The organism is Halorhabdus utahensis DSM 12940 (assembly GCF_000023945.1).
Taxonomy (GTDB): domain Archaea; phylum Halobacteriota; class Halobacteria; order Halobacteriales; family Haloarculaceae; genus Halorhabdus; species Halorhabdus utahensis.
Genome location: NC_013158.1, coordinates 1 through 56972 on the forward strand (window position 1 = coordinate 1; position 56972 = coordinate 56972).

General features: G+C 64.0%; 57 protein-coding genes. 29 read left to right on the top strand and 28 right to left on the bottom strand.

Going from position 1 to position 56972, the window contains the following annotated elements:
• Nucleotides 1–72: 72 nt before the first annotated feature.
• Nucleotides 73–2172: an AAA family ATPase gene (locus HUTA_RS00005; protein ID WP_012795068.1), complete on the top strand. Its 2100-nt coding sequence runs from the start codon at nt 73–75 to the stop codon at nt 2170–2172.
• A gap of 185 nt (nt 2173–2357) precedes the next feature.
• On the opposite strand, the gene HUTA_RS00010 is transcribed toward HUTA_RS00005, so the two are convergent.
• Genes HUTA_RS00010 through HUTA_RS00020 form a run of 3 tightly spaced genes read right to left on the bottom strand, consistent with a single transcriptional unit; the run spans nt 2358 to nt 3264 of the window.
• Nucleotides 2358–2783 carry a CoxG family protein gene (locus HUTA_RS00010; RefSeq protein ID WP_012795069.1) on the bottom strand — a complete coding sequence of 142 codons (426 nt, stop codon included), beginning with the start codon at nt 2781–2783 and terminating at the stop codon, nt 2358–2360.
• Nucleotides 2784–2819: 36 nt separating this feature from the next.
• Nucleotides 2820–3044 carry a DUF7123 family protein gene (locus HUTA_RS00015; RefSeq protein WP_012795070.1) on the bottom strand — a complete coding sequence of 75 codons (225 nt, stop codon included), beginning with the start codon at nt 3042–3044 and terminating at the stop codon, nt 2820–2822.
• A 37-nt stretch (nt 3045–3081) separates the two neighbouring features.
• On the bottom strand, nt 3082–3264 hold the full coding sequence (locus HUTA_RS00020; protein WP_143920301.1) for a DUF7525 family protein: 183 nt from the start codon (nt 3262–3264) through the stop codon (nt 3082–3084).
• Nucleotides 3265–3371: 107 nt separating this feature from the next.
• Between HUTA_RS00020 and HUTA_RS00025 the strand changes: the two genes are divergently transcribed.
• Nucleotides 3372–4454, top strand: coding sequence for a geranylgeranyl reductase family protein (locus tag HUTA_RS00025; RefSeq protein ID WP_012795072.1), 1083 nt, complete (start codon nt 3372–3374; stop codon nt 4452–4454).
• Nucleotides 4455–4480: 26 nt separating this feature from the next.
• Here HUTA_RS00025 and HUTA_RS00030 read toward each other — a convergent pair whose 3' ends face one another.
• Nucleotides 4481–5419: a sugar kinase gene (locus tag HUTA_RS00030; RefSeq protein ID WP_012795073.1), complete on the bottom strand. Its 939-nt coding sequence runs from the start codon at nt 5417–5419 to the stop codon at nt 4481–4483.
• A 62-nt stretch (nt 5420–5481) separates the two neighbouring features.
• Entirely contained in the window at nt 5482–7611 is a 2130-nt protein-coding gene (gene mutL / locus HUTA_RS00035; protein ID WP_012795074.1) for a DNA mismatch repair endonuclease MutL, read from the bottom strand.
• Nucleotides 7612–7703: 92 nt separating this feature from the next.
• On the opposite strand from mutL, the gene HUTA_RS15430 reads away from it, so the two are divergent.
• Nucleotides 7704–7847 carry a hypothetical protein gene (locus HUTA_RS15430; RefSeq protein ID WP_169304871.1) on the top strand — a complete coding sequence of 48 codons (144 nt, stop codon included), beginning with the start codon at nt 7704–7706 and terminating at the stop codon, nt 7845–7847.
• A gap of 76 nt (nt 7848–7923) precedes the next feature.
• Complete coding sequence (locus tag HUTA_RS00040) at nt 7924–8670, top strand: DUF1405 domain-containing protein (protein WP_012795075.1); 747 nt, start codon at nt 7924–7926, stop codon at nt 8668–8670.
• Between the two features lie 38 nt (nt 8671–8708).
• On the opposite strand, the gene HUTA_RS00045 is transcribed toward HUTA_RS00040, so the two are convergent.
• The 7 genes from HUTA_RS00045 to HUTA_RS00075 form a co-directional block, all read right to left on the bottom strand.
• Nucleotides 8709–9221 carry a DUF7310 family coiled-coil domain-containing protein gene (locus HUTA_RS00045; RefSeq protein ID WP_012795076.1) on the bottom strand — a complete coding sequence of 171 codons (513 nt, stop codon included), beginning with the start codon at nt 9219–9221 and terminating at the stop codon, nt 8709–8711.
• Between the two features lie 140 nt (nt 9222–9361).
• Nucleotides 9362–9877, bottom strand: coding sequence for a DUF7283 family protein (locus HUTA_RS00050; RefSeq protein ID WP_012795077.1), 516 nt, complete (start codon nt 9875–9877; stop codon nt 9362–9364).
• Between the two features lie 6 nt (nt 9878–9883).
• On the bottom strand, nt 9884–13504 hold the full coding sequence (locus HUTA_RS00055; protein ID WP_012795078.1) for a DUF7286 family protein: 3621 nt from the start codon (nt 13502–13504) through the stop codon (nt 9884–9886).
• Entirely contained in the window at nt 13495–14484 is a 990-nt protein-coding gene (locus tag HUTA_RS00060) for a DUF7284 family protein (protein ID WP_012795079.1), read from the bottom strand. The genes HUTA_RS00055 and HUTA_RS00060 overlap by 10 nt, the downstream gene beginning before the upstream one ends.
• Nucleotides 14481–14933 carry a DUF7285 family protein gene (locus tag HUTA_RS00065; RefSeq protein ID WP_012795080.1) on the bottom strand — a complete coding sequence of 151 codons (453 nt, stop codon included), beginning with the start codon at nt 14931–14933 and terminating at the stop codon, nt 14481–14483. Before HUTA_RS00065 ends, HUTA_RS00060 begins: the two co-directional genes overlap by 4 nt.
• 55 nt (nt 14934–14988) lie before the next feature.
• A complete protein-coding gene (locus HUTA_RS00070) occupies nt 14989–16695 on the bottom strand; it encodes a type II secretion system F family protein (protein ID WP_012795081.1) in 1707 nt (568 codons plus the stop codon).
• Nucleotides 16695–18629, bottom strand: coding sequence for an ATPase, T2SS/T4P/T4SS family (locus tag HUTA_RS00075; protein WP_012795082.1), 1935 nt, complete (start codon nt 18627–18629; stop codon nt 16695–16697). The genes HUTA_RS00070 and HUTA_RS00075 overlap by 1 nt, the downstream gene beginning before the upstream one ends.
• 272 nt (nt 18630–18901) lie before the next feature.
• On the opposite strand from HUTA_RS00075, the gene HUTA_RS00080 reads away from it, so the two are divergent.
• The 3 genes from HUTA_RS00080 (at nt 18902) to HUTA_RS00090 (ending at nt 20225) form a co-directional block, all read left to right on the top strand.
• Nucleotides 18902–19180, top strand: a complete 279-nt coding sequence (locus HUTA_RS00080; protein WP_012795083.1) for a ubiquitin-like small modifier protein 1 — start codon at nt 18902–18904, stop codon at nt 19178–19180.
• Between the two features lie 75 nt (nt 19181–19255).
• Nucleotides 19256–19741, top strand: coding sequence for a cyclic pyranopterin monophosphate synthase MoaC (moaC, locus tag HUTA_RS00085; protein WP_012795084.1), 486 nt, complete (start codon nt 19256–19258; stop codon nt 19739–19741).
• A gap of 151 nt (nt 19742–19892) precedes the next feature.
• On the top strand, nt 19893–20225 hold the full coding sequence (locus HUTA_RS00090) for a hypothetical protein (protein ID WP_049941115.1): 333 nt from the start codon (nt 19893–19895) through the stop codon (nt 20223–20225).
• A gap of 19 nt (nt 20226–20244) precedes the next feature.
• Here HUTA_RS00090 and HUTA_RS00095 read toward each other — a convergent pair whose 3' ends face one another.
• Nucleotides 20245–20931 carry a helix-turn-helix domain-containing protein gene (locus tag HUTA_RS00095; protein WP_012795085.1) on the bottom strand — a complete coding sequence of 229 codons (687 nt, stop codon included), beginning with the start codon at nt 20929–20931 and terminating at the stop codon, nt 20245–20247.
• A gap of 237 nt (nt 20932–21168) precedes the next feature.
• On the opposite strand from HUTA_RS00095, the gene HUTA_RS00100 reads away from it, so the two are divergent.
• From HUTA_RS00100 to HUTA_RS00155, 12 genes are all read left to right on the top strand, one after another.
• Nucleotides 21169–21744 (top strand): hypothetical protein, encoded by a 576-nt coding sequence (locus HUTA_RS00100; protein ID WP_012795086.1) that lies wholly within the window; start codon nt 21169–21171, stop codon nt 21742–21744.
• The gene (locus HUTA_RS00105) at nt 21737–22366 is read left to right on the top strand and encodes a QcrA and Rieske domain-containing protein (RefSeq protein WP_012795087.1); all 630 of its coding nucleotides are present in this window, start codon (nt 21737–21739) and stop codon (nt 22364–22366) included. Before HUTA_RS00100 ends, HUTA_RS00105 begins: the two co-directional genes overlap by 8 nt.
• Complete coding sequence (locus HUTA_RS00110) at nt 22366–23784, top strand: cytochrome b (protein ID WP_012795088.1); 1419 nt, start codon at nt 22366–22368, stop codon at nt 23782–23784. Before HUTA_RS00105 ends, HUTA_RS00110 begins: the two co-directional genes overlap by 1 nt.
• On the top strand, nt 23777–23962 hold the full coding sequence (locus tag HUTA_RS00115; protein WP_012795089.1) for a hypothetical protein: 186 nt from the start codon (nt 23777–23779) through the stop codon (nt 23960–23962). The genes HUTA_RS00110 and HUTA_RS00115 overlap by 8 nt, the downstream gene beginning before the upstream one ends.
• Nucleotides 23959–26814 carry a nitrate reductase subunit alpha gene (locus HUTA_RS00120; RefSeq protein WP_012795090.1) on the top strand — a complete coding sequence of 952 codons (2856 nt, stop codon included), beginning with the start codon at nt 23959–23961 and terminating at the stop codon, nt 26812–26814. Before HUTA_RS00115 ends, HUTA_RS00120 begins: the two co-directional genes overlap by 4 nt.
• Complete coding sequence (gene narH / locus HUTA_RS00125) at nt 26814–27863, top strand: nitrate reductase subunit beta (RefSeq protein ID WP_012795091.1); 1050 nt, start codon at nt 26814–26816, stop codon at nt 27861–27863. Before HUTA_RS00120 ends, narH begins: the two co-directional genes overlap by 1 nt.
• 52 nt (nt 27864–27915) lie before the next feature.
• A complete protein-coding gene (locus HUTA_RS00130; RefSeq protein ID WP_012795092.1) occupies nt 27916–28767 on the top strand; it encodes an ethylbenzene dehydrogenase-related protein in 852 nt (283 codons plus the stop codon).
• A complete protein-coding gene (locus HUTA_RS00135) occupies nt 28764–29498 on the top strand; it encodes a molecular chaperone TorD family protein (RefSeq protein ID WP_012795093.1) in 735 nt (244 codons plus the stop codon). The genes HUTA_RS00130 and HUTA_RS00135 overlap by 4 nt, the downstream gene beginning before the upstream one ends.
• Nucleotides 29498–30367 carry a hypothetical protein gene (locus tag HUTA_RS00140; RefSeq protein ID WP_012795094.1) on the top strand — a complete coding sequence of 290 codons (870 nt, stop codon included), beginning with the start codon at nt 29498–29500 and terminating at the stop codon, nt 30365–30367. The genes HUTA_RS00135 and HUTA_RS00140 overlap by 1 nt, the downstream gene beginning before the upstream one ends.
• Nucleotides 30360–31154 (top strand): HEAT repeat domain-containing protein, encoded by a 795-nt coding sequence (locus HUTA_RS00145; protein ID WP_012795095.1) that lies wholly within the window; start codon nt 30360–30362, stop codon nt 31152–31154. Before HUTA_RS00140 ends, HUTA_RS00145 begins: the two co-directional genes overlap by 8 nt.
• Before the next feature lie 36 nt (nt 31155–31190).
• On the top strand, nt 31191–31442 hold the full coding sequence (locus HUTA_RS00150) for a hypothetical protein (protein ID WP_012795096.1): 252 nt from the start codon (nt 31191–31193) through the stop codon (nt 31440–31442).
• 135 nt (nt 31443–31577) lie between these two features.
• Entirely contained in the window at nt 31578–32696 is a 1119-nt protein-coding gene (locus tag HUTA_RS00155; RefSeq protein ID WP_012795097.1) for a TIGR04053 family radical SAM/SPASM domain-containing protein, read from the top strand.
• A 51-nt stretch (nt 32697–32747) separates the two neighbouring features.
• Here HUTA_RS00155 and HUTA_RS00160 read toward each other — a convergent pair whose 3' ends face one another.
• From HUTA_RS00160 to HUTA_RS00170, 3 genes are read right to left on the bottom strand one after another with little or no spacing between them, the layout of a single operon-like run.
• The gene (locus HUTA_RS00160; RefSeq protein WP_049941380.1) at nt 32748–32981 is read right to left on the bottom strand and encodes a DUF2249 domain-containing protein; all 234 of its coding nucleotides are present in this window, start codon (nt 32979–32981) and stop codon (nt 32748–32750) included.
• A gap of 59 nt (nt 32982–33040) precedes the next feature.
• Nucleotides 33041–33817 (bottom strand): MOSC domain-containing protein, encoded by a 777-nt coding sequence (locus HUTA_RS00165; RefSeq protein WP_012795099.1) that lies wholly within the window; start codon nt 33815–33817, stop codon nt 33041–33043.
• A gap of 48 nt (nt 33818–33865) precedes the next feature.
• Nucleotides 33866–34099, bottom strand: a complete 234-nt coding sequence (locus tag HUTA_RS00170) for a DUF2249 domain-containing protein (RefSeq protein ID WP_012795100.1) — start codon at nt 34097–34099, stop codon at nt 33866–33868.
• A 193-nt stretch (nt 34100–34292) separates the two neighbouring features.
• On the opposite strand from HUTA_RS00170, the gene nirK reads away from it, so the two are divergent.
• Nucleotides 34293–35381, top strand: a complete 1089-nt coding sequence (gene nirK, locus HUTA_RS00175; protein WP_012795101.1) for a copper-containing nitrite reductase — start codon at nt 34293–34295, stop codon at nt 35379–35381.
• A 45-nt stretch (nt 35382–35426) separates the two neighbouring features.
• Here the strand turns inward: nirK and HUTA_RS00180 are convergent, their stop codons facing one another.
• From HUTA_RS00180 to HUTA_RS00220, 9 genes are all read right to left on the bottom strand, one after another.
• The gene (locus tag HUTA_RS00180) at nt 35427–37268 is read right to left on the bottom strand and encodes a molybdopterin biosynthesis protein (RefSeq protein WP_012795102.1); all 1842 of its coding nucleotides are present in this window, start codon (nt 37266–37268) and stop codon (nt 35427–35429) included.
• The gene (locus tag HUTA_RS00185) at nt 37265–38467 is read right to left on the bottom strand and encodes a molybdopterin molybdotransferase MoeA (protein WP_012795103.1); all 1203 of its coding nucleotides are present in this window, start codon (nt 38465–38467) and stop codon (nt 37265–37267) included. The genes HUTA_RS00180 and HUTA_RS00185 overlap by 4 nt, the downstream gene beginning before the upstream one ends.
• A gap of 96 nt (nt 38468–38563) precedes the next feature.
• Nucleotides 38564–39217 carry a molybdenum cofactor guanylyltransferase gene (mobA, locus tag HUTA_RS00190; protein ID WP_012795104.1) on the bottom strand — a complete coding sequence of 218 codons (654 nt, stop codon included), beginning with the start codon at nt 39215–39217 and terminating at the stop codon, nt 38564–38566.
• Nucleotides 39214–40032, bottom strand: a complete 819-nt coding sequence (locus HUTA_RS00195) for a molybdopterin synthase (RefSeq protein ID WP_012795105.1) — start codon at nt 40030–40032, stop codon at nt 39214–39216. The genes mobA and HUTA_RS00195 overlap by 4 nt, the downstream gene beginning before the upstream one ends.
• A gap of 66 nt (nt 40033–40098) precedes the next feature.
• Nucleotides 40099–40602, bottom strand: coding sequence for a MogA/MoaB family molybdenum cofactor biosynthesis protein (locus HUTA_RS00200; RefSeq protein WP_012795106.1), 504 nt, complete (start codon nt 40600–40602; stop codon nt 40099–40101).
• A 97-nt stretch (nt 40603–40699) separates the two neighbouring features.
• Nucleotides 40700–40972 carry a DUF7520 family protein gene (locus HUTA_RS00205; RefSeq protein WP_049941117.1) on the bottom strand — a complete coding sequence of 91 codons (273 nt, stop codon included), beginning with the start codon at nt 40970–40972 and terminating at the stop codon, nt 40700–40702.
• A 265-nt stretch (nt 40973–41237) separates the two neighbouring features.
• Complete coding sequence (ctaD, locus tag HUTA_RS00210; protein WP_012795108.1) at nt 41238–42998, bottom strand: cytochrome c oxidase subunit I; 1761 nt, start codon at nt 42996–42998, stop codon at nt 41238–41240.
• Nucleotides 42999–43190: 192 nt separating this feature from the next.
• A complete protein-coding gene (locus HUTA_RS00215; RefSeq protein WP_012795109.1) occupies nt 43191–43463 on the bottom strand; it encodes a DUF6684 family protein in 273 nt (90 codons plus the stop codon).
• Between the two features lie 99 nt (nt 43464–43562).
• The gene (locus HUTA_RS00220) at nt 43563–43952 is read right to left on the bottom strand and encodes a DUF7541 family protein (protein ID WP_012795110.1); all 390 of its coding nucleotides are present in this window, start codon (nt 43950–43952) and stop codon (nt 43563–43565) included.
• 161 nt (nt 43953–44113) lie between these two features.
• On the opposite strand from HUTA_RS00220, the gene HUTA_RS00225 reads away from it, so the two are divergent.
• Nucleotides 44114–46657 carry a DUF7527 domain-containing protein gene (locus HUTA_RS00225; protein ID WP_012795111.1) on the top strand — a complete coding sequence of 848 codons (2544 nt, stop codon included), beginning with the start codon at nt 44114–44116 and terminating at the stop codon, nt 46655–46657.
• A 103-nt stretch (nt 46658–46760) separates the two neighbouring features.
• Here the strand turns inward: HUTA_RS00225 and HUTA_RS00230 are convergent, their stop codons facing one another.
• Nucleotides 46761–47066: a hypothetical protein gene (locus HUTA_RS00230; RefSeq protein WP_012795112.1), complete on the bottom strand. Its 306-nt coding sequence runs from the start codon at nt 47064–47066 to the stop codon at nt 46761–46763.
• 163 nt (nt 47067–47229) lie between these two features.
• On the opposite strand from HUTA_RS00230, the gene HUTA_RS00235 reads away from it, so the two are divergent.
• Complete coding sequence (locus HUTA_RS00235) at nt 47230–48618, top strand: adenylosuccinate synthase (protein WP_012795113.1); 1389 nt, start codon at nt 47230–47232, stop codon at nt 48616–48618.
• A gap of 15 nt (nt 48619–48633) precedes the next feature.
• Here HUTA_RS00235 and HUTA_RS00240 read toward each other — a convergent pair whose 3' ends face one another.
• On the bottom strand, nt 48634–49728 hold the full coding sequence (locus HUTA_RS00240) for a Gfo/Idh/MocA family protein (RefSeq protein WP_012795114.1): 1095 nt from the start codon (nt 49726–49728) through the stop codon (nt 48634–48636).
• Between the two features lie 109 nt (nt 49729–49837).
• Here HUTA_RS00240 and HUTA_RS00245 point away from each other — a divergent pair, with 109 nt between their 5' ends.
• From HUTA_RS00245 to corA, 6 genes are all read left to right on the top strand, one after another.
• Complete coding sequence (locus tag HUTA_RS00245) at nt 49838–50032, top strand: methytransferase partner Trm112 (protein ID WP_012795115.1); 195 nt, start codon at nt 49838–49840, stop codon at nt 50030–50032.
• 33 nt (nt 50033–50065) lie between these two features.
• Entirely contained in the window at nt 50066–50623 is a 558-nt protein-coding gene (locus HUTA_RS00250; RefSeq protein WP_012795116.1) for a DUF7524 family protein, read from the top strand.
• Between the two features lie 51 nt (nt 50624–50674).
• Nucleotides 50675–51142, top strand: a complete 468-nt coding sequence (locus tag HUTA_RS00255) for a DUF7523 family protein (RefSeq protein ID WP_012795117.1) — start codon at nt 50675–50677, stop codon at nt 51140–51142.
• 67 nt (nt 51143–51209) lie between these two features.
• The gene (cysS, locus tag HUTA_RS00260) at nt 51210–52700 is read left to right on the top strand and encodes a cysteine--tRNA ligase (protein ID WP_012795118.1); all 1491 of its coding nucleotides are present in this window, start codon (nt 51210–51212) and stop codon (nt 52698–52700) included.
• Nucleotides 52701–52771: 71 nt separating this feature from the next.
• Nucleotides 52772–52939 (top strand): hypothetical protein, encoded by a 168-nt coding sequence (locus tag HUTA_RS15435; RefSeq protein WP_012795119.1) that lies wholly within the window; start codon nt 52772–52774, stop codon nt 52937–52939.
• Nucleotides 52936–53913: a magnesium/cobalt transporter CorA gene (gene corA / locus HUTA_RS00265; RefSeq protein ID WP_012795120.1), complete on the top strand. Its 978-nt coding sequence runs from the start codon at nt 52936–52938 to the stop codon at nt 53911–53913. Before HUTA_RS15435 ends, corA begins: the two co-directional genes overlap by 4 nt.
• Nucleotides 53914–54598: 685 nt before the next feature.
• On the opposite strand, the gene HUTA_RS00275 is transcribed toward corA, so the two are convergent.
• Nucleotides 54599–55840 (bottom strand): tripartite tricarboxylate transporter permease, encoded by a 1242-nt coding sequence (locus HUTA_RS00275; protein ID WP_012795121.1) that lies wholly within the window; start codon nt 55838–55840, stop codon nt 54599–54601.
• Nucleotides 55841–55963: 123 nt separating this feature from the next.
• Here HUTA_RS00275 and pdxS point away from each other — a divergent pair, with 123 nt between their 5' ends.
• Nucleotides 55964–56869: a pyridoxal 5'-phosphate synthase lyase subunit PdxS gene (pdxS, locus tag HUTA_RS00280; RefSeq protein WP_012795122.1), complete on the top strand. Its 906-nt coding sequence runs from the start codon at nt 55964–55966 to the stop codon at nt 56867–56869.
• Nucleotides 56870–56972: the final 103 nt, after the last annotated feature.

A 56972-nucleotide genomic window follows, 5' to 3' on the forward strand; every position in this document is an offset into this window, starting at 1 on the left:
GTGTTTTCGTGCGGTCGATCGGCCTGGCCCGCAGTGGGAATTCTCAAGGGCCGGCGAGCCAAACGGCCCCACATGGTAGATGCCGACGCCGGGATCTCGGTCTCCGTCAAGGGGGCAAAGAAGCGTGACGCCGGGAGAGGAATCGCCCGGCTTCCGGAAGCAGTCCGTAATCGACTCGGCGTCCTGAGCGGCGATCCGGTGTGTATCGAGGGCGACCGCCAGACTGTCGCGAAGGTCTGGCCCGACGATGGCACCGGTGAGTACGTGCGCATCGACGCCGATACGCGATCGAATGCCGACGTGACTGTCGGCTCTGAGGTCTCCCTCCGCCGTGCCTCACTCCAGGACGCCGAGCGGGTCGAACTCCGGCCGATCGACGGGACGATCGAAGGCAACGGTGTCTCGACGATCGACGATCGACTCGGGAACGTCCCGGTCCGACCCGGTGACCGCGTGACCGTCCCGGAGGTCGGGACGTTCCACGTCGAGGACACTGACCCGGACGGGACGGTTCGCGTCGTCGACGGGACCACGTTAACCGTGGGCCAACCGATAGACGACCCCGAGCCCAGTGAGGACGACACTACGGAGTCGGGAGACGCGAGCGAGCCCGGCTCGGTCACCTACGAGGACATCGGTGGCCTCGACGACGAACTCGACCGGGTTCGGGAGATGATCGAACTGCCGCTGTCTGATCCCGACGTGTTCGATCGGCTCGGGATCGAGCCGCCGAAGGGCGTCCTGTTGTATGGTCCGCCGGGCACCGGGAAGACGCTGATCGCGAGGGCGGTCGCCAACGAGGTCGACGCCTACTTCGAGGCCATCTCCGGCCCGGAAATCGTCTCGAAGTACAAAGGCGAGAGCGAGGAACAGCTCCGGGAAGCGTTCGAACGGGCCGAAGACGAGGCCCCGTCGATCCTGTTCGTCGACGAGATCGACTCCATCGCCGGCGCGCGAGACGACGACAGTGACATGGAAAACCGCGTGGTCGCCCAGTTGCTCACGTTGCTCGACGGATTGGAATCCCGCGGCCAGGTCGTCGTCATCGGCGCAACTAACCGGGTCGATGCCGTCGATCCGGCGCTTAGACGCGGCGGGCGCTTCGATCGGGAGATCGAGATCGGCGTACCCGACCGCGAGGGCCGCCAGGAGGTACTCGAAGTTCACACCCGCGGTGTGCCACTGGACGAGGACGTCGATCTCGAACGCCTCGCCGGCCGGATGCACGGCTTCGTCGGGGCGGACGTGGCCTCGGTCGTAACTGAGGCGGCGATGGAAGCCCTCCAGCGCGAACGCGACGAACCATCCGTGACGCGGGCGGACTTCGAACAGGCCCTCGCCGGTGTCGAGCCGTCGGCGATGCGGGCCTACGTCGCCGAGTCACCGGCTGGCGATTTCGCGGACGTGGGGGGTCTCGATGACGTCAAGGAGACCCTCAGAGAAGCTGTCGAGTGGCCGCTCCGATACGGCCCGCTGTTCGAAGCGACCGACACGGATCCGCCGACCGGCGTCCTCCTCTATGGCCCGCCGGGCACCGGGAAGACGCTGCTGGCTCGGTCCCTTGCCGGGGAAACCGACGTCAACTTCATCCGCGTCGCGGGTCCGGAGTTGCTCGACCGCTACGTGGGCGAGAGCGAGAAGGCAGTTCGGGAGGTGTTCGAGCGTGCCCGCCAGACCGCACCCTCGATCGTCTTCCTCGACGAGATCGACGCCGTCGCCACCCAGCGGGGCGAGAGCCACGAAGTGACCGAACGCGTGGTCTCCCAACTACTAACGGAGCTGGACGCGGCCGGCGAGGATCCGAACCTCGTCGTCCTGGCGGCGACCAATCGCCGGGACGCCCTCGACGACGCGTTGGTTCGGCCCGGTCGGCTCGAAACCCACGTCGAAGTGCCCGCGCCCAGCCGGGACGCCCGGCGGGCGATTCTCGACGTGCACACGGCGACCAAGCCGCTGGATGCGGACGTCGATCTGACCGAAGTTGCGACCGACACGGCGGGGTTTTCCGGGGCAGATCTCGACGCGTTGGTCCGGGCCGCCTCGATGCGAGCCATCAGGCGGGTCGCTGCCGGTACCGACCCGTCTGTCGCCAACGAACGGACCGACGAGGTCACGATCCGCAAGCAGGATTTCGCGGCTGCTCGCGAACGGATCGAGCCAAGCCTGGGCTAACAATCGAAGACGAGGAGACGGGAGCCGGTTGTCCGGACAACCGGCATCGAGGCGCGGCCGAGCAGCGTGGCGGGTGTGTGCCGGCTAGGCGAGAAAAGCGCCGCGCCGGCGCCTGAATTTTCCAGCCCTGGATAAATAAATGTCTGCATCCGTCGCCGAACCCGGAGTCCCCCCGCGATTTTCACTCACTCGCCGTCCAGATACGCGTCGAGACCGTCGCGCAAGTTTTCGAACTCGGCTTCGAGGTTTTTCTTGAAAAAGCGTTCGACGCCGGGGATCCGCCCCTCGACAGTGAAGGTGTTCGTGAGACGCGTTCCCGTCTCCGTCGGCGTGAGTTCGTGTTCGCCGACGACGCGCACTGCCTTCGACCGACCGACGAACTTGACGAACTCCGGTTCCCGGCGCTCGACGTCTTCCGTCTCGACGGTGATCGTCCGATTGATCACGGGGATCGGGAGCGAGATCTCCCAGGTCGCCGATCGGTCGCCGTCGACAGTGTAGTCCTCGACGACACTGATGTATTTTGCACGCTGTTCCGGATCAGCGATAAATCGCCAGACTTCCTCCGGCGTCGCCGACACCTCGATCACTTGCTCCAGACGGATCGACATAGGCGAACCTGGGACGGGTCGGCAAAAAGTCCGCCGCTAGCTCCGGGTCACTCGCCAGGTTGTCGACCGCGCCCGCCCCCACTTCTCGATATCTACTTCGTCGGCCTTCTCCGCGAGGTGTGGGAGCCGAACACCGACCTGCTTGGCCGAGAGCCCGATGCTCTCGGCGATGTTCTTCGCGCGGAAGTAGCTGTCACCGCTGGCGACCCGCGTCCGCAGGTACTCCAGGATGCGCTGTTCTTCCTCGTTCAACTCGACCATACCTAGAGTAACGGCTGTAGCGATAAAAGCCGTTTGTTCAATCAAAGGCGTGGCTGGCGGCGACGGCCGCCGAACCCGCGCCGATGGCCAATGCGAACCCCGCCGCAGCGACCAGATTGTCGGCCGCACCCAGAAGCATGACGAGTGCCCCGGCGAGTGCGAGGACGCCAAAGAGAATCGTCAGCCCAAAGCCTTTCTCGGAGTCGATCGTGGCTGGCATGCCCGCTGATTCGCGTCCATCCCGCTTGTAAGTTTGGCTGCCGGAGAAGACTGAAGCACGTGCCTCCATCGTCAAGGCCTATAGGCAGCGGCCTGTTTCGCGAGCATATGCATGACGTGATCGTGGTCGGTGCCGGCCCGGCGGGCAGTCGGTTCGCTCGGCGGGCCGCCAGCGATGGGCACGACATCCTCGTCTTCGAACAGGGGGAAATCGGCGAGCCACTGGCCTGTTCGGGCCACGTCAGTACGGACGTCCTGGAGTTCGTCCCGCCCGACGACCGCGATAAGTTGCGGCAAAACGAGATCTACGGTGCGCGGTTTCACCTCGGCGGCCCGGCGAGCCGAGCCTATCCCTTCTACAAGGACGAGGTCGTTTCCCGAGTCATCGACCGGGTCGAACTTGACCGGACCCTCGCCCGCGCCGCGAGCGAGGCTGGCGCGGACGTTCGGGACGGCCATACTGTCACAGACGTCGAGGAACGCGATGATTCCGTCGTGGTGACGGTCTCCGGACCGGACGGCGTCGAGACCCATCAGTCGCGGATGGTCGCCGGGTGTGACGGCCCACAGTCCCGCGTCCGTGACGCGGTTTCCCTCCCGGAACCCGACGAACTTCTCCACGGCGTCCTGGGGTTCGACGACGATCCCGACGACGGTGACTTCGTCGACGTCCACCTGACCGTGCCCCGCTTTTTCGCCTGGCGGATCCCCCGTGGTGACGCCGGCGTCGAGTACGGGCTCGCCGTCCCACCGGGTGAAGCCGCCGGGGATCGCTTCGAGGCCTTTACCGATTCCTACGGCGTCGAGACGGATCGCCGCTGCTCCGGATTGATCCCGATCGGCCCGCCGGATTCGGTCACGAGCGAGCGGACGTTTCTGCTCGGCGATGCGGCGGCCCAGACGAAACCGTTCACCGGCGGCGGGATCCGCTATGGCATGACCGCAGCTGATCACGCCGCCCGCGAGATCGACCCGACTGATCCCTCGACACTGGCTGCGTACGAGCGTGCCTGGCGGCGGGATCTGGGCCGAGAAATCTCCCTCGGGTCGTGGGTTCGTCGTGGGTACTCGTTCCCGGCGCCGCTTCAGCGAGTCGGCCTGGGGCTGTTGGCGGGCGAGATCGGCGTTCACATGGACGAACCGTCGTCGCTGTTCTCGCGGGAACAGCTCGCTGCACTCCGGTCCCGATAGCGACGCCTGGTGGGGCCGGTCGACGCTTACTCGAGCTGTTCGACGAGGCTCTCGACGTCCGTCCGATCGAACGCGGGGATCGGTCCGGGTGTCGTGCGTGTCAGCGTCGCTGCGGCGACCGCGTGTGAGAGTGCCGCGTCCGGTCGATCACCGGCGAGCAGTTGGGCGACGAACGCGCCACTGAAGGCGTCGTGCTGGCCGGCAGCGTCGACCGTCTCGGCTTCGACACTCTCGATCTCGTGGACGACGCTGTCGTCGATGACGAGTGCTCCATGTTCGCCACGAGTCATTGCGAGCAGATCGATATCCCACTTGGAGGCGACGCCGTGAGCTGCTTCCCGGGGATCACCTGTCCGTCCGAACACCGTTCGCAACTGGTTTTCGTTGGCGATCAGGACATCAACGTGTTCGAGCATGGGGGTCAGCGTCTCGCGGGCGTCTTCGGCGTCCCAGAGGCGCGGGCGATAATCGAGTTCGAACACTGACAGTCCGTTGTCGCTCCCACTGGCCCTGAGGACGGCGGCGACCGTCTCGGCTGCCGTCTCCGAGAGGGCTGCCGAACTCCCGGCGACGAAGACGCCATCGGCCGCCTCGACGTCGTCCATCGGGATGTCCGCGGGCGTCATCGAACCGGCCGTCGCCCCGTCGCGGTCGTGGATGATAACCGGCTCTCTCGGCGGGACGCCGGGCTGGCGGAATTCGAGTCCGACCCGGCCGCTTTCCGTCCAGGCCACGTCGGTCTCGACGCCGTATTCCCTGAGTTCGCTGACGACCCGTTTGCCCAGTTGCGTCGACGGGAGTTTCGACGCCCAGGTCGCGTCCGCACCCAGGGCAGCCGCCGCAATCGCCACGTTACTTTCCGTTCCCGTTGCCGTCAGCTGGACGGTCTCACTGCCGACAAATCTGCGGTTCCCCGGCGGACTCAGCCTGAGCGGCGTTTCCCCGACCGTGATGAGAGAAGGCATAACGCATTCATCTGCGGCAACATGCTTAATTGATACGGTCGAGCAACGGCCCATCCACAGACTCAATCGAGTCGTCTCGTCGTATGGCCGGGATAGTCCCGCTCGAAGCGCTCGGCCAGTTCGTCGGCGTCGATCTCGACGACGACTGGGCGGCCGTGCGGACACGCATAGGGGTTCTCACACGCCTCGAGCCGTTCGAGCAAGTCGACGATCGACCCCTCTGTCAGCGACGTGTTCCCGGTGATCGACGGATAGCAAGCGAGGTCGGCAAGCACCGCCTCGGCCGCCGCCTCGACGGTCGCCCCCGGATCGCTGTCGCTATCGACGAACGACGAGAGCACGTCCCGAAGGAGCTCGGGATCGGCAGTCTCGGCGACCAGCGACGGCACGGTCGTGACTGCAACGGTCCGGTCGTCGACCCGTTCGGCACTGAACCCGAGTCGCGCGAGCGCCGCCTGGAAGTCCTCGAACAGCGAGGATTCCCTGGCCGTGAGATCGATCTCGACCGGCTGGGCCAGCGCCTGCGTCGTCGTCTCACCCGCGAAGGCGTCCCGGAGACGCTCGTAGTTGATTCGTTCGTCAGCCGCGTGCTGATCTATCAAGACGAGTCCGGTATCCGTCTCGGCGACGACGTACGTCTCCTGGAACTGCCCGAGAACCCGCATCGACGGCAACGAGTCGAACGTCTGCTCGAGCGGCTCCTCGCCACTCTCCAGGCGGGTCTGGGAACCGGCATCGACCACCGCCGTCTCGGCATCACCAGCCCCACGCCGTTCGGGCTCGCCGGATCCTTGAGACGTGCCCTCACCGTGGCCGGCGGACGCCGGTGATCCCGTCTCTGCCGGAGGGGCCGCGCTGTCCGGTTCGGTTCCGTGCTGTGTGCGCCCCGTCCGGCGTTCCGGCTCCGTATCGGTTTCAGCCTGATTGGGCGCTTTCGTGAACCCATGCTCACTTTCGGTCCGCTGGCTCGCATCCGATTTGCTCGCCGCTGGAGTCGGTTCGGCTGACTGGTCGCTACCCGAAGGTCTCGACGCATCGTTGGTCCCTTTGGCGATCGATGGCTCACTTTCGGACTCCTCCCGACTACTCTCTGACGTACTCACGCCACTGTCGGGTGTGGTCGCCGTCGGATCGATCTCGGTCTGTTCGGGCGCAGACTGGCCGCGGGGGGCCCCGGAGCGGATCAGTCCGTTTTCCAGCAGTGTCTCCTCGACGGCGGCCCGGACCTGCTCTCGGAGTCCAGCCTCGTCAGCGAACCGGACTTCCATCTTCCGGGGGTGGACGTTGACGTCGACCGTCCCCGCGGGCAATGAAAGGTCAAGCACGGCGAATGGATACCGATCCGGGGACAGCTGGTTGCCGTAGGCTTCGACGATGGCGTTGCGCGCGGCGCTCGATCGGACGTACCGGCCGTTGACGAACGTCGCTACGTACTCGCGATCCGCCCGATTGGTCTCGGGATGGCTCACCAGCCCGTCGATGGCGTCGAGTGGTCCCGCCGGCAACTCCCGGGCGTCGACGTCGATCATCGACTCCGCCACCTCACGCCCGTAGACGGCCATTACCGTCTCGCGAAGCGAGTCACCGCCCGTCGTCGCGAAGGTCTCCCTGCCGTCGTGTTCGAGTGCCACCGCGACAGCCGGATTGGCCAGCGCGTAGTTACGCACCACCGTGTTGACGTGGTCGAACTCGGTCGCGTCCCGGCTGAGATACTTCCGGCGGGCCGGCACGTTGTAAAAGAGGTCCGCGATCTCGACGGTGGTCCCTTCCGGACAGCCAGCGGCTTCGACGGTCGTCACCTCACCACCCTCGACGCGGAGTCGGGTCCCCCGATCGCCGCCGCGTGGCCGGGTCGTGATCGTCATGCGCGAGACTGCGCTGATCGCGTGGAGTGCTTCCCCACGGAACCCCAATGTGCCGACACCGGATTCAAGGTCCGAAATGTCTCGAATCTTGCTCGTCGTGTGTTCGCGGACCGCCGCGCGGGCGTCTCCCTCAGTCATTCCGACGCCGTCGTCGCTGACCCGGATCGATTCGGTCCCGCCGGCCTCGACGGCGACCCGCACGCGCGATGCATCGGCGTCGAGACTGTTCTCGAGGAGTTCCTTGACGACGGAGGCCGGGCGCTCGACCACCTCGCCCGCCGCAATGCGCTCGATCGTCGTCTGATCGAGTTCCCGGATCTCGTCCATGCTACCTCTCCGGCATCGGCCCGGAAAAACGTACGGTGCGCGGCTTGCCGCTACTCGAACTATTTTTACATATCCTGTCGAACAAACTGACAATGTCAACGAACACGAGTAAACTCCAGTGTTGTCCGCGATGTGGCAGCGACGACCGCGACCGCGTCGGCACTGATATCGTCCCCGGCGGCACCGACTGGCGATACTTCGAGTGTCAGTCCTGTGGGAACGAGTGGCGAGAATAACACACCACCCGGCACTCCCTGAAACCGAGTGTCCGCAACCGCTATCGTTTTGAGCGCCGCTTCCGTCCGGCTTCCTATGGCAGGTGTCGGCCGTCGGTTCGAACGCGCAGTTGGCACTGTTTTCGACGCCGAGCTCCCGTCATCGCCGGGCCGACCGCAGTACGTCGCGCCGCTTCCAACCTGGCTCGAAGACATCGCGCTCCGGCTTGCGTGGCCGATCGCCATCGTCAACCTCGTCGGGACGGTCTTTGGGTTCTGGTATTATGCCGGCCGGCCACTGAACGTCGAAGCGCCACTTCTGGAAGGGCAACTCGGTGCTGCACCACTCCCGGCCTGGCCAGTCGTCCCCGATAGCCCGATGGCGACGTTGCTCATCGCGCTGTCGTTGCTCGCCTGGCGGCTGGATTTGCAGGCCAACTGGCTGCACGTACTGGCCTTCTTTGGCTGTCTCAAACTGGGGCTGTGGACGCCGTTCGTGCAACTGTTCGTCAACGGCCCCGAGGGCATCGCCACCTGGTTGTACGTCTTCCTGATCACGAGCCACCTCGCGATGGTGCTGGAAGCGTTCGTGATCCATCGCTACGCGGAGTTCACGCTGTCGGCGATCGGCGTCGCCACTGTCTGGTACGGATTCAACGATCTCGTCGATTACTTCTGGCCGGTGCTTGACGGCCCGCATCACACCGTCTTGCGTGCCGAGCCGTACGTCGACGGGGCGTACGACCACGCAGTCCTCGCACACGATCTGGCGGCTGCCGCCGCGGTCGTGCTCACGATTAGCGCGATCGTCCTGGCGCTTGGAACCTACCGCTCGCAAGCGTGATGAGATCTGTCCGAAGGACCGCCCAGTCACAAACGGGATTATGAAAGCCGGCCCCGAATCGACTCGAGGGCCTGCCGGATCGATCCCCCGAATCCACGCTCGTCGGGGTCGCTCTCCTGACTCGTTTGCTCCACGGAGGGGAACTCTTCACGACGGTCGTGGTTGGTTCGACCGTCGATTGTCTCCGCAGCATCGCTTCGCTCCGAGCCGTCTGCGTCCGGTTCAGTGTGGGGCACGGCGGTATCCGTCGCCACCGCTTCGACCTCCTCGAGACGCTGTTCGAGTCGATCGACTGTCGCCATTGCCGAGTCCGCTCGACGTTCGACCGCCTCGTTCACTGATTCGACCTTCGAGACGTAGCCATCGATCGCCTGCACAGTCGATTCGAGGTCGGCGACCCGTGAATCGAGTGCGTCGAGTCTGGATTCGAGCTGTTCGATGTCCGGGTCCGAAGAGCCGGTGTCCTCGAGCACCGTCCCATCGTGGTCTCCATCGACGACGGTCCGCTCGATGGCTGCCAGCCGCTGTTCGAGTCTGTCGATATCAGTCACGGCTGTTCGTCCCCGGCTGTCGGCGCTGAACGGTCCCGTCCCCTGTTCCTCGCTGATTTTGGCTGTTGGTTCTCATATGTTCTCCATGTATCTGTTCTTCGTCCCCTGTCCGCCCCTGATTTCCGCAGTCCGTTTGTCGTTCATGCGTCGACGAGGACGAGTGAGGTCCCATCGATATCGATCCGGCGAACGATGAGTTCGCCGTCGGCCCGCTGCCACTCGACGCCTTCCCTGTCGATCCGGTTTCGTGTCTGCTCGGCCGCCGAGAGCAGTGTTGTGGTACCGAAGCGGTACTCAGCGACGACTGACGCCGGCCGCTGTCCGTGAACGATTCTGTCGAGTGCTTCCCGGATGGTGGCGTTCTCGACCGCGGCCACTGGTGTGAGCGAGCCGAAGGCCACGGACTCACGAGTGGTGCCACCGTCGTTTCGCATCGCAACGCGACGAGTGTCGATCTTGATCTCGACGGCGTCGTGGGGATAGCGCGCTGCCGATTCCTGGGTTCCACCGGCCACTCGATCGATCGTATTGACGGCTTTGGTCGCGTCGGGTGGGGGCTGTGAGGGCAGTCCGAGCACGAACGCGAACAGTGTCACACTCACAACGCCGACACCGACCCAGACGTACCACGCGTCGACTGGTGCTTCGAAGTCCATGACTACTCATCCGCCACCCTGGCCAAATCGCGTGCAGGAATTGCCGTCCGTGTCGACGACGCCGACCGCCGGATACGTCGGGGAGCATTCAGGGTTCTCACCGTCAGTATCGCCCACACCGACGCCGGTCGGCGTGATGACGATCAGCAGCGAACGGCCGGTGAAGTTGATCGGCTCGACGCGGCCGAGGCTGCGTGACTCACCCGCGATATCAGCAGTCACTGTCTGGTTCTCCCGGACGTACGTCGTTGCCGTTGTCTGCGTCGGAGACCCGACGTTTGCCGTCACTTCGAAGCGTGCGTACTCGCCGGCGACGGTGACGTCCCAGGCGTTCATCGTCGCGTACCAGTGGGTGGGAACCGGTAGCAACGGCACCCCGCCCGCGATTCTGGCTGGCCGCTTGATTTTCTTCGACCACGATCCCGCCCACTGATCCATCTTGTCGCGAACCCGCTCTTTGGCCTCTTTCGCGACGTCTTCGAGCCGTTTCTCGATCGCCTCCGAGGCGACGTTCCCGATCTTGGTTTTGACTGCCTGTTCGATGATTTCGACGTTTTTGTTGTGCTCGATATCTACCTCGATCGCACTCGCGTTCTCGATCGCCGGCCGCAGTGCTGACTCGACCAGAATCCGCCACTGATCGTCGTCGTCGCTCTCGAAAACGGTTGCGTGGCGGTAGGCGTCGGCATCGATCGCGTCGCTAACCCCCTCGAGTATCGGCTCGGTAGCGTTGCCTGTCCCGATCGCGATCGCTTGCCGTCCCGTCGTGTTGTAGCGATCCAGCGCCACGTCGGTACGCCGTTCGATCTCCGTGTGAGCGGCTGTGATCGTTTCGATCAATGACTCGCTGTAGCGATCCGAACACGTCACGCCCCGTCCAGGAGCGCTCCGTCCCTCACTCACGACGCAGGCTGCTGGTTCCGTGGGATACAGTTGCCGGACAGTGTCGTCGGCGACGCTTTCGCCAACTGTCGAGACCGATTCCGCAACCTCCACTTCGAATGTGTCCAGCGCCCCCTCGAAACTGCTGTTGGTGATCGGGTTCTCCTCGGCGGCGTCGGCTAGATTCCCGGCCAGCAGCACGTCGCCTGCGGTCTTGATCGGTACCGTCCCGTCTGGACCCCCGAGATCGAACACACTGAGGACAGCCTTGACAATATCCCCCGTTATGTCGTCGACCGGCGAATCGAATAACTCCTCGTTTCGCATCGCAAACGGTGTGAACGTGGTGTTGGCCGCGATCGCTGGAACATCCCGCTTCGTGAGATTCTCCGCGACGAGATACGTCGGCGACCCCGTGACTTCATACGAGACTCTCCCTGTCAAATTCGAGGAATTGAGCGGAACAGGGTCCGGCGCTTCTGCCGAAACCCCTTCCTGCAGAAACGTCAGCGCCTTCTCGAGGCTCAATCCGACAGCGCTGAATTGCTCGTCGATTCCCCCGACTGCACTCTCGTGGCCGTCCTCCAGTGTTTCGAGTTCCGCGATCAGCGCCTGGAGATATGCGTACCGCGCCTCATAGATCACCTTCTGTCCCACGCTCTCGTAGGGCTCCGTTCGGTCGAGATACTGTGTCGTCAGGTTCGTTTTCGTCCGCTCGATGAGTCCTGTCACCGGACTTTGCGTGCCCCGTTTGAGCAGGTCCGTCCGTGAATACTCGGCTGTGATGGCTGCGGCAGCACGTTGCATCTCGTCGAGGTCCGAAACGATCGCTGCAGCCAGGTTCGCATCGAGGAACTGCTCGTGATCCAGCGTCACTCGGGTTTCGACAGTCAACTCGTCATCGAGATGCGTGGTCACGTTCGCTTCAGTGTCGATCCGATTCGGTAACGCCGCTTCGACCCACGCCGCGTATGCGTCCGCGCTGGTGTCACCTCCCAGCAACGACGCTGTCAGTTTCTCGCCCCCTCCGTCGTAGTTCCTGAAATCCGCCGGGAGGCCGTCGATTCGACTTCCCCGAGCGTATTTGTGCTTCCCGATCGAAACCGAATTCATTTCGTCGATCCTGGCGTTCGGATTCGCGTCGGCTTCCTCGAACGTCGTTGCGACTTCAAACGTCACGCTATCGGTGGCGACAATCGGGTTCTCCGGCTCGGGGTGACATCTTTTGTACTTTGTTACACGCGCTTGGACGGTCGCTGTCGCGTCGTAGTACTCGTCCTGTGGCATCGCGTCCGTGATGGTCGTTCCATTGACTGGCTGCCAATCGGTGATTGTGTACGTCCCGTCTGCATTGTTCGAGTTGTTACACGTGGCGTTTCCGGAGAGATCGAGTGAATCGGTGACTGTCGTTTGCGTCTTCGCTTGTCCGTCGATCGTATAGATCCGGTCGATGGCACTCTCGATGGCATGCTCACCGTCTCCGGCGGCCATTTTGGCAAGTGGCACGTACGCCGTCTCGTTGACCCCGATCGTATCGGTCGTGTTCATCGCTGGCGCGTCCCCACGGAGGTCACCGATTCCAGGTGCAGACGGCAACTCCCCCGTCACCTGGTCGCCGAGGGCCATCTCCGCTCCCGAACAGAGCGTGTTTGCCACACTACTGCCGTCAGCCGGCACGCTGGCTGCGAAATCCGATCCGTTCGAACGCTCGAAGACCAGTTCATCGCCAGTATAGGTGCTGTTCCCGTAACTGACATCGTTCGACCCCATGTACTCGTCGAACATCGCACCGCCGTCTTTCAGTGCCATACACGTCCAGCCGAGGCGGTTTGCATCCTGTAGCTCAGGGTCAGCGGCTCCGAAGATGTCCTTTTGTGTCCGGTAGACGGCGTCGTTCGCGGCGGGTTCGATGTGTCTGTTGGCGAGTACTTGCGCGATCGGTGCCTGATAGTTTTGGGCGTACCCTCGTGCCCAGCCGAGCGCGTAGATCCGCGCGTTGAATCGCTGCGTGAATCCTCGCTCGGTCACCCCAGCGTCGAGGGCGTTCTCGAACCGTTCGACACGCTGATGCAGTTGCATGATCGGCGTCGCGATCGACACTGTCATCGTCGTCTCACGATCCTCGATCACCCGGCCCCCGGATCGAGCGATGAACGTGACGTTTTCGATCGTGACCTCGAGGACGCCATCTTCTGGCTGCGCAAGGGAGACACGATCGATCGCTGCTCGAAGATCGGCCGGCGCTTCGATCGTCGGCACCGAGACCGTTGTCTCGACGTCGCCGGATTGCTGTCCAGCGCGTTCCAGTGACGATTCGACGTCACGGTAGATCATCGCCCGGAGGTAGTTCCGGAACGTATCGGTTGTGCCAGGTTCGGTAGCGATTCCGCCGGCATCCGGCCCGACAGTGCCCGTGGCCTTCCCCTGGAGAACTCTCCCCCAATCGGTCTCGCTGGCTTGGGTCAGTGGTTGGGCGGCGGCGGCTTCGACGCCGCGCTGTGCCCCGGTCCGGATCGCCGACTGGGCGACACTTTCCGTCTGGGAGATGGCGACACTCGCGTCGACGTCAGTGGTCACGCCCGATCGCGTCAGGGTATGGCCGACGAACGTGACGCTCGTTAGCAGGAGCAATACCCCGATGATCGCGAACGGGACGCGCCCCCGATCGTCACCCTCCAGACGACTGAGCGGGTTTCTATTCGACTTTCGCGCGTTTCGATCGCGAGTGTTGTCTCTTACTCCCATGTTCTCACCGTGATCGTGACTGTCCCGGTCGAGATGCGCTCGGCAGCAGTCGTTGCGTTGCCAAGCGGCCCGGCGGCTGGCCGCGTCGAATCTTCGGGTTCCAGATAGGCTTCGAGTTGCGTCGCGAGCGCCTGTGTCAACGCCGCGTTTGCCGTTGAGGCATTGGCGGCCCGCCGCTGAAGCGCCGGTGCGACGGCCGCCTCGACATCGTTTGATTCCGTCCCCAGAACCTGTGCCATCCGATAGTATCGATACGCCGTGAGATCGCGGGCGACACCGTTGCTTTCGAGTGCCCGCTGTGATTCTCTCGTCGGAAGATATCCGTCGATCAGCGCTTTCGCAACCGTATCCGCGACGACATCGAAATCAGCTGGATCGTCAACCCGATCGATCGCTCGCTCACGGACCGATGGCACGTCGACCGGAACGGTGAGTGTCGTGGCACTCACGTCGGTCTGTGGTGGGGGGCGCTGACCGAACTCGGCCGACCCTCTCAGTGGTCCGCCCTCAAGTGGTTCCCAGACGGCGATCACCTGTGTGTCGAAACTCGACTCGACGAGGCGCGTCTGCATGGCCGCATCGACAGCGGGTTCGTATGCGACGGCTTCCCTGGACAGTCCGACGGTCCCTCGGCTTGCCTCCGGCTGTAGCTTGTCGAGATCGAATTCGAGGTTCAACACCGCGGCTGCCGCGGCGTGAGCGACGATCGGTCGGTGGGCGAGTCGCCTGAGATTGTCGTCGGTGTACTCCCGCTCCACACCTCGAAGGCGCTCGTATTCTTCGAGTGCCTGCTCGACATCGTAGGTGACGTTCATCGTCCCCGACGCGATCGTTTCGGCGGTGTACGCCGCAGTCATCGGATCGTGGCCCACGTCGTCGCGCTCGACGAACGTCACGAGCACGCCCATCGCTGCGACGACGAGCAAGATCGCGAGCGTGACGTCCGCGACAGTACTGACCGCTCGATCCGTCTCGATCACGACCAGACCACCACCGAGAGTGTGCCTGGCTGGACATCACCGGGACTCACCCGGACCGGCACCGATCGGTTGCATCGCTCGGCGGTTGTCGGCGGCTCCGTCCCGACCACGTCCCCCTGGGCGTCGACGGTCACTGCACCGGCTGGTACAATTCGCCCCGTGTCACCGACGTACGTCACAGTAACCTGCACACTCGCGCCGTGCGGGATCGTCGAGGCATCGATCAGGGACGGGAGATCATCGCCACTGTCGTAGATGCCGTTCGTACCGATCGCCTCCCAGACTCGTTCCGCGGTAACGTCGCCGAGTGCTCGGTCCTGGCCGACCCCGTCGAGAACCTCGCCGTACAGTCCGGTATAGAGGGTGATGGCGGTACAGACGAGTGCGATCGCCGCGAGTGCAGCTAGCGGTTCGGTCTGTCCCCGAGGCGTCAATGGATCCGTTCGCATGTGCGCATACACCCCCTGGCCCGGGTATCGTACTTAAAGTCAGAGACGCAGACACTCAGAACGTCAGGCCGACGGCGACCACGGTGAGCACGTAGATCGTGACGGCTCCGACCAGTGACCGACCGATCCGATAGCCGATGAGTGGTCTGTCGAGTCCGTCCTCGAGCGCGACCGAGAGCGGTACCAGGATGAACGACAGCGAGACGACGTACGCCCCGATCACGAGTCCGAGCTGGTCGGTCGGTAACGTCGTTGCGCCCTCGATCGCTGTCGTCCCATCGCCGGACAGACCTCCGGCGAGCCCGACAGTTGCCCCCGCAACCATCGGGCCGAAGAAGGTTGCCGTGTGGTCGATCGTTTCGGTGATCGTCGAGAGCTGTCGTCTCGTCCGTGCCTCGACGTCCCGGAGTTCGTCGAGGTGGTCGGCCATCGAGACGATCGCGCGTCCGGCCGGTGCGCCCTGTTCGGCTGCGATCGCGAGTAACTCGACCGTGGCTCGGACTCGTGGACTTGGAACGTCGCTGACAACACCGTACTCCCCGAGGAACGCGTCGTGCACGCTCAGGTGCAGCCGGCGCTGAAGTCCGGCTGCTTGTTCGAGCAATTCCCCGGTCGCGGCCGGAACCTGATCGCCAGCCCGCTGGATCGCCGTTTCGACGGATTTCCCGTCGTCGACAAGTCGCCCGGTGAGGTACAGCGCGTCGGTGAGATTCGACTCGACGTCACGGATGTACGTTCGAACGTGGAGGATCGGGCGGACGTACGCAATCAACATGGCACCAGTGCCAAGTCCAGCCGAGGCCACCGGTGCCAGATGCGCGACTCCCAGGACGTTCACGAGTGAAAACCCCGCGAGGACGCCGATAGCCCCCCACAGCAGCGTGGGAAGAAACCGCGATGGGACGTCCGGATGGGACCGGGTCACCTTCGGTGGGGGAAACGCGATCGGTCGACGGACGAGCAACCAGAGGCACGCCCCGGTCAGTGTGATCGGCAAGACGATGTCGTACCCGACGACGAGATACCAGATACTGATCTCGTAGCCAACGAACCCAAGCGCCGGGAGAAGCGCGACAAGCGCCAGCGGGATCATCACCCCAAACGCGTACAGGATCGTCGTCGGCCCGCGAATGGCGTTCGTGAACTCGGCCATCCGATCTCGCGTTCCATCGAGAACGGCCCCAAGCGATCGATCCAGCGTTCGGGCACGTTCACCGGCTGGTGCCTGCTGTGCACTCGCAAGCAAGTACGCTGACCGCTGCATCGCCGGAAACCGGTCGGACCATTCCTCGGCGAAGGACAACAGCCCGGTTCGTGGTGTGCCGACGGCAGCATCGATGTGCGTCGACAGATTCGCCGCGAGTGAACTCGATCCGGTATCGGCGGCGAATCTGACGGCTGATTCGGTCGCGGGCTCGATCTGCATTCGCAGGACTGCTCGCCCGATCAAGTTCGGTGCGTCGCCGAGCGCTTCGGTTCGCTTGAACGCCGCCTGCACGTGCGGGAGTGACTGAATCCCGTGGATGGACGCCAGCGAGCAACTCAGCGAGGTGACGACAACGACGTACCATGGTAGCCACGCTGTGAGCATGACCGGGAGGAACCCACCGACGATCCCGCCACCGAAACCGGCGCTGACGTAGGTTTCGGGCTCGTAACTCACATCGAGAAACGTCACTGAATCTGCGAGGGCGTCACTTGCCTCGACCTCGAACGGATACAACCGAGCAAGCCCACCCAGGATCGTCGATCCAATCGACATCAGTCAGCTCGGATCCGTCCGGCGTACGCGCCGGCGACCTCCGTCGGATCAGTTCGGCCGTCCCTCGCGAGCCGTCCGAGACGGTCGGCTCGCTCGGCCATCGATTCCCGGATGTCGGCGTAGGCTTCGCCGGGATCGGATAACTGATGGATGAACCGACTCTCTCCCTGGTCGATCCGGCCGGTCGGTCGTGCGGCGGTGCCGTCGCTCTCGTAGAGCGGCTCGAACCGAACGTCACTTCCGTCGTAGACTACCTCCTCGATGCGTGACACTCGGCGATCACGGCCCTGCGGCGTCGGCAAAGATTGGATCGTGACCACCAGATCGGTCACGGCGAACGACGACGGATCCACACCGAGATCTGAAACTACGCGCTCGTAGACGTCCGTCGCCCCGTCGCCGTGGATCGTGCCGAGGACGGCGTTGGCGTTCGCGCCGATCCGCATGGCTTCGTACAGTACCTGGGCCTCTTCACCACGGATCTCGCCGACGACGAGGGCACCATCACCGAGTCGAAGCGCCGTTCGGAGTGCCCCCGAGGGCGTCACCTCCGGCCCGTGACTGGTGCCGGTTCGGAGTGCCTGGACGTCCCGTCCGACAGACTGCAACGATTCGACCGGCAACTCCGGCGTATCCTCGATCACGACAGTTCGCGTGTCTGCTGTGAGTTCATACAGCAATGTGCCAAGGAGTGTCGTCTTTCCAGCCCCGCGCGTGCCGGCGATGAGCGTTGCAGCGTTGCCCTCGACTGCCACTGACAGGAACCCGGCCACGTCCGGAGTGACTGTCCCGTTCTGGACAAGTTTCGGCAGCGTGAACCGGTCGCTGGCCTGCTGTCTGAACGCGAACGCGATCCCGTCGGAGACTGGTTTGGTCACCCCGGCCACCCGGACGTCAGTCTCACTATCTAGGGTCGCTTTCGCATCCACGGTCGGCGTTGCACGCGAGAACGCCCGGCCACTCGTTCGCCTGATCCGTGACGCGAGGGCGGCCGCACCGTCGGCACTCAAAAATACATTTGTGGACATCGATTCGCCATCTCTGAGAATTCTGAGCGGATTCCGTGAGACCGGTGCGGTAACGTATACGTCAGTTATCTGGGGGTCGGCAAAGAGGTCCTCGAGAATGCCATACCCCTGGGTGTGCTTCCGAAGGATCGACGTCAACAGCGGATCCACGCTACCGTCGCTCGCTGCCTGGATCGCGTGTGTTGAAGCTCTTTCGCCCGTGATATCGCCGTTTGCAATCCGATCGTATCCATCCAGCAGTCTTTCCCGCTCCGGTTCGGACAGCCTGAGTTCGGCCATATCGAGTGCGTACCGCGGAATCGCGTCCGAACGCGCGTAGATCCGGGCCTCAGTGCCGGTGTCGAGGTCGATGACTTGCTGGAGTCGGGAGTCATCATCGACGGATTGGTCGACGAAATAGTGGCCGATTGTGAGGCCGATCTCGGGCGTGAGTACCTCGCTCACGCTGTCGATCTGCGCCGCTGTTTCGAGCAGTCCGGATTCGACGCCGACGTCCGCGATCGGATCGACTCGTTCACGGAGTTCCGAAGCCACCGCGAGGGGCTCTGTTACAACCCGCTGTTCGATGGCCCGCTCTCGATCCCCGAGGAGGTTGATAAACCGGCCCGCAGCCGACAGGAGGGCGGCTGCGTTGTTTCGATAGCGGTGCCGACAACCGTTCGACTGGACCAGGATTTCATCAGCCGGACCGGCAACGAGATTACGCACGACGGTTTCTCGACAGTCCGGCGACGCCTCGAGATCACCGTCACACTCGCTTGCGTCGAGACGTAACTGATTGCCAGCTTCTTCCGGCACACAGTCACACGCGTCCGAACGCTTCTGCTGTAGCACCTCCAGCAGGGTTTCGAGCCCCAGCTTCCGGGCGAGTTCCGTGGCCGACGATCCGGCGGCAGTGTCTGACATGCAGGGGATGGCTGCCCACTCGAATATAAACGCACGCGACAGGGTCGAGCCATCGGATGGACTGGCAATCTGCTACAGCCAGCGGGTCGGCGTCCGATCTGCGTGAGGAGGCCACACTTCGTGCTGACCAGCCCATCGATATACTGGACGATTACGCGCGATCTCTCGTTGCATCTTCCCGAGAAAGCGTCGAGAATCAACGCATTTGACGGAATGTGATACAGAGGATCCCGCCCGGAACGTTCTTTTCTGTCGCTGCTCATTCGATTCGTATGGACGTTTCCTGGAAGTTGTTCGCGACGCTTCGGGAGGCCGCCGGGCAGGCGGAGGTGCAGGTTGCAGTTGGGACGGACGGGACAGTCGCTGACGCGCTCGAGGAACTCCTTGAGGAGTATCCCACACTCGAAACGGACGCGCTTGACGGGAACGAACTCCGGGCGCACATCAGCGTCGTTCACAATGGCGTTCGTATCGATGAGCCCCTGGCATCTGATCGTGAGCTGGCTGACGGTGACGAACTTGCGTTGTTACCCCCGTTGAGCGGCGGCTGATCGCTTTGGTTTCGTCCGGTCGGGCCCACGGGCGATCCCGGAACCTACAACTTGCCGAGGACCGACCGATCGCCCATGGGAGAGGAGTTTACGCACGTCGATGATGGCGCGGCTGATATGGTGGACATCAGTGACAAGCCGGCGTCGAAGCGTCGGGCGGTCGCCACGGGAGCGATTGAGCTCAGTGACTCGACCATCGAGGCGATCCGCGAAGACGAGATCGGAAAGGGAAACGTTCTCGCGACCGCACGCGTCGGGGCGATCCAGGCCGTCAAACACACCTGGGAGACAATCCCGCTGTGCCACCAGATTCCGATCACGAACGTGACAACGGACTTCACTGTCGGCGAGGACGCGGTACAACTCCGGGTAACTGTCGAGACGATCGGGCAGACTGGGTGTGAGATGGAGGCCCTAGAGGGCGTCACCACGGGTCTGAACGTCGTCTGGGATATGGTCAAGGCCGCTGAAAAGGACGACGACGGATCCTATCCTGAGACGGCGATCCGAGACGCAACCGTTGTCGAAAAGACAGTCCAACAAGCAAGTGAGTCAGAGTAACCAGCATTGGGATTGATCGCTGCGCCAGGATGGCAGATTCTTTGTGGGGCCACCAGCGCGTCGAGAACTGCCCCTGTCCGAGGCGACAGTCCACGATGTGGCGAAGATGTTCGCTGCAAGGTCTTTCACGATGAGTCCCGTGGCTTCGTCCATGTCGGGAGCGACGGGAGATGATACAGCGGTCGATCCGGACGTGATTGCCCGCCGGGTTCGTAATCGTGCCGAGCAGACGAAACGCCGAGAAGTTGCCGTCGCGACCGCAAAACTCGACGGACGCTATCACGAAGAACTGGAAGCGCTCAGTGAGCAATTAACCGGCCGGCTTCTCGCGGGGCCGCTGGCCGCACTCGAGGTGGCCGCCGAACGTGACGACCAGACACTCGCAGGGGACGTAGCGACGTTGTTCGGTGTCGACCGCTGTGCGGAAACAATGGAGGCGACTGGTGACGACATCCAAAAGCAGGTTACATCACTTGAGCATTAAGTATCGCAGTGTCGCGTGGTTATTGTCCGTGACTTGATTGGATGGTCGTGTCGGACTGGTTATCTGACCCGTCCAGGAACCCTTCCAGGAGATTGCGCTGGGCGGCCGCCAGATGTTCGGTGAACGTCGGCGTCGCGACGTCAAGTTCCGTTGCGACCGCTTCAGCAGTGGCGTTCCGTGGATATTCGAAGTAACCCATTTCGTATGCAGTCTCTAAGACTTCCCGTTGGCGGGCCGTCAATTCGCCAGGATCAGTGACCCACAGCGGCCCCGATTCGCTCTCCGGCGGGGCTCGGACGAGTGTTCCTACCTGGACGCCATCACGGGATTCTCGAAGTGTTGAGACAATGGCTCTGATGCCATCGAGATCGGCGGCAAGGACGGTCACGAACAGCGTTCCGTCGACGACCTGTACGTCTCGAACGGTACAGCCTTCTCGCTCGATACATTCACAAGCACAGCCCTGGCCACGGGATCGCGCCAGCCGATAGATCGTCCGGCGATCATCCTGAAAGATCGCTGTGGCGTCACCCAGCGTGTCCGGACAATCGCCCTCGCGGACAGTGAACTCGTCGTGGACCCGCCCATCCTCGTCCGGGACGGCGCTCCGTGACACCGATGCCACTGGTCCACAGTCCCGGGACACAGCCGCGACGTCACACTGGGGTGGTTCCTCGATGACGAGTTTCGCCCGAATACCCTCCATTGGTGTACATACGGGCGGTGGATCGGTAACCTGTTTGGGCCGAACTGGTTCGGCTCTGCTCCCGCAGAGAGACTTAAAGGTCGTCCCGAATATATTTTACAAACTTTCAACATAAAACCCCTCAGCGTTGAGGTTCTAGCTCTTTGGAGAGTGCCCATCATTATCTAGGGGACCGGCGTCTTCACCCGGCCAACCCCGGTGGTCGGCCGTGGGACGCGTCAGTACACAGTGATCACTATGAGACGGTCCACACTCGTTATCGCCATCGTCGTGCTCGCCGTTTTGCTGCCAATGTGGTTCGTGGCGTTACACGGCGAGCCGCCCGCAGAAGAGATCGCGATCGATCAGAGCGTCTCCGAGATGCACCCGCTGGAGAGTCTGATCGATACGCCGAACAAACTTTCGCCGAGCCAGGTCGGGGTGATCGTCTGGATCGCGCTGTTTGCCCTCGTCGGTGTCCTGGCCGGTGCCCATCGGTTCATGAATCGGGCAGTGCGACGGTCCGATCCGGGTGATTCCCCATCGGCCTCGGACGGGATGCTCCCCTGGCTGGAGACCGAAGACCGATGGATTGTCGCCTACGAGGACGCGCCTGATTCGATCGAGGGGCTGGTTGCGATGGCCGGCCTGACGATACTTTCGATCGTCTGTGCCGCGTTGTTCACTGGCGAGTATCTCACCCTGGCGCGCACCCAGTACTTCGGACTGTACGCGACCGGGCTGTTCCTGTCGCTGGCCACGCTTACGGTTGCCTATTACGCCTGGTTCATGCCCCACGTTGCGGTGGCTGAACGGAGGGGTCACGGTGAGTGACGAGTGCCCCTGCGACCACGACGGTGAGGCCTCCGGTCCCGTCCGACCCAGCCTCTTCGATGACGACCGGGCCGAACTCCAGCGGCGTGACATCGCCAAGCTCCTGGCGACTGCGGGCGGACTCACCGGCCTGGCCAGCCTCGCTGCACCGCTTGCCGGCCTTCAGCAGGTCTTTCAGCGTACCTATACGGGGCCGATCTACGGCGAGAGCATCCCGCTGGTCGACGGCGAGGGCAACCGGATCACGCCGGATCGCCTCGAGGAGGGCGAGCAACTGACGGTGTTCCCCGAGCCCCGACCGGGCATCGGGGACGCGCCGACGCTGCTCGTTCGCTTTCCCGAGACGGAGTACGGTGGTGGGACCGAACTCGCCTACACCGTCGATGGCTACGCCGCGTATTCGAAGATCTGTACGCACGCGGGCTGTACGGTGTCCGACCGGGAGGGGGAGACGCTCGTCTGTCCGTGTCACTACGGGAAGTTCGACCCCACGAACGGCGCCGCCGTCACGGGCGGGCCCCCGCCCCGGCCGCTTCCACAACTCCCGATCACGCTCGCGAGTGAGGGCCATCTGATCGCGACGGGCGACTTCGACGGCCACGTCGGCGCGGGGGGTGAGTGATGTCGCGAAGTCAGCGCGTCTACGCGTGGTTCGACGATCGTCTCGATCTGGACGAGGCCGAGCAGTTCATGGGGAAGGCCTTCCCGGCGGAGGACTCGTTCCTGCTCGGTGAGGTTGCGCTGTTCTCGTTCGTCATGCTCGTCCTCACCGGCATCTTCCTCGGGTTCTTCTATGAGCCCTCGACCACGGAGATGACCTACGAGGGCAGTGTCGCCCAGTTTCAGGGCGAGTCCTTGCCGGCGGCGTTCGGAAGCGTTCTCCAGCTGACCTACGACGTGCCCTTCGGCATGTTCATCCGCCGGTTCCACCACTGGGCGGCCCACCTGTTCGTCGCCTCGATCGGCCTGCATATGCTGCGGGTGTTCTTCCACGGGGCCTACCGCAACCCGCGTGAGATCAACTGGGTCGTCGGGACGACGCTCGCGATCCTCGCGATGGGTGCGGCATACACCGGCTACGCGCTGCCCTTCGACGAGTTCGCCTCGACGGCGACCGGGATCGGCTACAACATCGCCGGCTCGATCCCGATCCTCGGCGACCCGATCGCCGCCATCGTCTTCGGCGGGGACTTCCCTTCCAGCGCGACCATCCCCCGCCTCTATTTCCTGCACGTCTTTGTCATCCCCATCCTGATCGCCGGTGGCCTGGCGCTCCACATGGGACTGCTCGTCCGACAGAAACACACGGAGGCACAGCGGGAGGACGACGTCAAACCGGTCGATTCGGGAACCGCCGAAGCCGCCGCCGACCGCAACCGCGAGACCGTCGATCGTGAGGACGACAGCGTCGTCGTCGGGCTGCCGGCGTTCCCCAACCAGACGGCAGTCAGCGCCGTCGTCTTCTTCCTCACGCTGGCGACGCTGTCGGCGCTGGCAGGGTTCCTGCCCGTCCACAACATCGCCGAGTACGGCCCGAACAACCCTGCGGGCACGCCCGCGCTAATCATGCCCGACTGGTTTTTCATGTGGCTGTATGGGTTCCTGAAAGTCCTTCCGTCGTCGCTGGGCTTTCACCTCGGGCCGATCGAGATCAGCGCCGAGTTCCTCGGTGGGGTCGCCCTGCCGTCGCTGGTCTTCCTGGCCGTCTTCGCCTGGCCCTTTATCGACCGACGACGGGATAGCGTCCACTTCACGGCCGATCCCTTCGAGCGCCCAGTCCAGACCGGGGTCGGCGTCGCCGGCGTCGTCTTCGTCATGATCGCCTCGATCGCCGGCATGAACAACCTGCTGGCCGAGGCGCTGGGGACGACGACCGGGGCCGTCAATCTGCCACTGTTGCTCGCGATGATTGTCGGTCCGATCGCGGCCTTCGGGGTCGTCCATCGGGCGATCAGCCGCGAGCGGACGACGGCCGATACCGCGGCGCAACCGGACGGGGACGACAGGACTGAGCCACCGGAGGTGACCGACGATGAGTGAGCACCGGTCGGCACTGTCCGGACGGACGTACCGACGCCTGGATACGGCGAGTAAACTCGGCGGGCTGGCGCTGGTCGCTGGGGCCCTGGAAGTGGGACCGACGACTGCCGCCGGAGTCACGCTCGTCGTCATCGGAGCCACGTTCGCAACTACAACCGTCTTTATCGATAACTCATGAGTGATCCAACCCAATCCGACGACAGTACAGACGGCGTCTCACGTCGCGACTTCCTGCTGGGTGCCGGCGCGGCCGGCGTGGTCGGCGCGACCGGCCTGACCGTCGCCGATCGCGCCCTCGACGGGCTCGAAACCGTCGACGATCCGATCGGCAATTATCCCTACCGCGACTGGGAGGACTTCTACCGTGAGGAGTGGGACTGGGATTCGGTCGCCCGGTCGACGCACTCGGTCAACTGCACCGGCTCCTGTTCGTGGGACGTCTACGTCAAGAACGGCCAGGTCTGGCGCGAACAACAGGCCAACGACTACCCGACCTTCGACGAGAGTCTCCCCGATCCCAACCCCCGGGGCTGCCAGAAGGGGGCCTGTTACAACGACTACGTCGACGCCGAACAGCGTGTCCAGTACCCGATGCGTCGCACCGGCGAGCGCGGGGCCGGCGAGTGGGAGCGCATCTCCTGGGACGAGGCGCTGACCGAGATCGCCGAGCACGTCATCGAGGAGATCCAGAACGGCCGCTACGACGCGATTTCCGGGTTCACGCCGATCCCCGCGATGAGTCCCGTGAGCTTCGCCTCGGGGACGCGGCTGGTCAACCTGCTCGGCGGCGTCTCTCACTCCTTCTACGACTGGTATTCGGACCTCCCGCCGGGCCAGCCGATCACCTGGGGCCATCAGACCGACAACGCCGAGAGCGCCGACTGGCACAACGCCGAGTACATCATCGCGTGGGGGTCAAACATCAACGTCACGCGCATCCCCGACGCGAAGTACTTCCTCGACGCGGGCTACGAGGGCGCAAAGCGGGTCGGCGTCTTCTCCGATTACTCCCAGACCGCCATCCACACCGACGAGTGGATCGCGCCTGATCCCGGTACCGACACCGCGCTGGCGCTTGGGATGGCCCGCACCATCGTCGAGGAGGAGCTCTACGACGAGGCACACCTCAAGGAACAGTCCGACATGCCACTGCTCGTTCGGAACGATACGGGCAAGTTCCTCCGGGCGAGCGAGGTCCCCGGCCTCTCGGTTGCAGCCGACGAACCCGAGAAGGTCATGGTCATGCAGGACGGGGAGGGCAACCTGCGTGCTGCGCCGGGGTCGCTCGGTGAACGCGAGGCCAAGTACGACGACTCCTTGTCGATCGAACTCGATTTCGACCCGCAACTGGCCGTCGAGGACACCGTCGGGACGACCGACGGCGAGGTGGCCGTCACGTCGGTCTGGAACAACCTCCGGGAGGAACTGGCCAACTACACGCCCGAGTACGTCGCCGACGAGACCGGCGTCGGGAAGGAGACTCACCAGAAGATCGCCCGGGAGTTCGCCGACGTCGACCGCGGGAAGATCATCCACGGCAAGGGCGTCAACGACTGGTATCACAACGACCTGGGCAACCGTGCGATCCAGTTGCTCGTCACGTTGACGGGCCACATCGGGCGGAACGGCACCGGCGTCGACCACTACGTCGGCCAGGAGAAGATCTGGACGTTCAACGGCTGGAAGACCCTCTCGTTCCCGACCGGTTCCGTCCGGGGCGTCCCGACGACGTTGTGGACCTACTACCACGCGGGCATCCTGGAGAACACCGACGCGGAGACCCGCCGGAAGATCGAGGAGGCCGTCGAGAAGGACTGGATGCCCGTCTACCCCGAGGAGCGCGGGGACGGCACCCGACCCGATCCCTCGACGATGTTCGTCTGGCGGGGCAACTTCTTCAACCAGGCGAAGGGCAACGTCGCCGTCGAGGAGGTCCTCTGGGACAAACTCGACCTCGTCGTGGACATCAACTTCCGGCTGGACTCGACAGCGCTGTACGCCGACATCGTCCTGCCGGCCGCGAGCCACTACGAGAAACACGACCTCAACATGACGGACATGCACACCTACGTGCATCCGTTTACGCCCGCGGTCGAACCGCTGGGTGAGTCCAAGTCCGACTGGCAGATCTTCCGGGAACTCGCGGCGAAGATCCAGGAAATCGCCCGCGATCGGGACATCGACCCGATCGACGACCGGAAGTTCGACCGCCAGATCGACCTCCAGTCGGTCCACGACGACTACGTCCGGGACTGGGTGAGCGACGAAGACGGTGCCCTGGAAGAGGACCGGGCGGCCTGCGAGGCCATCCTCGAACACTCCACGGAGACCAATCCGGACGACGGCGGCGAGATCACCTTCGCCGACACCGTCGACCAGCCCCAGCGCTTCGAGGCCGCGGGCGACCACTGGACCTCCGACATCGAGGACGGCACGGCCTACGCGCCCTGGAAGGACTTCGTCCAGGACAAGGAGCCCTGGCCAACCCTGACGGGTCGCCAGCAGTACTACATCGATCACGACTGGTTCCTCGATGTCGACGAGCAACTCCCGACGCACAAGCGCCCGGTCGAGACCAACGATCAGAGCGAGTACCCCCTGCGGTACAACACGCCCCACGGTCGGTGGTCGATCCACTCGACGTGGCGCGACAGCGAAAAAATGTTGCAGTTGAACCGGGGTGAGCCGGTGGTCTTCATTCACCCCGAGGACGCAAAGCACCGCGGGATCGAGGACGGCGACACGGTCGAGATCTACAACGACCTGGCGACGATCGAGGCCAACGCCAAGCTCTACCCGGCCAGCGAACCCGGGACCGTCCGGCATTACTTCGCCTGGGAGCGCTACCAGTACCCCAGCCGGAACAACTTCAACTCGCTGATCCCGATGTACATGAAACCCACCCAGCTCGTCCAGTACCCCGAAGACTCGGGCGAGCACCTCCATTTCTTCCCGAACTTCTGGGGCCCGACCGGGGTCAACAGCGACGTCCGCTGTGATATTAGGCCGAAAGAAGGGGGTGACGACTGATGGCCCACGACGATGTCGACATCGCGGAGGGTGTCGACCACCAGGTCGCGATGGTGATGGACCTCAACAAGTGTATCGGGTGTCAGACCTGTACGGTCGCCTGCGAGACACTCTGGACCGAGCGGGAGGGCACCGAGTACATGTACTGGAACAACGTCGAGACCCGCCCCGGATCGGGCTATCCCCGCGACTGGGAGGAGAAAGGCGGCGGCTGGGAGTCCGCGGAGCACAACCAGCGCTCCGTCGGGGAGATTCCCTCCCAGCAGGATTACGGCGAGAACTGGGAATTCGATCACGAGGGCATCCTCAAGGAGGGCGAAGACAAGGCCCTCGAACCCGAGAACGTCGATCCCGAGTGGGGGCCCAACTGGGACGAGGACCAGGGTGCCGGCGAGCACCCCAACAACTACTACTTCTACATGCCCCGGATCTGCAACCACTGCACCCACCCCTCCTGTGTGGAGGCCTGCCCCCGCAAGGCCATTTACAAGCGTGAGGAAGACGGCATCGTTCTCGTCGATCAGGAGCGCTGTCGGGGCTACCGCTACTGCGTCGAGGGCTGTCCCTACAAGAAGGTCTACTACAACGCCGTCACGAAGCGCTCCGAGAAGTGCGTCTTCTGTTACCCGCGAATTGAGGGCGAAGGCCCCGACGACGAGGTCCACCCGCCGGCCTGCGCGGATCAGTGTACCACGCAACTCCGTCTGGTGGGCTATCTCGACGACCGGGACGGCCCGATCTACAAGCTCGTCGAGCAATACGAGGTCGCCCTGCCCCTGCATCCGGAGTACCAGACGACGCCGAACGTCTACTACATCCCGCCGTTCGCCCCGTCCCAGCATAGCGAGGACGGCGAGACCGTCGACGTGGATCGGATCCCGCGATCGTACCTCGAAGAGCTGTTCGGCGAGCAGGTCAACGATGCGCTGGACACGATCGAACGTGAACGCGCGAAGGTCGAACGCGGCGGTCACAGCGAACTGATGGAGATCCTTCAGGACAAGAATCCCGCCCAGCAGTACCGCCTAGAGGTGTTCGACGATGCGTGAGCGAAGCGAACCATCGTCGAGCTCGGGAAGCTCCGCTTCCCGGCGTTTGACGATGACTGACATCACCCACGGCAAGCGTCCGCTACTGGTCGCCGGCCTGCTCGCCGGGTTGCTCGTCGCGAGCGCCGCGCTCGCGCCGCTGATCGCCGATGCACGGCCAGCCCGGGAGATCCCCGTCGAGAACGTCGATCAGTCGCTTTCCGATCCCGGTGCCGAGGGCTGGAGTGACGTCCCGGCGGCGACGATCCCGCTGGCGAGTGCACCCAGTGGCGTCCCGAACGCCGACGACACGACAGTTCGGGAAGTCGAAGTGGCGGCGGCCACAACGGCCGAGCAGTTGTTCGTCAGGCTGCGATGGGCCGATCGGAGCGCCGATCGATCGGCAGGCACGCCACGCGCGTTCGCCGACATGGCGGCGATCCAGTTCCCCGTCAACGCGACGACTCAGCCCGCGATCGCGATGGGCAGCGCGAGCAACCTGGTGAATGTCTGGCAGTGGTCGGCCGCGGGCAACTCCCAGGAACTGCTTGCCGGCGGGCCCGGGACGACGACAGTTTTCGAGCAGCCCGAGATGAGCACTGCTGCGACCCGAAGCACAGTCGGGGACGGGGAGGGATGGAGCGTCGTGTTCGCCCGCGATTTGAACGCGACCGTCCAGAACCGAACGCAGCTGGCTGCTGATGCCGATATCAGCGTCGCCCTCGGGGTCTGGGACGGACAGAACAGCGAACGGGCCGGACAGAAGGCTGTCAGCGAGTGGTACTACTTCCCGTTCGGGCCCGAGGACGGCGGCGCGCCGTTCCAGACGATCCTCTGGGCCGTCGCCGCCGGCGCGATCGCACTCGTGATTGCGGTCACGGCACTCAGCGTCCGGCAGGCCCGTCAGGAGGGCGAGTCAGGATGACCGCGACAGATACCGGCGGGACGGACCAGCGTGACGCCCAGCTCAAGGCGGGAGACGTTGCAACTGATCCCGCCGCCCGTGGCGTTCTCTATCAGACGCTGGCTCGGGCCTTCGCGCATCCGACGGAAGCGTTCCATGCCGCACTGGGTGCGGGCCGAATCGGTAGCGGGATACGGGACGCTATCACCCAAACACGATTGGACGTCACCGTGCCGGACCTCTCCCCAGCGGAGGACTATCAGGATCTCAGCGCACGCTACAATCACGTGTTCGCCCTCGGGATGACTGCGACCACCGACCGGACGGACGGGTCAGTCGAGAAAGAAGGGCCGGCAGTCTCGCTGTACGAGTCGAGTCATCGGGACGATGCGACCTGGGAGACGATCAACGTTGACCTGGCACGGGCATACGAATACTACGATCTCTCGGTCGATACGGACGAACGCGATCACCACGACAACCTCGGTCTGCAACTGGAGTTCGCCGGCTACCTCGCCCGCCGGGAGGCGCTCGGCGAGGACGACGCCGCGGCCGCCCGCCGGGATCTCCTGGATCGGCATTTGACCGTCTTTACGTCGTCGCTACGTGAGGAACTGGTCGAGTTGGACACCGCCGGGGTCTATACCGAATTGGCGACGCTCCTGGAGCGCGTCGTCGCGGCCGACCACGCGGACCTCACGGACCGTCTCGGCGCTGTTCCGTCGGCGGATGAACGCGAGGTGAACTGGTGATGAGCGGACGTGTCGTGGCCGACGAGTTAGCCCGCATCCCGACGACTGCACGTGGTGTCGGCGAGATGGATCGCACGGTGCTTGCGGTGCCGGCCGTTCTCGTGGCGGCCGCGCTTTTCGTCAGCCGATTGGCGATCAATGCACGGTCTGGCAGTCCGATCGATCTGGTTGCCTTCCAGAAGTTGCTCGTCCCGCTCACGGCGCTTGCTTGCGCCGGATCGCTGCTCGCGGTCGCGATCAGTCACGGAGAGAGCTACGAGACAGTCGGATTGGCGTTCGTCGGCGTCTTCGGCGTGGCCGGGACGATCGCACGGCCGGCGTATCTTCCTACCATCGTGGCGATCATGGCGGGAACGGCTCTCGCGACAGGCGGTCGGTTGTTCAACGAGCCCATTCGTATCGGCCCGGTCGTGGTCGGCGGCCTTCTGATCAGTGGACTCGCAGTATCGCTAGCCGGGACGTTCGGGTTCGCGTCTGCCGCGACGCGTTCGCTGGGAACCCAGTTGACGCTCATCGGCGTCGCCGGCACGCCGATCTTTCTCGTGCGCGACCGGGCGGACTATCTCGTGGGTGCCCTCGGTACCGGGTTGCTGGTCGCCGTGGGCCTGATTGGACCGTTCGTGCTCGGTGCGACCGGCCTCGTCGCCGGTGGGATCGTCGGCGCTTCACTCCCGCTGATGGCACTCGCCGTCGGTGGACTGACGACGACAGCGAGTGCCGCGTTGCGAACGCACCAACACGCCGCTGCCCTGGGTGCGGGGCTCCTGTTGTTCGCCGGGATTCCAGCGACGCTTCCCCGTGCGCTGGCGTTCGTTCTCGCTGTCGTCTTGCTCGTCGAGACGACGACCGGAGGTGCCGGCGATGCCTGAGCGCGACGGCGATCACCGGTCACCGCAGGCCGACGATCTGGCCGAGAGGGAGGGCAACCATCCCGAAGTGACCACCAGCAGGGCGGACGTGACGTTGGGGCAGGCCAGCGAGGCCGACTTCGCGGCGGCAGACACCGATCCCGTGGCCGACGAGAGCGAGTGCGCGCTGCTCGACCGTCTCGACGCCGACGCGGCGACCGAGCGCCAGCGGGCGGCTCTGGCGCTTGCCGGGCGCGATCCGGGCGAGGCGGCGATCGATGCGCTCGCCGATCGCACGAGGGACGATCCCGAAGCCACTGTCCGTCAGTTCGCCGTCGAAGCGCTTGGCGAACTGGCCGAGTCGATGCCGGAAGCTGTAAGGTCGGCAACGGAGGATCCGGATCCCTGGGTTCGAGCGGAGGCGATCGTCGCGCTCGATCATCTGGATCGGGAGGGCCACGCCGACCGGATCGTCGACGCACTTGATGATGAGCACCACGCTGTCCGGCGGAACGCCGTCATCTCGCTGTGGAAGGGCCGCGGCGAGGACGTACTGCCGGAACTGCTCGGCCTGGTTGACGACGAGTCCGATCGCGTTCGGGAGTGGGTCGCGGAGCTCCTCGGTCGGATCGGCCATCCGGACGCCGAAGACGCCCTGACACAACTTCGGGCGGACGACGAATCGATCGTTGCCAAGACCGCTGCGAACGCACTCGATGGGGGCGATTCGATACCGGGACCGCCCGGCGGAACCGCCCCGGACGGGACTGATCCATCGGGAACCCGCGACCGATCACCACAGCTGTGAGCCGATCTGCGGAACACGGGTTACCACCACGGAGCAATGACAACCGACACCATTTCAGCCGAAGTCAGGCGATCGATCGAGACGCTCACTCCCGAGGGAGCGGGGACGCCGGTCGAGTTGCTGTTCGTCGGTGAGGGGGCCGTGTGGCTGGTCGTCGATCCCGACCGGATCGAGAGTCACGAGGCGATGATCGACGTGTTTCGAGCCGTCGAAGACGTGCCCGGCGTCGAGACGCTCTACGTCGAACGGAGTGACGTCAGTCGGTTCGAGGACGAGTCGCTTCCCTAGCGTCAATTCAGGTCGAACGTGTTCGGGACGGTCGACTTGGACAGCGAGGCGTACAGGGTACTATGGATCGCCACAGCACTCGTACCGTCGCTGTGTATCGACTCTCACGGGTCGGCCAACCGGGGGGAGAGAAACGTGCGGCCCACTGACATCGACCCGAGTGAACGCCCGATCGTCCTCATCTGGGAGCTCACCCAGGCGTGTGATCTAGCCTGCAAACACTGCCGTGCCGAGGCCGAAGACCGCCGTCACCCCGACGAACTCACGACGGCAGAGGGCAAGCAGTTGCTCGCTGACGCGACCGAGTTTGGCGATGAACAGCTGGTCGTCCTCTCGGGGGGTGATCCGCTCTACCGGGACGACGTGACGGAACTCGTCGAGTACGGCACCGACCAGGGCCTTCGAATGACGCTGACGCCGAGCGGCACGGCCTCGCTGACGTCAGAACGCATCGAGGCGCTCGCCAGCGCTGGTCTCCGGCGCATGGCAGTCAGCCTGGACGGCCCGGATGCCGAATCACACGACGGGTTCCGCCAGGAAGCGGGGAGTTTCGAGCAGACGATCGCCGCTGCACGGACCGCTCGCGAGAAGGGCCTCCCACTGCAGGTCAACACGACGGTCTGCGGGGAGACGGTTGAGGACCTGCCGGCGATCCGCGATCTGGTAGCTGATCTGGGCGCGGTGCTGTGGTCGGTGTTCTTTCTCGTCCCGATCGGCCGCGGGACGGTGCTCGATCCGATCTCGCCCGAGCGGGCTGAGGACGTCATGGCGTGGCTCGCGGAGGTCCAGCGAGACGCTGACTTCGGGATCAAGACGACCGAAGCGCCGCACTACCGACGTGTCGCGCTCCAACGACGGCAAGATGGAGCAGGTGGTCGCCCGCCCATGGGGCAGCAGCGTCACTCATCAAGCGGGGACCGGTCGACGGGAATCACCGCCGGCAACGGCTTCGCGTTCGTCAGTCACACCGGCGAGGTGTTCCCGTCAGGCTTCCTCCCGCAGTCAGCCGGCAACGTCCGCGAGACGAGTGTCGTCGACATCTACCGCAACGGGGACCTCTTCGAGCGACTGCGGGATCCTGATGAACTCTCCGGGAAGTGTGGGGCCTGTGAGTTCCGATTCGTCTGTGGTGGCAGTCGCTCGCGAGCGTTCGCGACTACGGGCGATCCGATGGCGAGCGATCCACTCTGTGCGTACGTTCCAGAGGGCTACGACGGTGCGCTCCCCGATGGAGCTCCGGAAACCGCGGACTGAGGAACAGCGACGACATTGGTGTGTGCCCGCTTAAAACTGCCCCGTGGTACGTCACTTCTTCGGCAACGTCGCGACGAATTTGCCCTCGCCCTGACACGCTACCTCGTAGTTGTCCGCGTCGAAGGCGTCGACTTCGGCCTGGAATTCATAAAACAGCGGTTTGGGTTCGTGGTCGTTGATGATTTCCAGTGCTTCACCGTGTTCTAAGTCCTCGAAAGCGTCGTGAATTTTCGGATGGCGCTCCGGCGGCGGCACGTCCCTGAGATCTAGCGTGGTTGCTGGCATACAGGCGTCTTCTGGGATGTGGCCGTGAAGCGATTCCCCCGAACATATTCCGCCGGTCGTCATCCGACGACCTTGACCGGGTCGCCGACCGCGATCTCCGATTCCCTGTCGGACTTTGGAATCGACGCGATGAGCATCAGCGTATAATAGTGATCGAACGCGTCTTCGTCGGCCCAGTCGGGGAAGGTCTGCTCGCGCATTTCGACGAACCGTTCGCGGAACGCGGGGGTCGGCTCGCCGGTGTCGGGATCGCGCTCGGGAACGACACATCTCCCGCACGGCGTCACGCCGTCGAATCGGACGCCGCCCGCCTCGAAAATGGGGGCCTCGTCGCCGACGAAGCGATCCTCCCAGAACGCGGGCACGCCGGAAACTTCGACGTTGGCCCGGAGTCTGCGGCGCACACTCTCGACTGTCAACTCGTCGAACCACGACGCGACTGCCTCTAGGGTCGCCGTGGAGACGACCGACGGCCCCATGTCCCGGCGGTCGACGAATCCCAGGGACTCGTCCCGGCGTAGCGTCAGGTCGGCCTCGAAAAACTCGCCGAACCACGACTCCGCCTGCCGACGATCATCCTCCACGTCGAGGTCGAACTCTCGTTGGTCGCCGGCAGGGGTTTCGACCGTCAATACACCGGTCGCCGTCTCGAAATCGGTCATCAACTCGTGGATTCGATCGGTCCGCTTGCCGTTGAAGACCTCGCCGTCGGCGTCAAACAGTGCATACTCCCGGTCGTGTTCGAGCGTCCCTCCTTTGAGAACGCGAGCGGTTTCGACATCGATCCCGTCGAGTCCCTTGACCGGGAATACGCGGAGTCGCTCGATCCGTGCCATCGCTTTTTTCTTGGAACGATCCGGGGAAAATCTTGGCGTCCTCGACGTTCAGGCGTGCCGGATCTCGACGTGGTACTTCTGTGGACCGACCTGTTCGGTCTCATGGGTGAATCCGCGGGCTTGAAGAACGTCGTACAGCGGTTCGGGTTCAAAGCTATTGATCAGCAGGAACGATCCATCTTCTGAGAGCGTTGCCAGACCGTCCATGATTGCCTCGAAAGGCTCGCCGTCGATCTCTCGGGCGTCGAGCGTTGCCTCGTGAGCCTCTGCGTGTTGCTCCATGGGGTTCCTTGTGGGTTCCCCGGTATTCGTTCTCTCCCGAACTTGTTCGCCTCTTCTCCCGTTCTGGAGTTGACGTACCCAGTGGTGTCACACGACCAGGTCTCGCGCTGGTATCCGACGCCCCACGGTACGAACATGTTCTGCTCAATTCCTTTCGATGGCCGTCGACGACGTTTGATAGAGGCACAGACCGATGTCATCTATCCCGGTCGCCACACGACGGCGCGTTCTCCAGGCCCTCGGAGTCGGCGGCGCCGCGGCCCTCGCCGGCTGTGGTGCGTCGAGCGACACCGACGACCAGCCTGCCGAGAATACGTCACCCACCGAACCTCACATGAACGATCCCCAGATGACAGACGTCGACCGTATCGCCGCCGATCCGACCGACGTCCCTGATCCGATCGACCGGTCCTCGCCGGCGACAGTCAACGTCGAACTCGAGACGCGCGAACTCGTCGCCGAGGTCGAACCGGGCGTCACCTACACCTACATGACCTTCGACAATCAGGTTCCGGGGCCACTGATCCGGGTCCGCAAAGGTGACACGGTGAATATGACGGTCACCAGCCACGAGGACAACACGATGCCCCACAACATCGACCTCCACGCGGTCAGGGGGCCAGGTGGCGGGGCCGAGGCGTCGATGGTCGCCCCCGGCGAAACCGAGACCTTCCAGTTCAAGGCGACCTACCCCGGCGCATTCATCTATCACTGTGCCGTCCCGAACTTGGACTATCACATCGCCTCGGGGATGTACGGTCTCATTCTCGTCGAACCCGAGGACGGGCTTCCCGAGGTCGATCACGAACTCTACTTCGGCCAGAACGAACTCTATACCACGGGCGACGTATCCCAGGATGGCCACCACGACTTCGACATGGATGCGATGACGGCCGAAGAGCCGACGTACGTGCTCATGAACGGTGAGAGTCGCGCTATTACGGAAAATCGGTATGGCCCGGTAACCGTCGACGTCGGCGACACCGCCCGCGTGTACTTCGTCAACGGTGGTCCAAACCTCACGTCGAGTTTCCACCCGATCGGGTGTGTCTGGGACGAAGTCCATCCCCAGGGTGGGATCGGGGGGCCGCCCCATCGAAACATCCAGACGACGCCCGTCATGCCCGGCTCGGCGACCATCGCGACGATGCACTTCGAGGTCCCCGGCCCGGTGAAACTCGTCGATCACGCCCTCTCGCGGGTCGCCCGGAAAGGGCTCCTGGCCGTCGTCGAAGCCGAGGGCGACGCCCGTCCTGATCTCTTTGATCCCGATCCGGACTGACGCTCGCCCCGGCGGGTCGATCCCGTTCCGTCCCGTTCGGCCGATTCACTCACTCGCCAGTCGGTCGCGCAGTGTCCGGACACCGGCTTTCTCGAGCCTATCCGCCGCGGCAACGATCTCGACGCGCTCTGTTCCGAGTGACACGAACGTCACGTCCAGGTCCGCAGCGGTTTCCGCCAGTGTGACCCCAGCGTCGGCGTCCCCGGCAACCACCCGCCGCGCGGGGCTCTCGAACGATCGCGTCTCGATCGTCCGGAGCGAACGCTGGAGCGTGGCTTGCGCCTCATCACGAGAATTCGCGAGTTCGTCGATCGCCGCGTCGAAACTCCCAGCGAGTCCCCACTGGGAATCGACCGTCGCCACGAGGAGATCGCCGTCGATCAGGTCATCGAGACCGGTCACGTCGTCCGGATTGCCGGTGGGAACGGCCAGCCCCCACTCGCGCTCCCAGGAATCAAGAACCACGCTCTCTGCCGGGGCTTCGATGGGACCGGCGATCACGGCCACATCCGTGACGCCGTCTTCGAGCAGGCGGACTCCCGTTCGCGATCCCTCAGCGAGATACCGAGGCCGGTCAAGCTGATCCAGTAGGTCCCAGAGGTGGGAATCGCCCTCGCCAGCCCCGAGCAACGATGGGATCGCGGCGTCAGCCGAGAACAACTCGACAGTGACGGACTCGTCCGGATCGAGATATGCCGTTTGCGCGTCGACATCGACCACGCCGTCGGCGTCGACCAGCGTGGTGGTCGCGCCGCTGCCCTTGTCGACGGGATACGCGAGCGTCCGTCCGTCCCCATCTTCGACGAGGGCGACCGGGAGAAAGCGCCGTCGTCCTTCCTCGAAGCGTGCGCGAGTTGCCATGTCGGCCTCGACGGTCGCCGTCCGGCGCTCAGGGAGTCCGGCGGCCGCGCGGATCGCCGGCGCGACGAACACCCGGAATATCGTGAGCGCGGACACCGGATACCCCGGAAGCCCGATGTACGCCGCGTCCTCGAACTGCCCGACGATCGTCGGCTTCCCCGGCTTGACTGCTGTGCCGTGAAGCAGCAACTCCCCACGCTGCTCGATCACCCGATAGATGACGTCCATCGTACTCGCGCTCGTCGATCCCGAGGAGAGCACGAGGTCACACTCGTTTGCTGCCTGGGTGAGTGTATTCGCGATCGACCCCTCGTCGTCGCCGACGTGTGGATACACCCGGGAGCGCCCGCCCGCTTCTTCGACTGCTGCGGCGATCGTGTAGCTGTTGACGTCGTGGATCTGTCCGGGGGCGCTGTCGAGAGTATCGTCGGGCCGGACGAGTTCGTCACCGGTCGAGATGATGCCGACGGTCGGGGGCTTGCGAACCGTAACTGCGTCACAGCCGATCGCCGACAGCAGCCCGATCTCACGGGGCGTCAGTCGCGTTTTCGGGCCGAGGACGCGCCGGCCGGCCGCCACGTCGGCCCCTGCCGGCATGACGTTCTCGCCGGGCGTCACCGCATCCCGGATTGCCACCGAGCCGTCGCGCTCGCTCGTCGCCTCGACCACGACGACTGCGTCCGCGCCCGGCGGCAGGACCGCACCGGTCGAGATCTCGATCGCCTCGCCCGCCTCGATCGATTCTGTCGGGTTCTCTCCCGCATGGAGCGTCCCAACTGTCTCAAGATCGACGGGGGACGCCTCGCCCGCGTCGACGGTGTCACCGGCTTTGACCGCGTAGCCGTCCATCGCTGCACGGTCGAAGCCTGGCACGTCAATTTCGGCCGTGATCCGCTCGGCGAGCACTCGCCCACGGGCATTTTCAAGGCTGGCTCGTTCCGTCCCGGCTTCGAGTTCGAGACTGTCGATCGTCGCGGCCAGTTCTTCGCCCGAAGCCAGATCACGGAATTCCCGTCGATCAGTCACGGCGACCACTCCCAGTCCTCGACGCTGACCGTCGCTCCGGCCTCGATTCCCTCCTGTGATTCCGGGACGACGACCCACCCATCCGCCGCCGAGACGCTCGACAGCACGCCGGCCCCACCGGACCGGATCGGTTCGACACCCTCGGCGACGTGGCGAACGCGAACGTAGCTGCGGACGCCCGGTTCGCTGGCGATCTTGCGTGTCAGTTCGCCCGCTGTGGTCGGCGGCGCTTCGGGCTCCCGGTTTCCGGCCCACGCGACGGCCGGATACAGCAACTGGACGGCGTTGACGAGCGCGGAGACCGGATAACCGGGCAGCATGAGCACCGGCGTCGCCTCGACCCTGCCAAAGCCGACCGGATGGCCGGGTTTGTGCGCAACGCCGTGGACGGCCACGTCTCCGAGATCCTCGACGACCTCCGGCAGGAGATCACGTTCGCCGACCGAGGAGCCGCCGGTCGTGACGATCACGTCGGCGTCGAGGTCGCGCTCGATCGCGTCGGCGAGGGCTTGTTGATCGTCAGTGACGATATCTCGGTACCGCGGATCGCCGCCCCACCGTTCGACCAACCGTATGACGACGAGCCCGTTGGTCTCGACGATCTCGCCCGGTCCGGGATCGGATTCGACCACTTCTTCCCCCGTCGGAATGACGGCGATCTCGGGAGGCTGGTAGGCCGTCACCCCTTCGATCCCGGTCGCCTTCAGAAGCCCGAGGTCCGACGGCCGAAGGCGGTCACCGGGCTCGAACAGCGTCGCGTCGGCGGCGACGTCTTCACCGGTTGGCGCGACGTTCTCGCCGGGCGCGACGGCCGTCTCGACGGCGAGTCCGTCATTTCGTTCGGTAACATCCTCGACGCGCACGACGGCGTCGGCATGCTCTGGTAGCTCGCTGCCCGTATGCACTCCCACGGCTCGGCCAGGCCCCATGTTCTCGGCTCTTTCGAGTCGTGCCGGTGCGCGTTCGCTCGCTCCCACCGTCTCCTCGGCGTTGACGGCGAATCCATCCATCGCGGCCCGATCGTAGTGTGGCACTGCCCGTTCTGGCGTTACCTGTTCGGCGATCACGCGCCCGACTGCCGCTTCGGTCGCAATTTGCTCGGTTCGGTCGACCCCGGTGACGACTGACCGCAGTTGTTCGCGTGCCGCGGTGACGGGCGTCTGTCGCTTGAAGCCCGCCTCGTGTCGGTCACTGCTCACCCGGATCCCTCCCGACGATGTCTGTCATATGGCGTTGTGAAGTACCACTGGGGTAAGAAGGCTCGGCTGGTCGACCACTCGGGCCACCTGACCGCCCTAGTTTGAATGCTGGCGCGCTTCTGTGCCGGGGTCATCGATCGCCCGGAGGGCCGCGACGGTATTGACGTTCGTGAGCGACCGTTCGAGCGTCGAGGGGCCGTTGTCGATAGTGACGTCCTCGACGGTCGACAGCTCCCCGAGCAGGGCGTGGAGCCCTCCGGACGCGTGGAGTTCCTCGCTGGCGTCGAGAATCGCGGCCCGGCGATAGCGTGCGTGCAAGGGCTCCCGGCCGCCGGCCGTCCGGGGGACGAGTGCGTCAGCCGTCGAGTCGGCGTCCAGAATCCACCGAACGGCGTCGACATCGAGCAGCGGCATGTCACAGCCAGTCACGAACAGCCACTCGGCATCGCATGATCGGGCGGCCCCCATCACTCCGCCCAGCGGCCCGTCGAACCGCTCGTCGTCGACCGCAAAAGAGAGGTTCTCCGTCGGATATCCGTCGCCACCGAGCCGATCAGCGATCGATTCGCCCCGGTCGCGATCGGGGACCATCACCAGCGGCTGGCGATCCGTCGCTGTCGACACGGCGTCGAGTACGCGTCCGAGGATGGGTTCGTTCCCGACTGTCGCGAACGCCTTGTCCCCGTCCGCAAAGCGCGAACTCTCCCCGCCAGCGAGGACGACGCCACGGATTGATCGGTCGTCGGTCATCGCTCGTGGGCCCAGAACTCCTCGGAAACGGTGACTTCCTTCTTGAACAGCGGAACTTCCGCTTTGATGCGGTCGATGCCGTCCTCGACGGTCCTGAACGCCTCTTTGCGGTGACCCGCGAGCACGACGACGTACACGACATCCTCGCCCGCCTCGACGACGCCGGTTCGGTGGTGGAGTCGAACGTCGAAAACACCGTCCCGTGCTCGCAGTTCCTCCTGGATCGTCGCCATCTGGTCGGTCGCGACCTCGTCGTAGCGCTCGAATTCGAGATACTCCGTCGGTTCGTCGTCCGGACTATCCTTCCGGCGGACGCGGCCAGTGAACGTCGCGATTGCACCGGCTCGGTCGGCGTCCGGGGACCGTTTGACCTCGGCAACCAGCGACGACAACGTCTCGTAGGGATCGACGGACTCGATCACCTCGACTGCATCTTCGAGGTCGACATCCGCGGCGCTTGCTGCCGCCAGCATCCCGTCAGCATCCGCATGGCCCAGTACGATCTGCGGGAGATCAATATCCGCGTATCCTTCGACGATGGCATACGCACAGTCGGTCGAGAGGGCCTCGAGTGCGTCATCCAGCGTCCGTGACTCGCCGGTCCCAAACCACGATCCGTCGGCGATTCCGTACGTCCGGTCGGCACCGGCTGCCCGATGGCGGGCGGTGTCTTTCCCGTCGGTATCGAGCGTCGGTTCGCAGTCGACGTGCTTGACTGTCCCGACTGTGCCGCGCTCGCTCAACCGTTCGACGAGGGCCTCGACAAGTGTCGTCTTTCCCGCGTTCGACGGGCCGGTCACCCCGATGACCTGCATAGCCACATTTGCGGACAGGGGCGTTTGTAGGTGTCGTCTACGGCACCTTCTCGGGCAGTTGCTGACCTACTCCGGTTCGGACAGCAGACCGACGAGATGACCTAGCATCGGCGTGACGAGTTCGGCCGTCCCGAACGCCGCCGCGGACTCGCTCCCGGGGAGACAAAAGACGGGAACGTCGTCGACGATTCCGGCGGTCGCACGGGTCAACATCGCGTGTGGGCCCGCCTCCTCGACTGACCGCGCCCTGAACCGTTCGCCGAACCCCGGCAGTTCCCGTTCGAACAGCGGCCTGAGTGCCTCGATGGTCACGTCATCGTCCGTAACGCCCGTGCCGCCGGTGGTACTGATCACATCCACGTCTTCGCGGTCGGCGAAGGTCTCGACGCGTTCGCGGATGACTCCGATCTCGTCTCCAACCAGATCACGTGCCGTGACAGTGTGACCAGCGTCTTCGATCGCGGCGACGATCGCGTCGCCGCTGTCGTCACCGTCGAGTGATCGACTCGTCGAGATCGTCAGGACAGCGACGTCGACCGCACGCCGATCGTGGTGGTGATGATCGCCCATTGAAATCTGATCGGTCCGCGGGCCGTTTTAGTGGTCCGGTCGGGGACCCCACCGCCGATAGTGACGCTTCCGGAGCGGCCACTCCAGTGGCCGGTCGTCACTTCTTTGCAGGATCGTGGGAGTCGAAGCGGGCAGCGACGTACGAGACGGCGACCAGCAGCACGCCGAGTGCGAGGCCGATCGTGACCATGCCGTAGATGGCCATTCCCAGGGTTGTCCCAGGGAGCGCGATGACGCCGAACAGCTCTGGCTCGACGACATCCGGTCTCGTTGCGCCCAGGATCGCACCCATCAGCCCGGCGATCACGACGACGCCAAGGTAGACGCCGAGGACAACACGACGGCCACGGATCGGACTGGAAGTCGACACACCCCCCGATACGTGCCGGAGGCGATTAGGCTTTTCACCTGCGGCGGGTATCTTTGGGTATGTCCGAAAAAGAACTCATGCTCGTGGCGCTGGTCGCGATCGCGCTGATGATGGGGATCGCCGCGTTCATGCTCGTCCTCGGGTGATCTGTTTCAGGAAACGGTCCGGGCCGGGCAGATCCTGCTTCGATCCGGATGTGTGCCAAAGTCAGCAGACAGGAAAACTGTGTCTTCGAACTGTCCGCGGTTTCGCCCTGGGCGTGGCGCTATTGGGTCTCGTCAGATTCGCCGCCGTCGGCCCATAGATCGGCGTCTGCTTCCGTCTCGTCCGCAGTGATTCGATCCTCGTTCCAGGCAAACTCACGGGTGAACAGGCCGTCGTCCTTGAGATCCCACGGGTCGCCGTCGGTGAGTTTCGGGCCGTCGAGCCACGACTGGAGAATGTTCCAGACGAAGACGAGTTGCCCCACGAACAGGATCAGTGCGCCGACGGTGGCGGCCTGGTGGAGGAGCGTGATGACGTCGATCGGGCCGACGGTGATGGCGTTGTAGGTTGCAAGTCTGCGCGGCAGGCCGACGTAGCCCAGCAGGATCATGGCGAAGAACGTCACGTTCGTGCCGATCATGGTCAGCCAGAAGTGCCACTTGCCCAGCGTGCGCTGGTACATCCGCCCAGTGTAAATGGGGAACCAGTAGTAGACGCCGGCGAACACCGCGAAGGCGATCGCCCCCATGATCACGTAATGGAAGTGCCCGACGACGTAGTAAGTGTCCGTCAGGATCAGGTCGATCGGGATCGACGCCAGGAACACGCCAGTCACGCCGCCGATGATGAAGTTTGCCACGAATCCGATGCAGAACAGCATCGGGGTAGTTAGCCTGATGCGGCCGTTCCACATCGTCGTGATCCAGTTGAACGTCTTGACTGCGCTCGGTATCGCGATCGCCAAGGAGACGGCCATGAAACTCGCCCGGAGTCGCGGGTCGATCCCCGTCGCGAACATGTGGTGGGCCCAGACGCCGAAGGAGAGCACGCCGATCGCCAGCGTCGAGTAGACGACGAACTTGAACCCGAACAGCTTCCGACCCGAGAACCGCGGGATGATGTAGCTTATCAGCCCCATCGGTGGCAACACCAGTATGTACACCTCCGGATGGCCGAAGAACCAGAACAGATGTTGCCACAGTATCGGGTTCCCGCCGTCGACGGCGAAGAACAGCGTCCCGAGGTTCCGATCGAGCAGCAACATGATGAGTGCGCTGCCCAGCAGCGGGAACGCGAAGAGGATGATCCCCGACTGGGTGAGCATCGTCCAGGAGAAGATGTCTAAGTTCGCCCAGGAGACGTCATCACCGCGTTCGGTGAAGATTGTGACGATGAAGTTGATCGCCCCCATCGTCGCCGAGACGCCCGTCAGATGGAGTCCCAGCAACATCATGTCCGTCCCGAGATGGGGCTGTTCGACCGACAGCGGCGCGTACATCGTCCAGGACGCCTGGGAGGGGGCGATCCCCGGGATGAGAAAGCCACTCCAGATGAGTAACGCGCCCGGCGGCAACAGCCAGAACGCGATCGCGTTGATCCGGGGGAAGGCCATGTCGTCAGCCCCGATCAGTAGCGGGATGAAGTAGTTCCCGAAGGCCGCGATGATCGGCGTTCCGAAGAGGAACAACATTGTGATGCCGTGGCTCGTGAGCAACGCGTTGTAGAAGCTCGCACTCACGATGTTCGAAGACGGAGTGACCAGTTCGAGCCGCATGACCATGACGGCCAGGCCACCGACCGCGAGCGCAATCAGTGCAAAGAGCCCGTAGAGCAATCCGATGTCCTTGTGATCGACTGTCGTGAGCCACCGGAGCACCCCGGCGGGCTTCTCCCGGTGGCCGTATCCTGTCTCGCTGACGGTCCCGCCACTGGCCGTCGGTGACGCGTAGCTCCGCCAGTCTTCGATACGCGTGAGAAACGCCGCAACCCCGACCAGCAAAATTCCCATCAAGACCGTCAATGCGAGCTGTTCGCCTGCCATGGTTCTCCCTCCGGGAGGTTCCCACTAAAAGGGTGCGTTAGAGGCACCATTCTCTCCCGGTTTCGGCTGTCGAAGCGAGCCGGTTTCAGGGAGCAGTTCATGACCACGTCCACGCAACCACCGCGCCGTTTCGGCCGCTGCGCGGCGAAGCAACGATCTCACGTCTCTGGTTTCACAGTCTCGCGACGGTACTCACTCGCGGGTTTCGGGCACGACGCCCGGCGGTTCCTCGGGTTCGCCGTCGGCCTCGGCCCGCGAGACGGCCCGGCCGGCGTAGTACGACAGTACGCCCAGCAGGACGATCATCGACCCGACGATCGCGAGCTGGAGGCCGGAGGCGACGCTGTTCCAGCCGAACGGGCTGGCGACGACGAACGCGACGAAAAAGAACGTCAAGATGCCGAGCGGTATCGCATTGACCGTCAGATCGAGAACTGTCTCGCGATCGAGCTCTCCGAGTTGCATGTGAAAGGCTTCGCCGACAGAGATAAATAGGCTGTTGAAACCGGAAAACGATGGTCGGTCCCAGCCAATCTTGAGCAGCGGTGTGACGGCCCGGGCGAGTCACTCCAGCAGCGCGCCTGTGAGCCCGACGGCAACCAGAATCCCGCCGGCTCCTACGATCGACAACCCACGCCCGACGACGCCGTTCGGGTCTTCCGTGAGGGCGAGTACGTCGAGACCAGCCGGACCTACCTGCGTGGCGAGGACTGCGCCCCCGATCACGGCGAATCCGACGCCGAGTCCAGCGAGCGGTCGCCAGAGGTCGGCCGTGTAGCCCGACTCACGGAGGATGCCGGCGACACTCGCCCCGAGGAGGAGGATGCCACCGACTGCGACCGGATAGAGGCCGATGAACACGCCGAGTTCCGACAGTGCGAACCCGAGTGCGACGAACAGCGGCCACGGACTGGCACGCCGGCTGGGGGCCTCCACGTTGGAGTGTTGGCTCATACGAAACCCTCGTGCGGTAGCGTCAAAGGTCCATCGGAGCCGACAATGCCGTCCGGGACATCGCTGGATCGTTGCACTGTGTTGGACTCCTGTTGTCCCCCATCGTGTGAACTCGATCGCTGGCACAAAGTATATGCCTCGCATGGGACTTGTTCTGGACAATGACTACACGTGCAATCGAGCGCGTCGACCAGTGGGAGACGCGCTCGTTTACCGGGGGCTATCGCGGCCTGCACGAACTCGCCGAGGCGGAATTCTCGGGCGTCGTGCGCGCGGGAGCGGCCACGTTGTGTATGCTAAATGGAACCGTCATTGGCGTTCTTGACGGCTCGATCGAGGACTTCGAGGCGGCGGAGGGTACCGCCTACGCCGCGCCGACACCGGCGCTGCCGCTTCTGGTCGTGATGCAGGAGCGAAGCGACGAGGTCCGGGCGAAGTACTACACGGAAGATACGCCGTTGTCAAAAGTCGATGAGACGCTCGCTGACGGCAAGTTCACGGGTTTCGTCGAACTCTCGGAGAACGTCCTCAGCGGGGACTACTACGCTGTCTATCACGCCGGCCGCTCGATGAGCGTCGCGTTTGTCGGCGAGCGCGGAGAACTGCTTCGCGACGAGGAGGCGTTCGAGCGAGCCGACGACGAAGTCGGGATCTACGAGGTCCGACCGGTCGACATCGACGTCATCGAGGTGCCCGATGTAGCGCCCGAATCAGACGACTCGCCGTCGAGCGATCTTGCGGCCGGCGGTGGCGTCGGTGGTGACGAAGTCGACGCGTCCACCGAAGACCCACCCGTGGTAGACGACGAGACGGACGAGACGGACGGGACGGACGAGACGGACGAGACGGACGAGACGACGCGAGAGGTGGAATCCACGCTTGCCGAGCGTGAAGACGATGACGTAGCTGCTGAGACAACCGGCCAGGACGGCGCTGTGGATGACACTGGCCACGAAGCACCAGCCGATACTGAGAGCGACGCGGCCGCTGAGGCCGACAGTGATACCGAATCAGCCGGTACTGACACGGATGCACCACCGCAACCGGCCGACACTGCCACTGACGGTGCTTCGGACACGGCGGACTCGTCGCGCCCTGACCGACAGACTGCGGGCGAGCGACAGTCCTCACCACCGGAGGCTGATTCGGCACGGACGCGGGAGGCTGACACTGATCAGACTGCTGAGGGGACACAAGCAGAGGTCGAACAAACGGAGTCAACTGACGACCCAGAGCGATCGGGAAACAGCGACCGTTCCGGGGCGTCATCAACGACCGAGTCTCGTTCCATTCGGAGCCAACAGGCGGACCGACAGCGGACTGATACAACTGCGTCGAACCACCCTGGAGCGGCGGCTGCCAGGCAAACGCAAACAACGTCGAGTGTTGCTGCCGGGACACCCTCCGACCTCGAGATTCGAACGATACCCTCGCTTGATCCGGACAAATCCTGGGGCACAGACGAGAATGGACCCAAGGCCAGTGCTGCACCGGTTCCGCCTGTCGATACTGGTCACGCCGGGTCGGCTTCCCAGGACACGGTGGATCATCGTCGGGAGCGAAACGAGTCGACCGCACACTCTCAAAGCGATATTTCGGAGCAATCGGAGTCGGAGGAGTCTCCGCGACAAGGCACGGCCACCACGCAGTCCCCGAGCGGATCGGACGCCGAGACGGACAACCAACCGTCCACCCGAACCCAAAACGAGCCCAACCAGACCGATGGCCAGGTGCGTGAACTCAAGGCACAAATCGAGGAGCGTGAGGCCCGCATCGAGGACCTCGAAGATCGCGTCGAGACGACCGAAGCCAATCGTGACGAACTCAAGGCCGAACGTGACGAGTTACAGGCCGAACGTGACGAACTGCGGGAAGAACTCTCGGACGTTCGAGCCGAACTCGAGTCCCTCAGAGAGGAGCGCGACAGCCTCGAAGCGAACCTAGAGGAACTCGACGTAAACGCCGACACTGTCACACACCGGATGAGCCGCCAGGAGGCGATCGAAGGGACGAACCTCTTCGTTCGATACGATTCGAAGAGCGCGCCCACGCTTGCGGCCGCTCGCGAGTCCGGAGCAAGTCAGTCCGATGTCAAAGAGAACCTCTCGGTCGAGTACCACACCCAGTTCGAAGTCGAGGGGGCCCACGTCGAGGGCCAGCCCTTCGAACAATTTCTGCGCGACACGATGGAACACCGGTACGTCACCTGGGTTGTCGAGGAACTCCTCTTCGAGATCCGCGACACCGGCCACCGCGAGGCGATGGCCGATCTCTACGACGCGTTGCCCCACATCGATCGTGTCGAACTCAATGGCTCGGTCGGCGTCGAATACGACGAGGACGGACAGACCAAACGCTCTCAGGAGTCTTTCGACGTCGTCTTTCGCGACCGGATGGGGAATCCGCTCGTCGTCGCGAACCTGAACGATTCGCGACAGGCGGCGACCGAGAACCAGATGAACTCGCTGGTCACGGCTGCGACACGGGTCGGTGAAACGAGCGATTCGCTCGCGGGGGCGATGTTCGTCACCTCGAGTTTCTTCGAACCGGCTGCCCTGGAAACGACTGCCGAGGCGACCGGCGGTGGCCTACTCAGCCGGGACAAACGGGAGAGTTTCGTCAAACTCTCGCGAAAACAGGGCTATCACCTCTGTCTCGCCGAAGCACGTGACGATCAGTTCCACATGGCCGTCCCTGAACTGTGAGGGAGCGTCCGCTCACTGCAAACGGTGAAAGGGTGTCCGGTAGCTGAACGTAGACAGTAACAGCTATCGCCGCGTCGGACGACAGATGACGTCGAAACGAATCTCAGCCTTCGATCTCGGCCGCATCCTCGATCTTCATGCCTTCGAGCTTTTCGATGGTCTGATCGACCTTGTTGTCGAGGTCGTCGACGAACTCGTGGGTGTGGTCTGTCGTGATTGCACCCTGGCTCGAGGGCTCGATGAGGTTCTCCTCTTCGAGAACTCGCAGGGAGTACCGTACCTTGTGATGGGGGTAACCCGTCTCGTTGGACATCTTGACGATGCCGATCGGTTCGTTCTCGATGACCATCCGGAGAACCTGGAGATGCCGCTCCAGCATGTCGACTTCCTTTTCGAGCCTATCTATCATGGCACGTGTTAACTTGTGTTCGGAGGGTTTAAAGGTTGCTGTCCGGTGGTCGAAAAACAACTGAAGATGCTTTGTGAGCGTCGGATATAACCCTTGTGATAGAGTGACTATCAGGACGCGCCGACCGTAATCTGTTTATCGGGGTGGAAAAAACGGGCGAGTGATGACCGTTACGATCGTTGGGTCACAGCTCGGCGACGAGGGAAAGGGCCGGGTCGTCGACCTCTACAGCGACGAAGCCGACGTCGTCGTCCGGTATCAAGGCGGCGACAACGCCGGTCACACGGTGTGTCACAGCGGGGAAGAGTACAAGCTGTCACTGGTGCCAAGCGGCGCGATCCGGGGGAAAGTGGGCGTCCTCGGGAACGGGTGCGTGATCAATCCACGGACCCTGTTCGACGAACTACAGATGCTCCGGGACCGGGATCTCGACCCCGACGTGCGCGTTGCCGAGCGTGCACACGTGATCATGCCGTTCCACCGCGTCCTCGACGGGATCGAGGAGGACGTCAAAAGCGAGGACGACCAGGAGGTCGGCACCACCGGTCGTGGGATCGGTCCGACCTACGAGGACAAAGCCGGCCGTCGTGGCGTCCGAATCGGCGACCTGCTCGACCCCGGTGTCCTGCGGGATCGACTCGAATACGTCGTTCCCCAGAAGCGTGCGATCGCCGAGGACGTCTACGGTCTCGACGTCGACAACGTCGAGGAATACCCGAGCGCCTTCGATATCGATGCGCTCTTCGAGGAGTTCAACGAGTACGGTCGCCGGATCGAACGGGAAGACATGGCCGTCAACGCCGGCGCGTTCCTGTCCGAGGCGCGGGCCTCGGGCAAGTCCCTCATGCTGGAGGGGGCCCAGGGGACGATCATCGACATCGATCACGGGAACTATCCGTTCGTCACCTCCTCGAACCCGACCGCGGGCGGCGCAACGGTCGGCACCGGGCTCAGCCCCGGCGTCATCGGCGACGGCGAGGTCGTCGGCATCGTCAAGGCCTATCTCACGCGGGTTGGCAGCGGGCCACTCCCCACGGAACTGGGCGGCGTGCCCGGTGACACGCCGGGCTACGACGGCGACCCCGAGAACCCGCGGACCGAAGCTGAGGAACTCGCGACGTACATCCGCGACGCGGGCGACGAGTACGGGACCGTCACCGGCCGACCACGCCGGGTCGGCTGGCTCGACATGCCGATGCTTCGCCACGCCACCCGTGCCAGCGGTTTCACCGGGCTGGCGGTCAATCACGTCGACACCCTCGCCGGGCTGGACGAACTCGAGGTAGCCGAGGCCTACGAACTCGACGGCGAGCGTCTCGAGACGATGCCGCCGACCACCGAGCGATGGGCCGACTGCGAGCCCGTCTTCCGGACCTTCGACGGCTGGGGCGAGCAGGACTGGGAAGCAGTCGCTGCCGAGGGCTACGACGCGCTCCCGGCGGACGCTCGTACCTATCTGGAATACATGAGCGACGAACTCGATGTCCCGATCTACGCGATCGGCGTCGGCCCGTCGCGTGAGGACACGATCGTTCGCGAGACGCCGTACTGATCGCCCACCGCAGGACTACGTTTCGCTGTCGGGGCCGACCTCGCCCGCCGCCACCATCGCCTCGAACGGATTGTCGTCGATCGTCAGCGGGAAGTCGACGCGCCCACGCCGGCGAACTGATTCATACCCGCCGAAAATTATCTCGGCGGTGTTCAGCCCATGACGCGCCCGAAGTTCGGACTCGCGGTCGCTCCCGACGGCGTCGATCACGTCGTCGATCGCTCGTTGGTGATAGGCGTTTCCGTATTCGTACTCACCCGTTCCGGCGTGATGGAGCGTCTCGCCGTCGACGTCGACCGTCTCCCACGTCCCTGAGCCGGCTCGCCGGACTTCAAGCATCGGGCCGTCGTCGGCGTCGATTCGGATTTCGCCATCGTTGCCGACGAGGTGAAACGCGGCCCCGACCAGGTCGGATCGATCGCCCGTCGAAAGGAGCCCATCGACGCCGTTGTCGTACGTCCACTGGGCGAGCATCTGGTTCTCCTGGTGCATCCCGAAGCGGACATCTTCCTCGCGGTAATCGAGTTGTGCGAGGACCCACTCTGCCTGGGGCTCGCCGGCGAACATCCCCGCGAGGTCGATGCTGTGTGCGCCGGTGTCATAGAAGTCGTCCCACCCGATCTCGACCCGCTGGAGGTCGCCGATCTCACCCGCGTCGAGTAGTTCCGTCGCGGCCCGAAACGGCCGGCCGAAGCGACGCATTCGGTGGAACGTCAACTGGGTGTCGGCCCGCCAGGCTGCCTGTGCCATCCGTTGTGCGCCGGCCCACGTGGCTGCCATCGGCTTCTCACAGTGGATCGCCTCGACGCCGCGACGGGCAGCGGCCACCGTGAGGTCTGCGTGAGCCTCGGGCGGGACCGTCAGACTCACCACGTCGGGATCGACGGCGTCGAACAGCTCGATCGCGTCCGAGAACCGGCCGTCCTCAGGCAGGTCGAACGTCTCCGCGAATGCTTCGACGCGATCGGAGTGCCGGTCGGCCGCGGCAACCAGCCGTGTCTCGTCGTTACGTTCGTAGGCTTCCGCGTGGCGATACGCCATCGACCAGCTGTCCGTTGTCGGGTTCTCGGGTTCCGCACCCGTTCCGACGACGGCGACGTCGTAGGTCATCGTCTTGGCCGACGGACGGGGCACGTATCGGCGTTTCGGGAACGGGTGTTCCCGTAAATCAATCCGACGCGAGCGGCACGTTTTTGCCGCGGGGGGCGTAGGTAGAGGTATGCAAGAAGACCTGATGGACATTATCTGCTGTCCGCTCGACAAACACGATCTCGAACTCGACGTCGAGGAACGCGAGGACGGGGAAATCGTCGCCGGGACGCTGACGTGTACCGAGTGCGGCGAGACGTACCCGATCGAGGACGGCATTCCCAACCTGCTCCCGCCGGACATGCGCGAGGACGCACCGGCCTAGAGCTTTTTTACCGGTCCCGTCGGAGAGACACGTGTGGTAGACCCGCTCCCCGTCCACGTCAACCGCGAGGAACTTCACGACATAGCGGTGCCCACGTCCTTCGAAACCACCGGCACGTTCGACGTTCGACTCGTCAATCACGGCCAGCCACTGCACGTCCACCTTCATCTCGACGACGACCTCTCGACCGTCGCAAGCCTGGAGGCGACCAATCACTACGTCGACGGCGAGAGCGAACGGCGCGTCACGGTCTCGGTCCGGGACGGTGCGACCATCCGGGGCAAGCTCAAGGTCGTCAGCGGCTACGGTGCCCAGACGCGCTACGTCGACGTGATCGTAACCGAACCCGACGAGGAGGAAGACTCCGTTCGGGTCGACGAATCGCTTGCCGAACCCCAGCCTGTCGCCGCGGACCAGACCGAGGGGCTCGTTGCCGACGGGCCGGCCGTGCCGGTCGCTGCCCTCGCTATCGGTGCCCTCGTCGTCACCGCCGGGATCGCATTTGCTCTCCAGGCGTTCGTCGTCGGTCTCGGTGCGCTCGTGGTTCTGGCCGGCGTGATCGTCGCACTGTACGTCCTTTTCGTCGAGTGAGCGTCACGGCCTCGCAGTACAGTTATGGTGGTGTCCGCCGGAGACGAACGTATGACGCTGGCAGCGAGAGCCCGCGAAGCCGCCCGCGCCCACCCGTTCGTCCACGAAGGCCTGCGTGCAGGCGTGATCAACTACTCCGCCGCCGCGCGGCTGCTCGACGTCGGTGACGAGGAAGCGGTTGCCGCTGCGCTTCGGCGATACGCCGCGGAACTCCCCGAACGTGATATCCCGGATGGGTCCCCACGGGTCACGATGCACAGCGGGCTGGGCGCTGTAGAGCACGGCGACGGCGGGTTACTCACAGTCGGCGAGACGACGTATGCCGAGAACGCCGGGTCGCTGACCGGCGTGGCGGCCACCGGCACCATCGACGCACGATCACTGGTTCGGGTGCTCGCCCGACTCGACGCCGAGGACGTCGCCGTCGAGGCTGCCGCCGTCGCCGACGGGTATCTCGTCCTCGTCGTCGATCGCCGTGACGGGCCGGACGTGGTCCGGTTCGTCGAAGCGATGATCTGAGAGACGTGATCGGCGTGTCGGGCCGGCTTCGACGGATTGAAGCGCTCGCCCCGTCGACCGTCCCACGATGACCCTACGCGTGACGAACACGCTCTCGGGCGAACGTGAGGCCTTCGAGCCACAGGATCCGGACGCGGTCACCTTGTATTACTGTGGCCTCACGACGTCCGATCCGCCCCACCTTGGCCACGCTCGCGGCTGGGTGCACGTCGACGTGATGCATCGCTGGCTGTCGTGGCTTGGCTACGATGTCCACCACGTCGAAAACTTCACCGACGTCAACGAGAAGATCGTCGCCCGCGTCGGCGAGGTCGGCGGGAGCGAAGCCGACGTCGCCCGGACGTATATTCAGGACGTGATCCGGGACATGCGGTCGCTGAACCTCAAACGCGCGGAAGTCTACCCCCGCGTCTCCGAACACGTCCCCGAGATCATCGACCTCGTCGAGACGTTGATCGACCGAGGCTACGCATACGAGGCGAACGGCTCGGTGTACTTCGACGTCACCGCGTTCGAGGACTACGGCGAGCTCTCGAACCAGACGGTCGAGGAACTCGACGCCCAGGGTGATCCTGACGAGCGGGGGGAAAAGCGCCATCCACAGGACTTCGCGCTCTGGAAGGCCGGCGGCGTCGACCCCGCGGACATCGGAGCGCACCGCCATGCTGACGCTGCACCCGCCGAGGACGCCTGCCGGACAGCGCAGACGTGGGATTCGCCATGGGGCCAGGGCCGGCCCGGTTGGCATATCGAGTGCTCGGCGATGAGCATGACCCATCTCGGCGAAACCATCGACATCCACGTCGGCGGCCAGGATCTGGTCTTTCCCCATCACGAGAACGAGGTCGCCCAGAGTGAGGCGGCGACCGGCGATCGGTTCGCCAACTACTGGCTCCACGTCGGGTTGCTCGAAACCGGCGAGGAGAAGATGTCTTCCTCGCTCGGGAACTTCGCGACTGTCGAGGACGCCATCGCCGAATACGGCCTCGGCGTCGTCCGGACCTTCCTGCTGTCGACGGCCTATCACAGCCGCGCGGCCTACACCGAGGAGACGCTCTCGGAGGCGACAAAGCGGTTCGAGACGCTCGAACGCGGCTACGAACGCGCCGTCGAGGCGGCCGACAGCGTCGACGCGACCGCCAAGACGACTGACGACGCGCTCCGGGAAGCAGTCGAAACAGTCCGCGAGGCGATCCCGCGTGCGATGAACGACGACTTCAATACCCGTGAAGCACTGGCAGCGCTGGTCGAGTTCACGAGCGCGGTCAACCGCCACGTCGACGAGGTCGAACCCTACGACTACCGTGGCCTTCGACGCGCGATCGACGTGTACGACGAGTTTGCGGTCGGCGTCCTCGGTCTCCCGCTGGGTGACGGCGGGAGCGACACCGGCGACGTTCGCCTGGCCGAGGATCTGGTCGAACTCGTCCTCGACGTTCGTGCCCAAGAGCGCGACGCCGGCAACTACGAGCGCGCTGACGAGTTACGCGACGAACTCGCCGCACTCGGTGTCGAGGTCCAGGACAGCGACGACGGCCCGACCTATCGGCTGCCCTGAGATAGTCGCTTTCCCCGTTCGGTCGGATTTCTCACGCCAACGCTTTTTTCACAGGCTCACGAGGAACGGATATGCGAATGCTGATGGCCGGAGTAGTGCTTTCGCTTCTCGGCTTCAGTGGCTACCTCGCGGGCATCGCCATCTCCTATCCGAGGCGATCAATCTCGCTTGCCGCGATCATGATCGGGCTCACGTTCGTTGCGATCGGTCGGGCGAGTGCGATGGAGGGATCGGCGTGATCGACGCACTCGTCTACGACGGGACCGGCGTCGAGTCCGTCGAGGATATCGCCGCCGCACGCGCGGCAGACGGAACAACGTGGGTCCACGTCGAGGATGCGAGCGACGCGGAGATCGATGCCGTCGCCGACGCGTTTGACCTCCACGCGCTGGCGATCGAGGACGTGCGCAACAACGTCCGGGCGAAGGCCGAGGAGTTCAGCGCCCACACGTTCGCCCTGGTCAAGACCGCCCGCCTCACGCGGGGCGAGACCACCTTCGAGGAGGAGATCGACGACGAGCCGGTTGGCCTCTTCATCGGCGATGACTGGCTGGTCACCGTCGCCACCGGCAGCGCCGACCCGGTCGCTCGTGTTCAGGAGAGCGTCCGTCGTGGGGACGAACGGCTGCTCGAACGGGGGCCGGATTTCACCGCCTATCGAGTTCTGGACGTGCTCGTCGACAGCTACTTCGAGATCCTCGAACATCTAGAGGGCCAGATCGAGGCCATCGAGGACGAGGTCGTCGAGTCGCCCGACGCCGACCTGCTCGGGGAGATCAACAGCGTCCGCCGGGAGTTACTGTCGTTCCGGAAAGTCGTCTGGCCCGTCCGGGAGACGCTCGCCGTCCTGGCTCGTGGCGATGTCCGTGGTATCCAGCCGGACACCCAGAAGTACTACCGCGACGTCTACGATCACCTGGTGCAACTCGTCGACTTGCTGGAGACGTACCGTGATCTGGTGGTCGGGACGCGGGACATCTATCTCAACGCCCTCTCACAGTCGACCAACGAGGTGATGAAGGTCCTGACCGTCGTCGCGACGATCTTCATCCCGCTGACCTTCGTCGCCGGCGTCTACGGCATGAACTTCTCCGGCGGGCCGTACAACATGCCCGAGTTGACCTGGGAGTTCGGCTATCCCGCTGTCATGCTCGGCATGGCCGGCGTCGCGGCACTGATGGTGTTTTACTTCCGGCGGCAGTCGTATCTCTGAGAAAGTAATGCTGTCTGTGGCCTTCGCTGCCACGTTAACGGCTCAATTGTTCAAGACGAACGTGTTGAGTGTAGTCATGCTTCGTTGGATGCCCTTCGTATGTCACATTTCCCTGCTGTGACTGTCCGCTATCACTGAGAACTCATGAACAAACCACTTTAAAATAGACATTTCATGTTTGAGACTGTATCCTCTCTCGCAAAACAATAACAGCCACAAAAGACATAATCGTGAGAATCACGGATGGTAGAGATGTCCGTATACCCATGCGATAGACGCTGTCATACACCCATACAGAGAAAATGAATGGGATAACGAAAAGCACGTTCCTTTTTGAAACAAATATGTCAAAATATGCGAGGGTGCCAGCAATCAGTGATAAGACGGCAATGACCTTCGTTGCAAGCATCTCTGGACCGAAAAACATAATCAGACATATGAATATCAAAATCCCAAATAACAGTCCTCGTATCTTTTGTGAATACAGTGGATTGTCGTGCATGGGTTAGGTATACTTTCGATCGTTTCTTTCTGGGTTTTCCGGTGTAATTGGTACTGTATCAACGTGAATTTTCGTGGAGACGGAATCGGTACCAAACGATATCGGATTATAGCATACTAAATCATTCTGTCTGAGTATCACTCGCTGTTTGAACGATCCAGACATACGTCGCCTCATTCTCACTCACACGCCCAAGATCAACGGGCCGATCAACACGCCCATCAGCGAGACACGTCGGGCACCCAATCTGGCAGGGATCAGGCCGACCAGCGTGCTGACGGCGAAGACGACAACCCCGATCGGCCCGGCGAACAGCGCCGAGAGCAACGCCAGTACGGCGAGCACACCAACCGATAGCCGGACGTGATCGAGCCGTCTGACTGCCCGGAGATACCAGTCGCCGACCACCACGACGAGGACGAACCCGACCGCCGCCGCGATGAGAACCGAAGCGACGAGAAGCGGCCAGGCGAGCGGCGCGCCCGAGCGGTCGAGCGCCACGAGCACGCCGGTTCGTGGATTGCCGAAGGCGATCAACGCACAGAGCGCGAAGAGGGTATTCGACGTATTCACGCCGCTGGTGGTCACGACGAACCCGCGGCTGCCGTACTTCGACGGGGCGCTGACGAGCGCCAGCGTCGCCGCGATGGCGCTTGAGACGCCCGGCAGATACCCCACGATCGCCCCCGAGACGGTGCCCAGCAGCGCGAGTCCGCCGACTGACTTTCGTGTCGTTCGGACGGTGGGGTCGTCCTGGCTCGGGACGCCGGCGCCACGCATGGCGTCGATCAACACCGGCGCGCCGAACAGCCCGCCGAACAGCGGCGCGAGCATGCTTCCGACCGGGAGGACGCCGTCGGCGGGCACGTCGAGCGTGACGACGCCAAGGGCGGCACTGACGAGAAACGACAACAGCGCGGCCTTTCGGGCGTGATTCGTCGGCTCCGTCGCGATGACTGCGGCTGCGATGGCCGTCAACACGACTGGCAATCGCTCGGCAAGCATGGGATAGACTTCCAGCATGACGAGCGTCACCGGGACCGCGAGCGGGAGCGCGAAAACGACAGCGAGCCCGCTCCCCAGTGCCGAAAGTCGAAGCGCCTCGCGACCGCGCCCGCCGAGGACGAGACGATGGCTCGGCAGCGCGCTCGCGGCCATCGCGGGATCGGGGACCCCCAGCGCGAGTGCGGGCACGAAATCCAGAAATGTATGCACGACGCCGGCGGCGAGCATCGCCGCGCCGACGAGCCGCGGCGGGGCTGGTACGCTCGGCGCGACGGCTGCCAGCAACAACGCGAAGTTGTTGGCGTGCAGGCCGGGCGTCAGCCCACTGATCGTCCCGAGGCAGATCCCGCCGGCGATTGCCACGACGGCCAGGACGGTCGATTCGGGGGCGAACGCGATTCTGACGCCGAGATCAAACACGGCGGAAATGGGCCCTCTCCCTGATTTAAACCCTCGCTCGGAAAGTGGACACCACTCCGGCGTTGGGACGCGCTCCCCCACGAAAGCGACTTGTTAAGTGAATCCACGGCCAACCCGGAACCAATGACGGAAACCGATCTCGAAGATCTACGTCGGGGTACTGATCTCGTCAAGCGTGGCTTCGCGAAGATGCAAAAGGGCGGCGTCATCATGGACGTCGTCAGCCCGGAACAGGCCCGGATCGCCGAGGACGCCGGTGCTGTCGCCGTGATGGCCCTAGAAGCGGTCCCGGCGGACATCCGCAAGCGCGGCGGCGTCGCGCGGATGGCCGACCCGGCGGATATCCAGGAGATCATCGACGAGGTTTCGATCCCGGTAATGGGCAAGTCCCGGATCGGCCACACCAAGGAAGCCCAGATCCTCGAAGCCATCGGCGTGGACATGGTCGACGAGAGCGAGGTCCTGACGCCCGCCGACGACGCCTATCACATCGACAAGCGCGACTTCACGACCCCGTTCGTCTGCGGGGCGCGCAACCTGGGCGAGGCCCTGCGTCGCATCGACGAGGGCGCGGCGATGATCCGGACGAAAGGCGAGGCCGGCACGGGCGACGTCAACCAGGCCGTCCACCACCAGCGAACGATCAAGGGCGCGATCCGCCAGTTGGAGGGGATGAGCCACGAGGAGCGCGAGGCATGGGCGCGTGAGCACGAAGCCCCAGCCGAACTCGTCCACGAGACCGCTGAGATGGGTCGTCTCCCAGTCGTCAACTTCGCCGCCGGTGGGATCGCGACGCCTGCGGATGCCGCACTGATGATGCACCACGAGTGTGACGGCATCTTCGTCGGGTCGGGTATCTTCGGTGCGGCGGACCCCGAGGCGATGGGTCGGGCGATCGTCGAGGCCGTCAACAACTACGACGACCCCGAACGGCTGGCCGAGATCGCTGCCGGGACCGGCTCCGGGATGAAGGGCGACGCCAACGTCGACCTGCCGGAAGACGAGCAGTTGCAGGGCCGAGGCGTCTGAGGCTCTTTGCGGCCCATTTGACGGCGGTCGATGACAAGTCGTTTTTTCACGTGGCCGACAGTGGTCACCGTCACAGTAACACCCAAGTCCGTTCATCCCGCTG

Coding starts and splice junctions, on each gene's coding strand:
- HUTA_RS00005 (WP_012795068.1), top strand. CDS start 73: ATGGTAGATGCCGACGCCGGGATCTCGGTCTCCGTCAAGGGGGCAAAG.
- HUTA_RS00010 (WP_012795069.1), bottom strand. CDS start 2,783: ATGTCGATCCGTCTGGAGCAAGTGATCGAGGTGTCGGCGACGCCGGAG.
- HUTA_RS00015 (WP_012795070.1), bottom strand. CDS start 3,044: ATGGTCGAGTTGAACGAGGAAGAACAGCGCATCCTGGAGTACCTGCGG.
- HUTA_RS00020 (WP_143920301.1), bottom strand. CDS start 3,264: ATGCCAGCCACGATCGACTCCGAGAAAGGCTTTGGGCTGACGATTCTC.
- HUTA_RS00025 (WP_012795072.1), top strand. CDS start 3,372: ATGCATGACGTGATCGTGGTCGGTGCCGGCCCGGCGGGCAGTCGGTTC.
- HUTA_RS00030 (WP_012795073.1), bottom strand. CDS start 5,419: ATGCCTTCTCTCATCACGGTCGGGGAAACGCCGCTCAGGCTGAGTCCG.
- mutL (WP_012795074.1), bottom strand. CDS start 7,611: ATGGACGAGATCCGGGAACTCGATCAGACGACGATCGAGCGCATTGCG.
- HUTA_RS15430 (WP_169304871.1), top strand. CDS start 7,704: ATGTCAACGAACACGAGTAAACTCCAGTGTTGTCCGCGATGTGGCAGC.
- HUTA_RS00040 (WP_012795075.1), top strand. CDS start 7,924: ATGGCAGGTGTCGGCCGTCGGTTCGAACGCGCAGTTGGCACTGTTTTC.
- HUTA_RS00050 (WP_012795077.1), bottom strand. CDS start 9,877: ATGGACTTCGAAGCACCAGTCGACGCGTGGTACGTCTGGGTCGGTGTC.
- HUTA_RS00055 (WP_012795078.1), bottom strand. CDS start 13,504: ATGGGAGTAAGAGACAACACTCGCGATCGAAACGCGCGAAAGTCGAAT.
- HUTA_RS00065 (WP_012795080.1), bottom strand. CDS start 14,933: ATGCGAACGGATCCATTGACGCCTCGGGGACAGACCGAACCGCTAGCT.
- HUTA_RS00070 (WP_012795081.1), bottom strand. CDS start 16,695: ATGTCGATTGGATCGACGATCCTGGGTGGGCTTGCTCGGTTGTATCCG.
- HUTA_RS00075 (WP_012795082.1), bottom strand. CDS start 18,629: ATGTCAGACACTGCCGCCGGATCGTCGGCCACGGAACTCGCCCGGAAG.
- HUTA_RS00080 (WP_012795083.1), top strand. CDS start 18,902: ATGGACGTTTCCTGGAAGTTGTTCGCGACGCTTCGGGAGGCCGCCGGG.
- moaC (WP_012795084.1), top strand. CDS start 19,256: ATGGGAGAGGAGTTTACGCACGTCGATGATGGCGCGGCTGATATGGTG.
- HUTA_RS00090 (WP_049941115.1), top strand. CDS start 19,893: ATGTCGGGAGCGACGGGAGATGATACAGCGGTCGATCCGGACGTGATT.
- HUTA_RS00095 (WP_012795085.1), bottom strand. CDS start 20,931: ATGGAGGGTATTCGGGCGAAACTCGTCATCGAGGAACCACCCCAGTGT.
- HUTA_RS00100 (WP_012795086.1), top strand. CDS start 21,169: ATGAGACGGTCCACACTCGTTATCGCCATCGTCGTGCTCGCCGTTTTG.
- HUTA_RS00110 (WP_012795088.1), top strand. CDS start 22,366: ATGTCGCGAAGTCAGCGCGTCTACGCGTGGTTCGACGATCGTCTCGAT.
- HUTA_RS00115 (WP_012795089.1), top strand. CDS start 23,777: ATGAGTGAGCACCGGTCGGCACTGTCCGGACGGACGTACCGACGCCTG.
- HUTA_RS00120 (WP_012795090.1), top strand. CDS start 23,959: ATGAGTGATCCAACCCAATCCGACGACAGTACAGACGGCGTCTCACGT.
- narH (WP_012795091.1), top strand. CDS start 26,814: ATGGCCCACGACGATGTCGACATCGCGGAGGGTGTCGACCACCAGGTC.
- HUTA_RS00130 (WP_012795092.1), top strand. CDS start 27,916: ATGACTGACATCACCCACGGCAAGCGTCCGCTACTGGTCGCCGGCCTG.
- HUTA_RS00135 (WP_012795093.1), top strand. CDS start 28,764: ATGACCGCGACAGATACCGGCGGGACGGACCAGCGTGACGCCCAGCTC.
- HUTA_RS00140 (WP_012795094.1), top strand. CDS start 29,498: ATGAGCGGACGTGTCGTGGCCGACGAGTTAGCCCGCATCCCGACGACT.
- HUTA_RS00145 (WP_012795095.1), top strand. CDS start 30,360: ATGCCTGAGCGCGACGGCGATCACCGGTCACCGCAGGCCGACGATCTG.
- HUTA_RS00150 (WP_012795096.1), top strand. CDS start 31,191: ATGACAACCGACACCATTTCAGCCGAAGTCAGGCGATCGATCGAGACG.
- HUTA_RS00160 (WP_049941380.1), bottom strand. CDS start 32,981: ATGCCAGCAACCACGCTAGATCTCAGGGACGTGCCGCCGCCGGAGCGC.
- HUTA_RS00165 (WP_012795099.1), bottom strand. CDS start 33,817: ATGGCACGGATCGAGCGACTCCGCGTATTCCCGGTCAAGGGACTCGAC.
- HUTA_RS00170 (WP_012795100.1), bottom strand. CDS start 34,099: ATGGAGCAACACGCAGAGGCTCACGAGGCAACGCTCGACGCCCGAGAG.
- nirK (WP_012795101.1), top strand. CDS start 34,293: ATGTCATCTATCCCGGTCGCCACACGACGGCGCGTTCTCCAGGCCCTC.
- mobA (WP_012795104.1), bottom strand. CDS start 39,217: ATGACCGACGACCGATCAATCCGTGGCGTCGTCCTCGCTGGCGGGGAG.
- HUTA_RS00195 (WP_012795105.1), bottom strand. CDS start 40,032: ATGCAGGTCATCGGGGTGACCGGCCCGTCGAACGCGGGAAAGACGACA.
- HUTA_RS00200 (WP_012795106.1), bottom strand. CDS start 40,602: ATGGGCGATCATCACCACCACGATCGGCGTGCGGTCGACGTCGCTGTC.
- ctaD (WP_012795108.1), bottom strand. CDS start 42,998: ATGGCAGGCGAACAGCTCGCATTGACGGTCTTGATGGGAATTTTGCTG.
- HUTA_RS00215 (WP_012795109.1), bottom strand. CDS start 43,463: ATGCAACTCGGAGAGCTCGATCGCGAGACAGTTCTCGATCTGACGGTC.
- HUTA_RS00220 (WP_012795110.1), bottom strand. CDS start 43,952: ATGAGCCAACACTCCAACGTGGAGGCCCCCAGCCGGCGTGCCAGTCCG.
- HUTA_RS00225 (WP_012795111.1), top strand. CDS start 44,114: ATGACTACACGTGCAATCGAGCGCGTCGACCAGTGGGAGACGCGCTCG.
- HUTA_RS00230 (WP_012795112.1), bottom strand. CDS start 47,066: ATGATAGATAGGCTCGAAAAGGAAGTCGACATGCTGGAGCGGCATCTC.
- HUTA_RS00235 (WP_012795113.1), top strand. CDS start 47,230: ATGACCGTTACGATCGTTGGGTCACAGCTCGGCGACGAGGGAAAGGGC.
- HUTA_RS00240 (WP_012795114.1), bottom strand. CDS start 49,728: ATGACCTACGACGTCGCCGTCGTCGGAACGGGTGCGGAACCCGAGAAC.
- HUTA_RS00245 (WP_012795115.1), top strand. CDS start 49,838: ATGCAAGAAGACCTGATGGACATTATCTGCTGTCCGCTCGACAAACAC.
- HUTA_RS00255 (WP_012795117.1), top strand. CDS start 50,675: ATGACGCTGGCAGCGAGAGCCCGCGAAGCCGCCCGCGCCCACCCGTTC.
- cysS (WP_012795118.1), top strand. CDS start 51,210: ATGACCCTACGCGTGACGAACACGCTCTCGGGCGAACGTGAGGCCTTC.
- HUTA_RS15435 (WP_012795119.1), top strand. CDS start 52,772: ATGCGAATGCTGATGGCCGGAGTAGTGCTTTCGCTTCTCGGCTTCAGT.
- pdxS (WP_012795122.1), top strand. CDS start 55,964: ATGACGGAAACCGATCTCGAAGATCTACGTCGGGGTACTGATCTCGTC.